Below are 50,016 nucleotides of genomic sequence, written 5' to 3'. Positions count from 1 at the left end.
CGCCGCTACATCATCTGGCGGAACAAGCACGCCGCCGACGAGCGGCTCCGCGAGGTCATCGACAGGGCGAACGTTGCTTGATGCGGCACTAGATCCACCGACGGCGGATCCCGTGCCCGCCCGTTCCACTCCATGAGTGCCGCCCCGGCCGTACCCTGGCCGGGGCGGCACCCCTGTCCCCGAGCACCTGAGGAACCGCGCGTGTCCATGTCCCGCATCCCGTTCGAGCAGCTCCCCGGCGACGTCCGCCAGGCCGTCGCCGACAAAACCGGCGCCGTGCACCATGCGGTGACCGTGCGGGGCGGTATGAACTCCGGCATCGCCTCCGTCCTGGAGACCGAGAGCGGCAGCGTCTTCGTGAAGGGCATCCCGGCCGACCATCCCCAGGTCGCCGCGCAGCGCCGTGAAGCAGCGGTCGCCCCGCACCTGCCGACGTCCTGCCCACACCTGTACTGGCACCTGGAACTCGACGGCTGGAGCCTCCTCGGCTACGAGGTCATCGAGGGCCGCCACGCCGACTACGCGCCCGGCTCCCCCGACCTCCCGCTCGTGGAAGCCGCGCTCACCGAACTGCAAGCAGTCACGGCCCCGGCCGACGTCGAGATCAAGGACGCCGTGGACCGCTGGGCGGAATACGCCCCACCGGCGACGTCGCACTTCTTCGGCGGCGACACCCTCCTGCACACCGACTTCGCCCCGGACAACGTCCTGATCGTCGACGAACGAGCCCGGCTCGTCGACTGGGCGTGGCCGACACGCGGCGCGGCGTGGATCGACCCCGGCGCCCTGGCCCTGCGGCTCATGGACGCCGGCCACTCGGTGGAGGCGGCGGTGGCCTTCGCGGGACGCTTCCCGTCGTGGCGGACCGCCGAACCGGAAGCCCTCGCCGCGTTCGGGGCGGCGACTGCGGCACTGTGGCGGGAGATCGCCGAGGGGGACGGGACACCGTGGAAGCAGGGGATGGCAGAGAGAGCGGCGGCACTCGCGTATATCCTCGCCAAGGGGTAGCAGTCAGGTAGCGGGCCTCATCCCAATCAGCGCCGACCGGGCCGTCGGGGTGGCCGAACTCCGGCGTGCGCCCTCTCCTGCGTACTTGTTTGCGCTCCCCCGCCCTGTCCTACCGTCCTCCGGCTCACACGACGTCGACGGAAGGGCTGCAGGTGACCGAGGGCGAGTCCAAAGCCATTGCCGAGATCCTCCACGAGCTCAGCACCAACTCCCACGTTCAGGTCCGCTCGTCCACCGAACTCGCCGCCCAGGTCACCAAGGCTGCGTCGGAAGAGGACGAGAAACGAATCGAGGATGGGCGGGGTCCACTACGCCGACGTACCGACTACCGAGCCGTCGGGAGGGCGCCGCGATCACTGACACTCACTCCCTGGCAGGTCATCCACGCCATCGGCCTCGGCGCCGCTTCGGCCCGCCAGGGCGCGGGGCGGGGACTCGCCGAACATTGGGGCAGCCTCCGCTACAACCAGGCCCTGGAAGCAAATCGAGGCCGCTACCTGCAACTGTCGTCCGAAGGGCGCGACCTCCTGCGCTTCTACAAGGCCACACAGTCCGGAGAAATCGGCACTGGCTTTGCATCGCTACTGGCCGAGAACATCGTCAGGTCCCGGTACCCCGACCACTCGGTTTCCGTGATCCCGGCGGACATCGCCCTGAAGGCCGGCTGGACACTGAGCAGTTCCGGTAACGGCCCTCGCCCGGAGCCGCTTCAGCGAAGGCCGCACTTCTTCGTCGAAGCCTGGCGCCCAGGGCAGCCATCCAAAGTCCTCCTCCTCGCCTCGAAGGGCACGCACAGCAGCGCCCATCAGGTGCACAAGCAGCTGAGCACGGCCAGTGCCCACGTTGAGTCAGTACACATCGGGCCCTACGGCACCGTCCCGTACCTGCTCATAGGCACCGAGATTCCCCCCGCGGAGGCCCTCGCCCTGCACGCTCTCGAGACTCCGGGCATGTCCCTTCTCCGCACGCCCGGAGAGACATCCGGAGCCGACCTGGACCTCGTACTGGAACAGGACAATCGCATGGCCGACGTCGTGCGGCCCACAGACCGTGGAGAGACGACCATCCCCGGTTTTCAGGTGCTGCCGGACTCCTACGCCTGGTTCAGCGTCGTGCTGGCCCGGACGGAAGCGGCCACGCTCATGGCTTTCACCGGAGGCGGCAAGCCCACCGCCCAGTACCTGACCAAGGAACAAGGGCGCCGCCACTTCCTGCACGACACCCGCACCGACACGGCAAAACTGCGAGATGCGGAGCACCGCATCCACGACATCGACTTTGTTGGCACCGACCATATCTACCGCCTCAACGGCACCCGTGTAGAAGCGTTCTCCGGCCTCAAGAGGAGTCTGTACGTGCACCTCCACCACGGGCGCGTCAACGAGTACCGACGCGAGGTACACGCCCTACGCGGGCAGTGGCCGGACCGCAGCACGTCTGGACAGTGGAACGTGGTGTCCATCCGCGGCGACGGGACCGTGATGGCAATCCGTCTCCTAGAGGAGTGACCCAGGAGGTCAACGGCCATCTGCTGAGCGGTCCGGGTGGCGGCTACGCCGGTCGCGCCCAGCTGAAAACGGTGCCGGTCACGAAGCAGCGGTGGTGACTATGCAGCCCGGCTGCCGGCCGAGCCGGACCGTACGCATGTCGCCAATCCGGATGTCCAGCCCGGGCCGGACACGCCGACCGTACTCGACCATGCCTGGCTGGAAGTCCACCCCCGCGCTGAAACCCCTCGGCAAGAATCTCCAAGTCGCGGCCGGTGCCGCAGCCGAGGTCGGCCAGCGTCCGGGTGCCCGGCCGGTACCGCTCGATCAGAGCGCGGGCGGCGTCGGCTCCGCCGCTGTCGGCCCGGGCCAGGGCGTACAGCGCCGGGTCCCGGTACAGGAGTTGGTGGCTTCGATCTGGGTCTCCGGGTGCCACGGCGCTGTCGTGCCTTGGACAAGTTCAACGACCTGACTCGTCGGTCAACGCTCAGGTAACCCGCGGTCGCCCTCGTCCGTTCCCGTAGTCGTGTGGCCCCGCGCCCTCCACTCCAAGATGGACAACGTCATCGCCATTGGCGCAAACTTCCGCGATGAGCTTCCCGAGTTCGGCCAGGGTGTCCTGGCCCAGCAGCGACGGGTTGGCCTCGAGCATCAACGCGATGTGTTCCCCGATGCGCTGAGGCGTGAGATCACTCGTCGCCCCCAGCTCCACCGGACCGTCCTCGCCCTCGTCCACGATCCGGGCGTCGCGCACCAGCCGAAGCTGTCCATCGCTGAACAGCCTCGTAACCAAAGCCGCCTTGACCCGCTCCTGCGCCTCCGCGCTGCTCATAGTCGTCCGCTGATCGTCTGGAACAACGACGGCTTCCTCCAGGTCCCCCTCGGCCTCGGACCGACGGTCACTCGGGCGACCTCGTGTGACGCTGCTCCACTTCGCCTTTACGGACAGGGTCGCCCGGTCGTTCCACTTCGCCTTCGCTGCCGGGAGCGCGCGTTCAAACCACCACTTCCTGACAAGCGGAGCAGCCTTCTCCGCCAGCCTGAAGCTGACCTCGATGAGCACCTGGGTGGCGAACTCCGCGAGCTCTCGGCGCTCCTGCGCTCGCGCCTCCGATTCCTGGTGGTCAAAGTCGGGCCAGTCCTGTGGGTGCGCCGCCACCGGATCCGGCCCGTTTTCCTCCTTCAGAAAGATCTCGGCGTGATCCATCTGATCGGTGCCGGGGTCAGTAATGCCGCGGCGAGCGCCTGCGGTCTTCCTCGACCGTGCGAGGCGGGCACCCTTCCGGACTCTGACAGTGGCCTCGTACTCGTCGTACTCATTGCTGTCCATGCCCCACCTTCGACTTGCGGGATGCTCTGCGCCCGTCGTCCGCCCCAGCAGCCACGGCCACGACTCTGTAAGTTCGGTCTCCGGCCGTCCACCGGATCGCCAAAAGTGACTCTGAACCGGAACGGAGCAGGCGCGGACCCGCCGGATCGGCAGCAAGGCCGACGACGAGAGAGGTTCGCCGGGATACGGGAGGGTTGCATTCATCTCCGTTCGCGGGAGCCCGACCAGGCCGACCAGGCCGACCAGGCCGACCAGCCACGCTATGTCGCAGCTCAGGACGGCAGCGAACCTGCTCGAACCCTCCGACGAACATTTGGAAAGCCTGTTTGTTGGGGCAACCCCTCACGAGTTCGAATCTCGTATCCTCCGCCAGTGCCTCACAGGGCACGCTGTCGAAGGGCCCCACCGTTCGCGGTGGGGCCCTTCGACGTTGAGTGCAGTTTGCGTGATCAGGCGGCGACGGCCCCCTCCGCGCCGAAGCAACTGGCCTGTTTTGCGTGCCCGACCTGGACGCCGCTCCGCGCAACTGACCAGCCGGACGGCACGATCGAGGCTGAGGGGATAGCCGACCGCTGCGGGTGCCATCGCCGACTGCGGCTGGCCCGCCCCGAAGCTGGCGGGCATCCTCCATGCATGTCCACTTCATCCTTGGAACGCCCCGTCGTTTACGTCGACGAGTCCGCCAACTCGGGGCAGAACCTCCTCGATCCGCACCAACCTGTCTTCACGGTGGCCGGGGTTCACCTCCCTGACGACCTCGCCGCCTCCATCATCGACGAGGTCCGTGGGCAGCTCCCGCGCAATCTGCGCGAGCCGAAGTACACGTCGTTGGCGGGTTCCAGCGGCGGACGGAAGGCGCTGATGAACGCCTTCTCGCGCCTGCCCGAGGGGAGCGTGCGAACGTACTTGGTCCACAAGCGATTCATGGTGATGACCAAGATGGTCGACGTCATCGTGGAAACCATGGCGCACCGGGACGGCTACAACCTGTACGAGGGGAAGGAAACCCTCGCTCTGGCGAACATGCTGCACCTGGCCAGCCCGGTCATGGGAGATGCGGACGCCTACGACCGGATGCTCCAGGCGTTCGTGAACTGGGTCCGACAGAGGGCCACCACCGACGAGCTGTACGCGGCCATAGCCGCCCTCAAGGCCTCCATACAAAGCCAGCAGTTCGCCGAGTTGGTGGAGGTCCTGGAATACTGCCGGCCCGTCGCTGACGAGACCGCAGCGGTGATCGCATCCCAGGGGCATCGGGACGAGCTGGATCCGGCGATCCCAAGCCTGTACTGCCTTGCCACCACCTTCGGTCAGACCTTGGGCAAGTTCCGCCTGGTGCACGACGCATCGAAAGTAGTCGACCGCAACACTGCCTACCTGCACACCGTGCACTTCCTCCCCAATCCCGCACGGCAGGGTGAGTTCATGAACCCCTTCATGGGCGCCATCGAGTTCGCGGACAGCAAGGACCACCCGCAGCTCCAGGTGGCGGACTGGGCCGCGGGCGCCACGCGCCAGTGGGCGCAGCAGATGGCAGGTGGCGGCGGGGACCAGTTCTCGCGCGACCTGGAGCCGATTGCCCGACCCTGGCTCATCGACGGCATATGGCCGGCTCCCGTGGAGGGCTCAGGTTCTTGATGGCGAAGGTGCGCCTGGTAGGCGACCTTGCAGCCTGCATCGCGGGCGACGGTGAGCGGTAGAGCTCCGACGGAGACGGCTTGGTCCACGATCACCAGCACGGTGCCGAACTTCGCGGTCAACTGGCCAGCGGGGCGTGGGCCGGCGGCCCTTCCTCCGCGATGTGAGAGGAGGGGCATGGTGCAGCAGCTTGCTGCAGCTGACCGTGGCCGAGATAACCCTGCCAGCCCTTCGCCCGGTGCGCGAGAGAGCTAGCTGTTCGCCCGCCTGAAACAAGCAACTGTTGAGAAGTGGGCTTCTCGGGCCTATATATCTGTGAATGTGGCCCGGGCAGTGACGTCGCTGCTAGCGTGGACCTTGGTCGAAGTGGTGAACGTCGCCCAGCCTCAGCGGCTGTGTCCCGGGACACAGCTATGCCCCGGAGTCCGCCTGATCGCTGCGGGCGGACTCCGGGGCAGGGAGCCATCATGCTTCTTGCCCCGGGCTGTATGCAACTAGGTGCAGTGACAGAAGTTCCAGGGCGTACGCAGAAGAATCTAGCACAGTTACCTGCAATCTGCGTCGGACACAGGGGGACGCAGTGATGCGGAGCGATGAGCAGGAACTGGTACGGGCCATGTCGGCCGAGCGCTTTCAGCCGTTCCTCGCGGTATGCGGGGGCGACGCCACAGTGGCACTGCGCCTGTATGCGTGGGACGCCGAGGTCAGCCGGGCTTTATACAGCATCTTGCGGGACCTGGAGATCTGCTACCGCAACGCCGTCCACCGGCAGCTCGCAGGCAAGTACCGCCGGGACGACTGGTGGAACGACCGACGCATCCGACTGCACCGGGTCGGCCAGGACAACATTGCCGATGCCCGCGAGAAGCTGCGCACGATGCGCAAGCCGGATGCTCCCTGCGACGTCGTGGCGCAGTTGTCGTTCGGCTTCTGGGTTGGCCTCTTCGCCAGAGGCGAAGGGCGCCACTACGAGATGCAGCTGTGGAACGCGTCGCTTCAGCATCTTTTTCGGGCGCACGGCATCCGCCGCGATGAGCTGCACTTGGAGTTGAAAAGACTTCTGAAGCTGCGGAATCGGGTCGCCCACCACGAGCGCGTCTTCCACATGGAGTTGGAGGACCGCTTCACCGCCGCGCTCACGCTGATGGGCTACGTCAGTCCCGAGACGGCCTCGCTGCACGAGAAGTTCGGCCAAGTGCCGCAGGTGCTGGCTCGCAAGGAACGAGTGCTGTCCGGAGAGGAGGAGATTCGGCTGTGAGCCAGGGGAACCAGCGGCCGCCCACGAACCGGAACCGGTTCAAGCCGGTGACACTCGGCGAGATCAAGGAGCTCGCCAGCGTGGGCCGCCCCACCGTGAGTAACTGGCGCCGCCGACACGCGTCCTTTCCGACCGCGATGGGCGGCACAGAGAACAAGCCGCTGTTCGACGCGGAGGAAGTCGCCGAGTGGCTGGATACCCGGCCCGTCCCCGACGCGGAACGGCGGGAGGACGGACGTATGCCGACGTACGGAGACCGGTTCCGGGAGGCTCTCCGGTTGCGCCAGTTGGTCGCGCTGAAGCACGATGGCATCTCGGCAGAGACGCTGATCAGGTCCGCCTTGTCGCTGATCGCCGATGCGGCCGCAGGTAACCGGCGGGCTCCGGTCGCGGGCGGACAGCTCGAACAAGCGGTGGATGAGCTGCTGGACAGTACGGAGACGCCGGGTGCCGCCGCCGACGCGGTGCTCGACTTGGCCGGCCGGCTCGAATCTGACCTGGCCATGGACGCCACCCCGGCGGTGGTGGCGGAGCTGATCGGCGCGCTGGTCCGCCGCCGCGAGGCCGCCGGTGAAGCCGAATGTGCCCGCCCCTCCGTGATCAACCTGTACGCCGGCACGGGAGACCTGCTCTTTGCCCTTGACCGTGGCCGGCTCGGCCAGATTACCGCGATGGAGTCGGACAGGCTTCGCCGGGAACTGCTGGGCCACCGCCTGCTGGCGCACAATGTGCAGGGCGTCGACCTGTATGCCGATGTCGCGGCGCTGCGGGCCGACGGACTCACGGCGGCCGACGTCGTCGTCGTCGACCCACCCTATGCGGCGGGCGAGCGCGAGACGGACGAGGACGGGCCGCTGAGCCGGGCCGCCGAGGCACTGGGTCTGCTCGGGCCCGGTGGCACCGCGTACGTGGTCGTGCCGTCGTGGACGCTGGCCCGTCAGAGGACGGGTGTTCGCAGTCCGAACGTCCGGCTGCGCGAGCACCTCCTCATGGAGGACGCGGTGGCTGGCATCGTCCAACTCCCGCGCCGCATTCATCCGTTTCGCACCGGTGCGGAACTCGCCCTTCTGGTCCTGCGCCGGGACGCCGAACCGGCCGAGCGCGGCCTGACGCGGTTGGTGGATGGCGACCGAATCGCGGTGCGGACGGGGCTGGGGCAGCGCTGGGCCGAGTTCGTCGCCGACGCGCTGAGCACGGCGGACCTCCCGGCGTCCGAAGAGGTCCGTGACATCCCGGTGATGGCCGCGAGCCCGCGCGGGGAGCAGCTGCTGGACGGCCGGTCCCTGCTGCCCGCCCACCGGCTGGCCTCCCCCGAGCCGGGACTCGACCACTTCGGGGCGTCCCTGGACGCCCGCCGGGAGGCGGCGGCGGCGCTGCCCGACCTGCGGGAGTGGATCGGCGGCCTGGGCATCGCCAAGCGGGAGAGCCCGGTGCCGCACCGCCGGCTCGACGAGCACGTGCGGGCCGGGCAGTTGAGGCTGCTCCCGGGGCACCGCATCCACTCCGAGGACATCGCCGACGGGGGCCTGGTCGTCATCGGCCGGGAGGAGATGCTGGGCACACTGCCGATCGGTCGGCGGCGTATCGCGCCGGAGGCGCTGGCCGGCTACCCGCAGGCGGCGGTGACCGAGCGCGGCGACGTCCTGCTGCTCACCGAGCACGGGGTGCGCACCCATGTGGACGACCTGGGCGGCTGCGTCCTGCTGGCGCCGGTACAGGGCCTGCGGATCACCGCGTACGCGCAGCAGCGGGCGACGGGCGGCACGGCCGGCGGCCTATGGATCGGCCCGCACCCGCTGGCCCGGCTGCTGGCCGCGCCCAGGAACCAGCAGCGCAGCAGCGGTTCGCTGGTGCGGCGGGTCAGCGTACGCGACATGGACCTGCCGCAGCTGCCGCCCGAAGAGATCACCGAACTAGAGGCCGTCCTCGCCGAGATCGACCGGCACCGCGCCGAGGTGCGGCGCCAACTGGACGCTCTGGACACGCTGGCCGAGCGGCTCGCCGCCGGGGTTGCCGACGGCGCGCTGGCGTTACGGCGGCGGCCGAGCCGGTAGCCGGTGGTCCCATGGAGGAAGCACGAAGTCGAACACCAGAGAAGCGAGGCAGCTGTGCCGCCACGGAAGAAGCGGTCCCCGGAGGAGATGAAGGACATCCTCTGGCGTGCCGCCGACAAGCTGCGCGGCAGCTTGGACACCGCCGCCTACAAGCACTTCGTGCTGGGCCTGGTCTTCCTGAAGTATGTGTCTGCGGCGATGACCGAGCGGCGCCGGCAGCTGGAGGCCGAACTGCGCGCGGAAGGCGGATGGGAGGAGGCCGGACTGCTCGCGACCCTGGAGGAGCGCCGTGAGTACACGGGCTCCGGCGTCTACTACGTGCCCCCGGCCGCCCGTTGGGAGAGCGTCGTGGACCTGGCGCGGGGCACGGGGGACGGGGCTGGCATCGGCGAGGCAATCGACTCCGCGATGCGCGCGATTGAGGGCTACAACCCGGCCCTGCTCGGAACCCTCCCGCAGATCTACGGCGACAGCAGTGTGGACGGGCGGCGCCTGGCCGACCTCGTGGAGCTGCTCGACCGCGTGGTATTCCAGGAACAGGCCAGCGGTCCCGGCGCCCCGGACGTCGTGGGTGAGGTCTACGAGTTCTTCCTCGCCCGGTTTGCCGCCTCCGAGGGGCGCAAGGGCGGTGAGTTCTTCACCCCGGCCAGTGTCGTCCGGCTGCTGGTGGAAGTCCTCGGACCCCGGGAGGGTGAGCGGGTGTACGACCCGGCGTGCGGCTCCGGCGGCATGTTCGTCCAGACCGCGCACTCGGTCAGAACTCACGGCGGCGACTGGCTGAACGTGGCGTTCTACGGCCAGGAGCGGAACGCCACCACTTGGCGGCTGGCCCACATGAACCTGGCCGTCCACGGGATCGAGGCTGGTCTCGGCACCGGGCCGGCCGATGTCTTCCGCGAGGACCGGCACCCGGACCTCAAGGCACAGGTCGCTCTGGCCGCCCCGCCGTTCAACCTCTCCGACTGGGGCGGCGACTTCCTGGCGATGGACCGGCGCTGGGTCTACGGCACCCCGCCGGTCAACAACGCGAATTACGCGTGGCTCCAGCACACGGCGAGCAAGCTCGCCCCGGGCGGGCGGGCGGGCGTGGTGCTCGCCAACGGGTCGATGAGCAGCAGGCAGTCCGGTGAGGGGGACATCCGCCGGGCGATGCTCGAAGCGGACCTGGTGGCCTGCGTGATCGCTCTACCGGGCCAGCTGTTCCGCACCACCGCCATCCCGGCGTGCGTGTGGCTCCTCGCCGACGGCAAGGGGCGGGGCTCCGTCTGGGCGCGTGAACGCGGCGGCGAGGTGCTGTTCGTCGACGCCCGGGAGCTGGGGTTCATGGCGGACCGCACCCTGCGGGAGCTGAGCGACGAGGAGATTGTCCGCATCGGCGACCGGGTCCGTGCCTGGCGCGGCGAGTCCGGCGCCGGCACGTACGAGGACGAGCCGGGCTTCTGCGCGAGCGTGCCCCTGTCCGCCATCGCCGAGCAGGACTTCGTCCTGACCCCGGGCCGGTACGTCGGCACGGCCGAGGCCCCGGCGGACCCGGATGCCGAGCCGCCGGACGCGAGGGTCGCCCGACTGACCGCCCTGCTGCGCGAGCAGTTCGCCGAGTCTGAGCGCCTGGCGAAGGCCGTCGATGCGCAGTTGCGGAGAGTGTCGTGACGGCCGTCCGCACGCGGCCCCTGAAGGAATTCGCCGTGCCGGACGGCCTCGTCGGCGGACCGCTCGGCTCCCGCCTCGGAAAGCGGGACTTCGTCCCGGAGGGGGTCCCGGTCGTCCGTGGCCAGAACCTGTCCGGCGGCGGGTACTTCTCGTCGACCGGTCTCGTCTTCGTCCCGGCCGCCCGCGCGGACGGCGCGCTCGCCCGCCACCTCGCCATTCCGGGCGACCTCGTCCTCACCCAGCGCGGTACGCTCGGCCAGGTGGGAATCGTGCCCGCCGGAATCCATGACCGGTATGTCCTGTCACCGGCCCAGGCGCGGATACGGGTGGACCCGGACCGGGCGGACGTCAGGTTCCTCTACTACTGCCTCCTGGACCCGGGCATGGTGGCGCTGATCCGTTCGCGTGCCGTGACCACCGGGGTTCCGCACGTCACCCCGGACATCCTCGGCGATCTCCCGATCCCCGCCCGGCCGCTGCCGGAGCAGCGGGCCGTCGCCGATGTCCTCGGGGCACTGGACGACAAGATCGCCGCCAACGAGTGCACGGCCGAAACCTGCCTTCAGCTGGCCGACGCCTCGTTCGCGGCGGCGCCAGCGGGCCCCCCGCAGCGGTTGGGCCAGGTCGCGGAACTGCACGACGGGCCGCACGCCACGCCGGTGAAGACCGCATCCGGCCCGTGGTTCCTCAGCATCAGCAGCCTGGACGCCGGCCGCCTGGACCTGGCCGCCTCCGCCCACCTGTCCGAGAAAGACTTCGCCAGCTGGACCCGGCGTGTCCGGCCGCGGGCCGGCGACGTGCTGTTCTCGTACGAGACCCGGCTCGGCCACGCGGCGCTCATGCCGCCCGGTGTCCGCGCGTCCCTGGGACGCCGGATGGCACTCCTACGAGCGAAGACCCCTGCGGCGGGCGGCGCACTGCTCCTGCACGCCTACCTTAGCCCCGCGTTCCAGGACGAGATCGGGCGCCGTAGCCTCCATGGCGCCACCGTGGACCGGCTTCCGCTGGGGGACATGCCCGGCTGGCCCCTTCCCCTTCCCGCCGAGGGCGAGCGGGCCGGGCTGTCCGCGAGACTGGACGCCCTGCACGCGAGCGCGGCGCAAACTGCAGCCGAGAACCGTACCCTGGCGGCACTGCGCGACACCATGCTCCCCGGGCTGATCTCCGGCCGGTTGCGGGTCGGGGACGCTGCCCGCGCGGTGGGAGAGACCGGATGAGCGAGCGCGTCGCGGGCACCACAGGGCCGACCGAGCGGGAGCTAGAAAGGCACACCCTCGAACTGCTTGGCGAGTACGGCTGGCGGCCGGTCGACGGGGCCGAGCTCGGGCCGTCCTCCGGGGAGCGGAGCAACTGGGACGACCTGGTCCTGCGGCCGCGCCTGAGCGAGGCGATCAGGCGGCGCTACCCGCTGCTGCCCGAGCGGTCCGTGGACGACGCAGTCGCCCAACTGCTGGAGCGAGCCACCAGGAACGATCTCCGCGAGAGCCACCAGTTCCACCAGCGGCTGGTCAACGGCGTCGGCGTCCCGTACCCGGACGCGGCAGGCGGCGGGGAACGGCACACGGTTGTCCGCCCGGTCGACTTCTCCGACCCGTACGCAAACGACCTGCTCGCCGCCCGCCAGGTCAAGGTACGCAGCGCCCAGGATCGCGTTGCCGTCTTCGACATCGTGCTGTACGTCAACGGCCTGCCCCTCGCGGCTATCGAGCTGAAGCGGGCTGGCGGTCGGGACGCCGCCCGCGACGCGTACAACCAGATCCAGGGCTACCGCCGCGATCTGAAGGAGACGGGCACGTTCGCGAACGTCCTGGTGACCCTCGTCACCGACGGCACGACCGCCCGGATGGGCACCCCGTTCACCGCCTGGGACGACATGGCGCCCTGGCACGCCGACCCCGACGGTGCGCTGCTGCGCCGGAGGGAGCGGCAGGACGGGCGCGCCTTGGAGCGGATGCTGCTTGGCGCCTTCGAACCCGCCCGGCTCCTTGATCTCGTGGCCAACTTCCTGTCGTACTCCGCGCGCCGGACGGGCGCGGTGGACACCGTCACCCTCGCTAGGGCCCACCAGTTCTTCGCCGTCAACGCGGCCGTCCGCGCCAGCGAGACCGCCGTCGCGACGGACGGCCGGGCCGGGGTGGTCCGGCACGCGCAGGGCGCGGGCCGGAGCCAGGAGATGTTGTTCTACGTCGGCAAGGCCGCGCGGGCGCCCGAACTGCCGCACCCGATGTTCGTCGTCCTCACTGACCGCGTCGACATCGGCAACCGGCTCTACGCGGCCTTCGCCGCCAGTTGCACCCTGCCGGCGGCGATCGGCGGCGGCGTCGAATGGGCTCAGGACAGCACGCAGCTGCGGCAGTTGCTGCGGCGCGACGCCCACAGCGGTGTCGTCTTCGCGACCGTGCAGAAGTTCCGCCTCACCCACGAGGAACGTGAAGCGGGCGCCCGCCATCCGCTGGTGTCCGCACGCCGCGACGTCATCGTCGTGGTCGACGAAGCCCACCGCGGACAGAGCGCCCGGCACGCCCTCAACCTGCGCGAGGCGCTACCGAACGCCACCTTCATCGCGTTCACCAGCACCCTGGCGGACGACCGGAACGGCCGCACGCACGCCGTGTTCGGCAACACCATCCACACCTACGATCTGGCGCAGGCGGTGGACGACGGAACGGCCGTGCCCGTCTTCTACGAGTCGCGCCCAATCCGGACGCCACCCGAGGACGTGGACTTCGACGTCAATCTCGACGTCGGCTTCGTTCCCGATGCTGCGGACCTGGCCGCTTCCCCCGCGCGGATCGAGGCGCTGGCCCGGGACGTACTCGCGCACTGGGACGTGCGGCGCACCCAGATGATCAAGCTCACCGGCCGGCCCGGCAAGGGCATGGTGGTGACATCGTCACGGCTTGCGGCGGCGCGGCTGTTCGATGCCCTCGCGCGACTGCGGCCGGAGTGGACCAGCGGCCGGGACCCCCGGACGGGACTGCTGGCCGACACCGGCGGGCGGATCCGGGCGGCCGTCACGGGCCACATCGGGGACTCCGCCGAGATCGCGGACCACGTCCACAGCCCGGAGGGGCTGAGGACGATCCAGCGGCAGATCTTGGATCCCGACGACGAACTGGAACTTGTCATCGTCCGGTCGCTGTGGCTGACCGGCTTCGACGCCCCGCCGCTGCACACCCTCTACCTGGACCAGCGGATGCGCGGCCCCGCGCTGCTGGAGGCCGTCACCCTGTTGAACCGCACGTGGGACGGCAAACCGTCCGGCCTGGTCGTGGACTACCAGGGCGTAGGCCCGCAACTCGCCGAGGTACTGGCCGACGCTACTCGGCAGGGCGGGGACGGCGGCGCACCAGTCACGGACGTCGCGCACGCGGTGGGCGCCGTACGGGACAACCACCGGCGGCTCCTGGACGTCCTGGCCGACTGCCCGTGGCGGGAGATTCGCGACGGCAGCGGCCCGGACGCGTACCGGGGGGCTGTGACGGCGGTATTGGACCACCTCGCCGCTCCCGAGCCCGGCGCGCGGCCGGGAACGGCCCGGCGCGGCGACCGGTTCACGCGGCACGTGAGCCTCATGCGCGGCGCGTTCTCGCTCTGCCCGGCGGACGCCGGGGTGCGGGACCTGCTCGCCGACATCCGCTTCTTCGAGGCCGTGCGGACCGCGCGGGAGAAGCTGGACGCGTCCGCCGACGGCACCGGCGGCTCGGCCGACCTGTACGACGCCGCCGGCCTGGCCGAAGCGGACCTCTCCCGCCCGGACGACGCCCTGCTGGATCGGCTCCGGGCGAGCCGCCGCCCACACCTCGCCGTTGAGGCGCTGCGCCGCACGCTGGTCAGGGACATCCGGCAGGCGCACCCGAACAATGTCGTTCGCCAGGAGGCCCTCACTGCGAGGACGCGGCAGGCCGTGGACCGCTACGCCAACGGCCTGATGACGGCCGACGAGGCCATGACGTCCCTGGTCGCCCTGGCCCACGAGGTGTCCGACGACCGTGCGCGGGCGCAGCGGCTGGAGCTGACCGAGGACGAACTCGCCATCTACGACGCGCTCGTGGTCGACCCGCTCGTGACCGACATGATGGGGGCGGCAGTCTTGACCCGGCTCGCGCGCGAGCTGTACGGCCAGGTCAGGAGTGTCACCACGGTCGACTGGCGGCTGAAGGACCAGGCCCGGGACCGCGTCGTGGCCCGTGTGCTGCGGCTGCTACGCAGGAACGGCTACCCGCCCGACCAACTCCAGGCGGCTGTCGAGCGGGTGCTAAGGCAGGCGGAGGCCGACGAGTGGACGTGACGCGCCGCTCAGGCCGGTTGAGGGCGCGCCGGGCCGCGTGCCATCAGTCCCACCAGAAGTGCCAGACGTGGCGATCCAGGACCGCCTTGGCCGCGTAGGTGCGGAGGGTTTCGTGGTGGCCTTGGACGATGTTGTCTGGGCAGAAGGTGTAGTGCTCGGCGGCGACCGCCTTGGCCTCGCAGCCTACGACGTAACTAAGTCGATCTATTTCCCCTCCGCACCCTGAGACGAGGGCTCGGAGGGTTGCAGTTGGGGTTGCATTCATGGTCGTTCAGGGGGGTCCATCCGAGCGAGCCAAGAGCACTGGGCCGCAGGTCAGAACGGCCGCGAACCCGCCCGGACCCCCGGACGAACATTTGGAAAGCGTGTTGGGGGCAACCCCTCACGAGTTCGAATCTCGTATCCTCCGCCAGTGCCTCACCGGGCACGATGTCGAAGGGCCCCACCGTTCGCGGTGGGGCCCTTCGGCGTTCTCCGTCTCAGTTTCCAGCGCGCATGATCATCGCAATCCCGAAGCGCTGACAGCGGGCGGCCAGTCAGTCGACCCGGACGACCTCGGACGAGCACTGATCCGCCTCGGGTGTTCTGTGAGGTGCCTCAAGCGCTTCCGCCGTGCTCGCCCACCGCGATCCGAGCCAGCTTCGTCAGCATCATGCCGTTGCGGATCGCGACGATGTAATCCACGGGAAGTCCGTGCATCCGGGTGCCAGGGCCCCGGAGGGGGTGCCAGTCGAGGATGAACAGGGTGTTCTCGCCCCAGGGGATCAAGTTCATGGCGATGCGGGCTGCGCCGAAGGGATCTGCCTTCGCTTCCAGCTCCAGGCGGCGTTGCGGGTCGCAGATGCGGACGACGCAGGTGTCGTCGAGGGTCAGGGGGCCGGCGCCGACTCGGACTTTCAGGCGGGCGCCTACTTCTGGCCAGTGCGGGTCCGCGTCAAGGACCTGCTGGGTACCTGTCACCCACTCCCCGTAGCGGTGGCCATCGGACAGCAGGCGCCAGACCTCGGGGGGCGAGCTCAGGATCAGACGGCGGTTCCGGGCCACACTAATCACGCTCCTGGAGGACGGGGACATGGGAGGCGTCTCCGGTCATGGCGTCCCCCGGGATGAGGGCGTCCGGCACAGCAGGCGCTGGGCATCTGTGAAGCCCGGCGCGAGAACCCGGCCCCCTGCTCGACGGTTGGGCGCGGCCGCACCGGGTTCGCGGTCCGGCCGCCCATGGGCCTGGCCTCCAGCCTCATGCCGACCGCGCCCCCTGCGCAGTCCGACAGGTCCAGACGGGTGGCTCGACCTGCCCTCGGCGCCATCGTTCATCGCGCGGCTCCGGCGGGGCGTGCCAAGGGCGGTCAGCCACGGTCAACGACGGCGCCCGGCGGCCGAGAGATGGGCTGGGGGTCTTTCATGGCAGCTCCAGCCCGCCGTTTCGCCGAGCTCGGTTACCGTCTGGAGGCCCGAGAGTCGGGCGCAGTGAAGGGGAGGCCGCCGCCGTGTCGATACGAAAGAACTTCGCCAAGCTCTTCAAGAGCACGGCCAAGACCTCTGACGGCGAGCTGTTCGCGGTAGAGCGCCCATGCCAATGCTCGCCGGAATGGCCCGGCTTGGAGACGACGGCGAACGGGCACATGCTCCCGGCTCAGCCCTCCAGCCACTACAGCGTTCTCACGAACCCGGAGGTCGGTCCGTTCCTCGCGCGCTGCACCGGTTGTCAGGCTCGCTATCCCCACCCTTGGGTGATCCCGCAGGGTGCGCCGATGCCTTTCGACTGGGCTCGCGATTGAGTACGGGCCGTCTCTGGGCCGTGCGAGGTCACTCACGGGCGACCAACGATGACCAATGACGACCAGTCGGCCGCAGTCGATCAGCCCCGGGAGCTGTGAAAAACCAGGCCACCCGAGATCAATCGCAAGACCCAGGGCAAGAAGCCGCCAGCAGTTGCGGCAGGAGCGATCTGGCCGGCGAGGAGGGCTCCCCGCTGCACCTGGGTCAGGTTGCCGAGCGAAGCTTGTCGTAGCCCACGAAGGAAAACATGCGGGTGCCCAGCTGGAGCGGCATGGGCCGACTGCCGAAGCGGTGTACTCCCACAGCCTGGAGTTGGTCTCCATCGGTGACCCACTCGCGATCGAAGCCCCGTTCTTCGAACCACTTGCAGATCAGCGGCACGCGGTCAGGGTCCTTGCGATGCCTGGTCCAGATGACCCGCCCACCGGTCTTGCACAGCTGCGTGCTCGCGTCGACGGTGCGCTCGATGTCCGGGTCCGCGATGTTGCCGAACACCCCGCAGATCAGCACAATGTCGGCCGGTGCCATCCCATCGTAGTGATCGAGCAGTGCGGCGTCGGCGGCGACAGCTTCGACCTCGTGCAGCCCCGCTGACCGGGCGGCCGCGGCGGCCAAGTCAACGTTCTTCGGGTCCAGTTCCACCAGACGTGCACGTACGTCCAGGCGGCGCGGATGTCCGGGCAGCACGCCCAACAGGTCGCGCCCTTGGCCTGCGCAGAGACTCACCACCCGCAAAGGGCCGGGTGGACAGTCGTCCAGCGCCAGCCGAATGCGCTCCTGAACCGTCAACAGCCTTCGAGCAAGCGGCGAGTCGCGAGTGTCGTAACGGTCATGCCACGTCTGCCAGTCCATGAGCGGGACCCTACGAGAACCCCACTCGGCCACTCCAGCCGATATGCGTAGGGACGAGTGCGCCGCGCTCCCTTGCGGCCCAGTGCCATGGTTCCCACTCACCCCGCTGGCGAAGCCAGTGACTGCCGCTCTGGCGGCGGTCTCACTTGCCGTCTCATTCAGCGTCGTTCACAGCGACCACCGTGGTCAGGAGCACCGACACCGCGGCGCCCACCACGCCGTCCCGGATACGAGTGAGGCGGGCCTTCGAAGGTGGAGACCCGCCTCGCTTGCTTGCCCGTCTCAGATGGTGACGGCGACGCCGTTGAACGTCGTTTCGGGGGTCTGGGGGGTGGTGAAGCGGGCGTTGACCAGGTAGAGGCGGTTGCCCCAGCGGGCGGTGGTGGTGGGGACGTCGAAGCGGGGATCGGTGATCGTGCGGCGCAGGGTGGCCGAGCGGATGTCGGTGTCGAGGTCGAACACGGCGATGAGGTTCTGGCGGTTCTGCACGACGTACAGGGTGTGGCCTATGCGGAGGAGGCCGTCGCCGTTGGCGACGTTGTCCGCGCCGTTCAGTGTGATCTCGGTGGCGTGGCCGGTCTTGAGGTCCACGTGGTAGAGCTTGCCGGGCGTACTGCTGACGACGATCAGTCCTCGGCCGTCGGGGGTGCCGACGACGCCGTTGGCGTTGTTCACGTTGGGTGTCTGCACCCAGTCGCCGCCGAGCGGCAGGCCCCGGACCTCTCCGTCGCGGCCGCGCGGTACGCCGTAGAGCACGCTGTCGCGTGAGTCGGTGAACCAGGCGCGGTCGCCGAGCAGGATGACGTCGTTGATGAAATGGCCCGTCGTGTCGGTCAGTTGGTACGTGTTCACGACTTTGCCGGTACGGCTGTCGACGATCCGCGCGGAGCCTCCGCCGCCTCCGGCGACGTAGAGCAGGCCGTCGTGGTCCAGCTTCAGCCCGATCGCCACCGTGCCGGTGGCGCCCTCGTAGATGTGCTGGCCCTCGCCGGTGCGCAGATCGGTGCGGTAGACGGCGCCGTTGGCGCGCGAGCCCATGTAGGCGTACGGCTTTGCGCCGATGGTGATCCCTTCGGGGAGGAAACCGTCGGGGAGCGGGAACTCGGTCGGCCACGCGGCAGCCGGGGCGGCGTCGGCGGCGCTCGCCGTGCCGGCGCCGGTCGCCACTGCGAGCGCGGCGACGGCGGCACCGCCGAGGACGGCGCGGCGGGACGGCTGGGGGTGGTTCCGGGTCATGGTTCCGTGCCTCCGTGAAGAGTGGGGTGGGGGTCTGCGGACTCAGTACCTCAGCGAACTCTGCGAACTTGTCGGACCACTTGGTGCACTTGATGCAGCTGATGCAGCTGATGCACTTGGTGCACTCGGGTCGGCTCGGTGAACTCCGTGAACTCGGCTTCAATCCGGTTTCGGTTCCGTCCGCTCGTAACGGGCCGCCGCCCGCCGGAGTTCCCCGTACTCCCACCCCGGGGCCGGCTGGCTAGCCTTCTCGGATGACCACCGGGCGCGTCTCGGTGCCGATGTGATCGCCAGCACCCCGGCCGGCTACCGCCTGACGCTGGACGAGGAGCAGGTGGACAGTTCCACCGTCCTGCTGCGCGCCGCCGCGGCTACCGAGCGCTCGCGAACCGGGGACCACACGACCGCTCTGGCCCGGTCAGAGGCGGGGCCGGAGCTGTGGGGCGGCGAGGGCGCGTTCCCCGGAGGTGATGGCGCGTTCCGCGGAGGCACCGGCGCGGTCCCGGGAGGCGATGCACGTTTCCGCGGAGGCGTCGGCGCGTACCCGGCCGACGACCCGGTGTCCGCGCTGCGTGCGGAGCGGGCCACCGCGTACCGGGCGCTCGTGCGGGTCCGCGCCCTGGCTCTCGCGCGGCTTGGGCGCCTGGCCGAGGCGGTCGAGCCGCTCTCCGGCCTGGTCCGGGAGCTGCCGCGAGACGAGGAGCTGCTGGAGCTGTTGCGCTGCGAGGCGGCGACCGCGAGGCCCGCCGCCTCGCCGGCACGGTACGACAGCTACCGGCGGAAGCTGCGGACGAGCTCGGCACCGACCCCGGCCCCGCGCTGCGAGCGCTGCACCGGGAGCTGCTGCAGGGCAAGGCGCCCGCGGTCCGCCGCGGGGTGCCGCACGAGCCCAACCCGCTGCTCGGCCGTGACTCCGACGTCGCCGCGGTGGGGGAGCTGATACGTACTCCCAGGTCACACCCCAGCACCCTCACCCACAAGGCATACGCCGCGGCCGAGTCGGCGCCTGGCATCCGCCACCGCCCTCCGGGGCCCTGACCCCGAATCCGGCGGACCCTGCTCCCACTCCCCCCAGCCCGGATCCGGCGGCGGGCCCTGCGCTGAAGTCCACGGCCCCGGCCTCGTACCCGACGGCCCCGTCCCTGGGCCCACCGATGCGGCCGGCCCCGGAGCCGAACGCCCCTTCCCCCGACCCGCCGACGTCCGCGCCGGCTCCGGAGAAGCCCGCAGTCCCTTCCCCTGACCCGCCACTGCCCGCCCCGGCTCCGGAGAAGCCCGCGGTTCCGCCCCCTGACCCGGCCGCCCCGGCCCCGGACTCCACCGGCTTCCGCAGCATGATCAGTGCCGCGTCGTCGTGCAGGCGGCCGCCCACATGGACCAGCAGTTCCTCGTGGAGTGCGGCGACGGTACGGGACGGGTCGTCGCAGACGTGCCGGGCGAGCCGCTCCGTGAGCGGGTAGAACTCGCGGCCGCGGTCACGGGCCTCGGTGACCCCGTCGGTGTACAGCAGCAACTGGTCCCCGTCGTCGAAGGGCAGTACGTGGAGGGCCGGGGTCTCCCCGCCGAGGGCGCCAAGGCCCAGCGGCGGCGCGGGACGGGTCGGCTCGACGGCTGTGACCTCACCGTCGCGCACCAGCAGCGGCGGGGCGTGCCCGCAGTTCACGACCTCCATGCGCCCGTCCCTCGGGTACCCCGCGACTACGGCGGTGACGAAGTCGTCGGCCGCGAGGTTGCGCGCCAGGCTCCGCTCGATCCTGGCGACGACGTCGAGGAGGTCGGGCTCGTCGTACGCCGCCTCGCGGAAGACACCCAGCACCAGGGCGGCGGTGCTCACCGCGGGCAGCCCCTTGCCGCGCACATCGCCGACGATCAGCCGGACCCCGTACGGGGTCGGCACCAGCGCGTAGAGGTCGCCGCCGATCCGGGCCTCCGCCGCGGCGGCGCTGTAGCGGACCGCCACATGGAACGGGCCGACAGCCGCCGGGACGGGCTTCAGCAGGGCGTGCTGGGCGGCCTCGGCGACCGAACGCACCGCTGCCAGGACGCGTTCGCGCCGCCCGCGCAACGCGCTGGCCAGGGCGCTCGCCAGCGTCACGGCCACCACGGTGGCCAGCACGATCGCCAGGCCGCAGGCCGACATGCCGTCCAGGGTCCCCAGCAGGGCACCGAGGGCGGAGGCGAGGAATCCGACGCACAGGACGGCGCGCGGCCTGCTGAGGGCGGCGGCCAGCGCGGGGCCGACGGGGAGCAGCGGCAGCCACAGCCTGGCTCCGCCGACGAAGGCGAGGATCACGACGGCGAAGACGATCAGCGCGGGCGCACCGGCGGCGACGAGTGCCCCGGAGCCGCCTTCGTGGCCGCCGCCGGTCGGTCGCCCGCCGCCGGTCAGCCGCCTCGTGAACCGCCGCACTGGCCGCCGGCGATCATGCTGATGGTCCGTCTGCCTCATGCCTCTCCGAAAATCGTCACCTGCTGGACTGCCGCACCCGACGGAATCCACGTCCCACGCCGTCCGCCCCTGACGGATTCCTCGTCCGGGGGCGACAGGACACGTATATGTCCGTTTCATTCAGATAACAGGGTCTTCGTACCTGGCCTCAAGCAGGGATTTTTCAGATAGTGAGCGACAGGCCCCGGGTCACGCGTTCCGCCGCCGGGATCAGGCGCTCCCGTACCCGGTCGATGCGCGCGAGCCGGTCCGCCCGCAGGGAGACGCCGAGCGAGCCGAGCGTGTCCCCGCTGTAGACCGGCACCGCGATGCAGACGGTGCCGAGGGAGTACTCCTCGAGGTCCAGTACCGCGGGGGCGGCCGCGTCCGATTCGAGCCTGCGCAGCAGCTCGGTGGGCCGGGTGATGGTGCGCGGCGTGAGGTCGGCCAGCGCGTGCCGCGACAGGTAGTCGTTGCGGGACTCCTCGTCGAGCTCCCGCAGGACGGTCTTGCCCAGCGCGGTTGCATGGCCCGCGTCCTCGAACCCCACCCAGAGATCGACCCGCGGAGACCGGGGGCTGTCGACGATCTCGGCGACGCGGATCTCGCCCTCCTCATAGAGGACCAGATAGGCGGCGGCCGACACCTCGTCCCGCAGCGCGGCGAGCGTGGGCCGGATGCGGCTGAGCAGCGCCTGTCCGCGGCTTCCCGTCTGCAACACGTGCAGCCTGTCCCCGAGCACGAACCCGCCGTCGTCGAGCTTCTGCACGTACCCGTCATGCGTCAGCGTGCGCAGCAGGTGGTACGTGGTGGCGATGGGCAGGCCGGTCTCGCGCGCCAGCTGCTTCGCCGGTGCACCGCCCTCGTGTGCGCCGACCGCTTCCAGCAGTCGGAAGGCCCGCTGCACGGACGAGATGAGCGTAGGGCCGCTTTCAGCACCCATGTCACCAGCCTGCGCCGGGACCAGCGCGCCAGCAAGGTCGCTCGGCACGCGGCCGCAACCCGCACGTGGCCGCCGACCCGCGCGTGGGCGCACCCCGCACGCGGGCGCGACCAGCACGTGGGCACAACCCGCAGGCGCGACCCGGCGGCGACATCCAAGCGGGAGCTGTTATTCCGTGACATGCGTCATATGGCTTCCGGCACTAAGCGGCCCGAATAGTAGATGCCGCTCTGTCGACATATGGGACATGTCCGTCTTGATACAGGGGCACATCTCGCCCGGCTTTCCGGCATTCCACCCGCTCGGCACTTTCGCCCGTTCACGGCACATAAAGGCTTTCTGACGGATCGACAGAATTCCCAGCAGGGTTCGCAACTGTAATCAGCACGCTCGTACGCCCATGACAAGGATCGCCGGAACCTACGAGGCGAGGTAGTACGAGAGCCCTTTGCCCTGTATTGGCGGCCGTCTTAAGAATGGCGGTCCGCAGTACGTCTCCGCAGTTCAGGAGCGGAGTCTGCGCAGAGCACCAGCCGCACAAGGGGCGCTTTGCGATTACCGAGTGAGGTCACCCATGGGGAAGCACCGCAAGAAGAACCACTACCGGCGGATAACCATCGCGACCGTAGCCATAGGCGTCGTGGGCGTGCCGTCCGCCGCCATGGCCTGTACCCAATGGCCGGACGGCAGCGGTAGCGACAGCCAGTACTACAGCGCCGGGAACGACACGATCCTCCAGCAGCGGTGGACGGACGCCGACTGGCAGCGCTGGGCCCGCAACTGGGACCCCTCTTCGGCGGCGTCGAAGACCCCCACCGCGTCTCCGAGCACCGAGCAGCCCTCCGCCCCGAAGACCTCCGCTCCGGAGTCCACGGCCACGGCGACTCCGAGCACTACGAAGACCACCGCGCCCAAGGCCGAGACGACCGCGGCCCCCAGCGCGCCCAGCGCTCCGAAGACGTCCGCTCCGAAGACGTCCGCTCCGAAGTCCACGGCCACGGCGTCCCCGACGAGCACCTCGACCTCCACTGCCTCGGCGTCCGGCGTGGTCGCCCGCATCGTGGAACTCGTCAACGACGAGCGCAGCAAGGCCGGATGCTCGCCCCTGACCCTGAACGCGACCCTGACCAAGGCCGCTCAGGCGCACAGCGAGGACATGGCCTCCCACCAGAACATGTCGCACACCGGGTCCGACGGGTCTTCGCCGGGCGACCGGATCACGAGTGCCGGCTACACCTGGTCCACCTACGGCGAGAACGTCGCGTACGGATACTCCACCCCCGAGCAGGTCATGGCGGGCTGGATGTCCAGCCCCGGCCACAAGGCCAACATCCTCAACTGCTCGTTCAAGGAGATCGGCGTCGGTCTGGCCCAGCCCAACGACTACTGGACCCAGGACTTCGGCGCGGCCCGGTAAGCAGTCACGAGCCGCAGACAAGCAGCTCACGAACCCACACCAGCAGGAGGGGACGGCTCTCGGCGTACGCAAACCCGTACGCCGAGAGCCGGATGTGCATGGCCGGGTCACAGAACCATCACAGGAATGACAGCCGGGCGTTTCCTTGCGGCCCCTAACGTGGCGGCCCATGACGGAAACCTCCGCGCCCCGACCTGTACAGCGGCCCCGTGCCCTCGGCGAGGTGAAGGGGTGGTTCCCGAGCCTTGACCAAGTGCTCTTCGACCGCTTCCTCTCCCGCCAGGAGCGGCTCGGGGAGCACGGGGACCTGCTGGAGATGGGCGTCTACATGGGCAAGAGCGCCATCTTCACCGGGAGCTATCTGCGGCCGGGCGAGCGCTTCACGGTCTGCGACCTCTTCGACGCCGAAGACGCGCCGGACGCCGGCAACGCGGCGGAGGCCCGGAAGTCGTACGCGGCCCTGACCCGCGCCGCCTTCGAGCAGAACTACCTGGCCTTCCACGACCGCCTGCCCGAGGTCGTACAAGGTCCCACGTCGCTGGTCCCCGGGGTGGTCGAGGCGGACACCTGCAGGTTCGTACACGTCGACGCGTCACATCTGTACGAGCACGTGGCGATGGACATCGGCACCGCTCGGAGAGTCCTGCTGCCGAACGGCGTGGTCGTCCTGGACGACTTCCGCTCCGAGCACACCCCGGGCGTGGCCGCGGCCACCTGGGAGGCGGTCTTCGACCGCGGGCTGCGTCCCATCTGTCTCACCACGCAGAAGTTCTACGGCACGTGGGGCGAGCCGGAGCCGTTCCTGGAGGAGCTGCTCGGCGACACGGAGTGGCGCGCCGGCATCAGCATGAGCCGGCAGCAGATCGCCGGGCGGCACGTCCTGCGTTTCTCGGGCCGCCCGCCGAACCCGGCCGCTCCCGAATCCCGCTACGGGCACGAGCGCCGGGACACCGAGGCGGGCGCCGCACGGTCGGCGGGCCTCGCGACGCCTCCCGTCGCCGGATCCTCCACACACCCCGCAGCCGCGCCCCGACGGCCGTCAGCCGCCCGCCGGATCGCCGTCGACATCCTCCCGCCGATCGTCACGCGCACGATCCGCCGACGGCGGCGCCGGAGCTAGAAGGCCGGACGCAGAACGCGGCAACGGTCCCGCAGCGGTCATGAGGGAGCCGGCTGGCACCGCGGGCACCAGACGGTCCCGCGTCCCGCGATGCGCTGGCGGCGCAGTGGCTCGCCGCATCGCGGGCAGGCCGCATCGGGATCGTCGCGGCGGCCCGTGAGCCAGGACCTGCGGGGCGGTACGCAGCCTGCGCTGATCGCCGACCGCAGCGTGCGGCGCATCTCCGTGTACAGCCGGGCTCGCTGGGCGTCGGTGAGATCACCGGCCCTGGTCGCGGGGTGGATCCGTGCACGCCACAGGATCTCGTCGGCCAGCAGGTTGCCGAGACCGGCCAGTACCGACTGGTCCGTGAGGACGGACTTGATGCGCCCGCGACGGCCCGCAAGAGCGGCCTCGAAGCCCTTGCGGTCGACAGCCATCGCATCGGGACCCTGGCGGTCCAGGATGCGCGCCACGCCGGAGTCGTCGGCCAGCCACACACCCTGCAGTTTGCGCTGGTCGCGGTAGCGGAGCCGGCGGTCGTGGTCCACGGCGAAGACCACCCGGTCATGTGGATGGGGCGCGTCGTCGGGGCCGCAGCAGACCAGCTGTCCGGTCATGCCGAAGTGCAGCATGACGGTGGGCCCGCCGGCGGTGTGGGCGAGCAGCCACTTTCCGTGCCGCTCGGGCTCGGTGAACCTCCGGCCTTCCAGTTCGCGGCGCAGCTTCCGGGCGCTGACGCCGTGCAGGACGCCCGCGTCGCGTACCTCGACCCGCTCGATCCGACTGCCCTGCGCGCAGGAGGCGAGAACCTCCCGGAACGCCTCGACATCCGGCAGCTCAGGCATACCGTCCACCGCCATCCGCGCACTCGGTCGCAGTGGATCCCACGTGGGGTCCACTGCGACCGAGTACCCCGGGCGGCCAGGCGTCCTCAGGAGCCGTGCGGCTCCCGTACGACCGTGATGTCGCCGGGCGCGACGACGACCGACCCGGCGGCCGGCTTGCCGGTCAGCAGTTCGGTGGCGTCGGGCACGACCGCGACCTCCGCACCGTCACCGGCGTGGTCGATCAGGAAGAGGTAGTCGGCGTCCGCGCCCCTGCGCCGGACCACCTCGACCCCGGGCGGCACGGCGCCGCTACGAAGGACCGGCAGGACCCCCGCCTCCTCACAGACGCGGCCGATGAGGGCGGCGAGCGTGGCCGGGTCCGGGCGCGTGGCCACGTACCAGGCCGTGCCCTCCCCGTGGGCGTTCCGGGTCACGGCCGGGGCGCCGTTCAGAGGCCCGTCCGCGTACGACGCGACCGCCTCCGCGCCCGCGAGCCCCAGCCGCTCCGACCACAGGGTGCCCGTGGCGCCGTCCGGCACCGCGCCGGTCAGGCCCACGGACTCGCCCGGCAGCAGCGGGAAGAGTTCGTCGGTGCGTACGCCGAGGGCGTCCCGGAAGGCACCCGGGTAACCCCCCAGCCGTACATGGCAGTTCTCGTCGACCGCGCCGCTGTGGAAGCCGATGGCGAGGGTGCCGCCGCGCTCGGCGAAGCCGGTGAGGTTGGCCGCGCCCGCGTCGTCGACCAGGTACAGGCTCGGCGCCAGCACCAGGCGATAGCGGGAGAGGTCGGCGTCCGGGCGTACGAAGTCCACCGCGATCCCGGCCCGCCACAGCGGCTCGTACCAGTCCCGTACGAGGTCCTGGAAGCGCAGCTCGCCGCTGGGCTGCGAGGGGAGCTCCAGGGCCCAGCGGGCGTCCCAGTCCCAGACGATCGCCACCTCGGCCGTACCGGTGCTGCCGCGCACCTCGGCGAGGGCCTTGAGGTCGGCGCCGAGCCGGACCACGTCCCGCCAGATCTGGCTGTCCGTCCCGGCGTGCGGCAGCATCGCGGAGTGCCACTGCTCGGCGCCCGCCTTTGCGGCCCGCCACTGGAAGTACGCGATGCCGTCCGCGCCGCGCGCGACATGGGCGAGGGCGTTGCGGCGCAGCTCGCCCGGGCGCTTCGCGCGGTTGACGGGCTGCCAGTTGACGGCGCCTGTGGAATGCTCCATCAGCAGCCAGGGCCCGCCCGCCAGCGAGCGCACCAGATCGCCGCTGAGCGCGATGTCGATCTCCGACTCGGGGTCGGCGGACATCAGGTAGTGGTCGTTGGAGACGACGTCCAGCTCGGGCGCCCAGCGCCAGTAGTCGAGCGCGTCGAAGTTCTGCATCACCATGAAGTTGGTGGTGGCGGGGATGGCGGGGGCCACCTCGCGCAGCACGTCCCGCTCGGCGGTGTACAGCGACAGCAGCTCGTCGGAGCAGAAGCGCCGCCAGTCCAGCTGGTGCGTCGGGTTGGGCACGGCTCCGGTCGCGCGGGGCGGCAGGATCTCGTCCCAGTCGTAGTACCACTGGCTCCAGAACGTGGTACCCCAGGCGTGGTTGAGCGCGGCCAGGTCGTCCCCGTACCGCGCCCGCAGCCACCGTCGGAAGGCAGCAGCGCTGGTGTCGCAGTAGCAGGCCGCGTTGTGGCAGCCGTACTCGTTGTGCACGTGCCACATGACGACGGCCGGGTGGTCCGCGTACCGCTCGGCGATGGCCCCGGCGATCCGCAGGGCGGCCTCACGGTAGGCGGGGCTGCTGGGGCAGAACGTCTGGCGGCTGCCGTAGGAGAGGGTGCGGCCGTCGCGGTCGACGGGCAGCGCCTCGGGGTGGGCCCGGAAGAACCAGGCGGGAGGCGCGGCCGTGGGCGTGGCGAGATCGGCGGCGATGCCGTTCTCGTGGAGCAGGTCGAGGATCCGGTCCATGCGGGCGAAGTCGTATACGCCCTCGGCGGGTTCGAGGAGCGCCCAGGAGAAGATGCCGACGCTGACCATGGTCACACCGGCCTCGCGCATCAGGCGCACGTCCTCGGCCCAGACCTCCGCGGGCCACTGCTCGGGGTTGTAGTCACCGCCGTAGGCGATACCGGGCAGGGACAGACGGCGCTTGGCGCTCAGGGGGAGGCTGGTCACTGGGAGGCTCCCTCTACGGCGAGGCGGGACGGGGTGGTGAGCAGACGGCGGGTGGTGTCCAGGCCCCAGTCGTCCAGGGAGAGCAGCCGGTCGCTGCTGGCCATCAGGCCGCCGGTGGCCTCCACGTGCGCGGCCCAGCGTTCCCGTGTCTCGACGGCGGGACGGGCCATCAGGCAGTCGGGATCGTTGACCCAGAAGCGCCCGTGCTGCCACTGGCGGCCCACGCCGGCGAACTCGGCGGCCTCCTGTCCGGGCTGGCTGAAGTCGCCGTTCTCGGGATCGCGGTACGGGGCCGTGTCCGGGCTGACGCGCATGGCGTCGAAGAGCCCGATGGACGGCAGGGCGGGCGCACCGCACCCGAGCAGATACGCGTCGGGGCCGATCGCCTGGCGGATCAGGGTGATGCCCTCGCGGTAGGCGGTGAGGGCATCGGCGCCGGAGTGGCGGACGCCGTCCATCGCCCCCGCGTACAGGAAGTCGACCTTGAAGTAGTCGTAGCCCTCGACGCGCAGGGTCGCGAAGACATCGACGAGATAGGCGGCCGCGCCCGGGTGGGTGGTGTCCAGGACGTACAGGTCGTGGCCCCAGTTGCGCCCGGCGTGCAGGGGCGCGCCGTCGGCGTCCCGTACCAGCCAGTCCGGGTGCGCGGTGGCGAGCTCGCTGTCGGGGGCAACCAGGAACGGGGCGGTCCAGATGCCGGCCCGGCGGCCGCTCTCGCGGATGGTGTCGGCGAGCCCGGCGCGGGAGCGGAAGCGGCCGGAGAGGGTGAGCCAGTCGCCGAGCGCGCTCTGGTAGCCGTCGTCGATCTGGACGACGTCGATGGGCAGACCGAGCGTGTCCATCGCGCCGAGGTTCTCGTGGATGTCGTCCTCGGTGACGGCGGTGAAGTACTCGTACCAGGAGCACCACACGGTCGGCGCCGGGAGCGGCGCCGACAGCCCGAGGGCCTGGACGACACCGTCCGCCCAGGCGGCAAGCGCTGCCTGGATACCGCCGGGGCCCGCGTGGCTGTGCTCGGTGACCGGCCCGTCGGCGCTCACCTCGGCGCGCCCGTCGCGGACCTCGAGCCGGATCGACGGCACGGCTCGCAGCGGATCGGCGGCCGCCCACAGCCGCACCGGCGAGCCGTCGCCCGGGTCGAGCGCCAGCAGCCCCTCGCCGTGGAACGTGCCGGCCGGAACGGTGACCCCGGGCCGGTAGCAGACCGTCGCCCAGTTGTCGTTCGTCGGGCGGTACGGCGCCGCGTCGAGAGCGTAGGCGCCGCTGGGGCTCCAGGACTGCCAGCCCTCCTCGTGGACCCGAGCGGTGCCGGGGTCCACGGGTACGGAGGCGAGGTGGGTGAAGGGGGACGGCACGGTGGTTCTCTTTTCCGGCGGTACGGGACGGACGGTACGGAGGTGGGAGCGGGCGGCCCCCCGAGGTAGAACCCCAGGGGGCGGACCCAGCGGACCCAGCGGCGCGGCGGGCATCAGCCCTTGTTCGCCCCCAGGGTCAGACCGCTGACGAACTGCCGCTGCAGCGCGAAGTACACGATCAGCGTCGGGATCGCGGTGAGCAGGGCACCGGCCGCGACCAGGTTCGGGTCGGTGAAGTACTGCCCGGACAGGTTCTTCAGCGCCGAGGTGATCGGCATGTTCTCGCCCGTGGAGATCAGGACGATGGCCCAGAAGAAGTCGTTGTAGATCCAGATGGACAGCAGCGTCGCGAGGGCGGCCATCGCAGGGCGGCACAGCGGCAGCACGATCTGCCAGTACAGCCGCCACACCGAGGCGCCGTCGACCAGCGCGGCCTCGGTCAGCTCGTGCGGCAGCATCCGCATGTAGTTGCTGAGCACGAAGGCGCAGAAGCCCGACTGGAACGCCACATGGATCAGGACCAGGCCGAGTGCCGAGTCGTACAGCTTCCCGGACGCGGTGATGCCGGGCACGTCGATCAGCAGGTACAGCCGGTACAGCGGCGTGATGATGACCTGCTGCGGAAGCAGGTTGCCCGCGGTGAAGAGCAGCAGCAGCGACAGGTTGATCCGGAAGTCGAAGCGGCTGACGTAGAAGGCGACGCAGGACGAGAAGAACAGCGTCAGCAGCACCGCGGGCACGGCGATCAGCATCGTGTTGACGAAGTAGTGCGTCATGCCGGACTGCTGGAACGCGTTCGTGAAGTTGTCGAGGCTCAGCTTGTCGGGCCACGACACATAGCCCTTGTTGCTGGTCTCCTCGTACGGCCGCAGCGCCGCGTACACCGCCCAGAGCAGCGGGGCGAGCCAGGCCAGGGCCGTACCGGCGAGGAAGAGGTGCAGGACCAGCCGGGCGGGGCGAATCCGCCTGCTCGTGCGGGGCAGGGCGGCAGTGGGGGCGCTCACGATCGCCGCTCCTTCCGGAAGGTGCTGACCAGATACGGGATGATGACGGCGAGCGAGATCAGCAGCAGGACGACCGCGATGGCGGAGCCGTATCCGATACGGCTGGACTCGCCGATGATGTTGTCGGTCACCAGGATCGACAGCAGTTCGGTGCCCTGGGTGCCGCCGTTGAAGACGTAGACCAGGTCGAACGCGCGTAGCGCCTCGATGATGGTGACGACCAGGACGATCGTGTTGGTCGAACGGAGCGTCGGGAAGATGACGTTCTTGAACGTCTGCCACTCGTTGGCGCCGTCCAGCGCGGAGGCCTCGCGCAGCGAGGGGTCGACGCCCTTGAGACCGGCCAGATAGAGGATCATCAGGTAGCCGGTGTGCCGCCAGGAGGCGGCGACCAGCACGGCCCAAAGGTTGAGGTGCGGGTCGCCGATCCAGTCGATGTAGTGGCCGGGCTTGTTGGCCCCGATCACGCTGTTGATCAGGCCCGTGTCGGGGTTGTAGACGAGCTGCCACACGAAGCCGATGACGGCGAAGGACACGACCACCGGCAGGAAGAACGCCGTCTGGTAGATCCGCGTGAAGCGGATCTTCTTGTCCAGCTGCACGGCCAGGAACAGGCCCAGCGGCGTCGGTATGAGGATCAGCACCGCGAACCAGATGACGTTGTGCTCGACGGCGGGCCAGAACTGCGGGTTCTGCGTGAACAGTTCACGGAAGTTCTGCAGGCCGACCCACTTGATGGAGTCGAAGCCGATGCCGTCCCAGGTCGTGAAGGCCAGCGCGACCGAGGCGAGCGCGGTGACCCACACCAGGGCGATGTGCAGCACGGTCGGCACGCCCGCCATCAGGCCGAGCGTGATCCGGTCGCGGCGGGTGAGCAGACGGCGGTGGCCCTGCGGCACGCGCCGCGGGGCCTTGCGCGGGGCTGTTCCGGGGGTGCCCGGAGGCGGCACGGCGGCCGCCTCCGGGGTGCTGGTGGTTCCGGTCCCGGTACCGGTGGTCGGCGTGGCGCTCATCAGGAGGCGAAGATCGTCTTCTTCTGGCGCTCGATCGAGGACAGCAGGCTGTCGACGCCCTTGGGGTCGCGGATGAACTTCTGCAGCGCGGGCTGCATCACCGTGGACGTGAAGTCGGGACGGCTGTCGCGGTCCATGTACTGGGTGAGGTGCTTGGCGTTGCTGATCATCTCGTAGCCCTTCTTCTGAAGGGCGCTGTAGGCGGAGGTGTCGGCCTTGGTGGAGGCGGCGACGACGCTCGGGTCTGCGCTGAGGTAGGTCTCCTCGGCCTGCGGAGTACCGAGGAACTCCAGCAGCTTGACGGCACCGGAGTGGTTCTTCGGGCTCTTGCTGAGCATGAACCCGTCGGTGGGCGCTTCGACGGTGTCCTGACCGTACGACGGGTCGATCTCCGGGAAGGCGAAGAAGTCGAGGTCGGCGAGGTCGGCCTTGTTGGTGAACTGCTGGCCGACGAACATGCCGAGCAGATACATGCCGGCCTTCTTGGAGACGAGGGTCTGCGCGGCGTCCTGCCAGGTGCGGCCGACGGCGCCGTCCTGGTGGTACGGCAGGATCTCGGCCCAGTTGTCGAAGGCAGCGCGCGTCTTGGCGTCGGTCCAGGACGCCTCGCCCTTCATCAGGGATATGTGGAAGTCGTAGCCGTTCGTCCGGACGTTGATCTGGTCGAACGTGCCGAGCGCGGGCCACTTGTCGCTGTCGCCGAAGGCGATCGGGACCAGGCCGTCCTTCTTCATCTGCTTGCACAGCTTGATGAAGTCGGACCAGGTGGTGGGGACTTCGTAGCCGTACTTCTTGAAGACGCTCTTCCGGTAGAAGATCGCCCACGGGTACGTGTACAGCGGCACGAAGTAGTACTTGCCGTCCTCGCCCTTGCTGAGGTCCTTCATGGCGGTGGGGAAGTTGTCGCCGATCGACTTCCACACGTCGTCGATCTCGGTGGCGAGGCCCTTGGCAGCGAAGAACTGCATGCGGTAGCCCGCGAACCAGTGGAACACGTCGTCGGGCGTGCCCTGGAGGTAGGAGTTGATCTGCTCCTGGAAGGTGTTGTGGTCCTTCGTGTTGATGTCGACGGTGATGCCGGACTTCTTCTTGAAGGCCGAGTAGACGTTGGCGAACGCCTTCTTCGGCACGGCGTCCGACGCGTTGGAGCCGACGGTGACGGTCTTGGTGCCGCTCGAGCCGGAGCTGCTGCCGCCGCAGGCGCTCAGCAGCGGGATACCCGCGCCGAGAGCTGCCGCGCCACCGATGCCGCGCAGCAGGCTGCGGCGGCTCGGGCCGGGGACGGAGAGACCAGAGGGCGAGAGGTGCATGACGGCTCCTGAGGGCAAGGGTCAGCCACGAGACGTGCGTCAAAGGTCGTGATCAGAAACGATCAGAAACAAACCGGACCGCACATCGGGAACGCCATAACAGCCGGATGTCCTGTCATGCGTCAAGGGCTGTTGTCCGACTTTGTAGAAACGTGATGGACATCCCGGTGTGCGGCTCTGGTAACCCCTCAGGGACCTCACAGCGGACGGGCGGCCGGGTCGCGCACCAGCCGACGACGCCCCGCAGACGCGCAAGCCCCGACCCATGCTCCGGCAGGTGGCGAACGGGCCACCGGCGGAGCCCCCCGCGGCCTAAACTACGAAAAAGCCGTCTTGTGACCGATTGAAGGCAGCATGGGGTCCAGCGGTGGTGCGGAACGAGAGGCGCAGCCGCTCGGTACCGATGGCGTCGGCGGTGCGTCGAAACGCGACGACGCCCTGGTGGCGGCCGTGATCAGGGCCGCCGAGGCCACCGGGGCGCACGCGGCGAGCGCCTTCCTGATCGCGCGCGACCGCAACCTGCTCGTGCTCACCGCGGCGGCCGGCACGCCCCCCTCCCTGATCGGCGGCTGGCACCGCGTCCCGGTGAACAGCCGCATCCCCCTGGCCGAGGCGTACCGCTCGGGGCGCACGGTCCATCTGGCCGACGCCGACGAAACCGTACGGCGGTTCCCCCAGTTCGCGGTGGCCATGCCGTACCCGTTCGGCTCGGCGTCCGTACCGGTGACCTCGGGCCCACAGGTCTTCGGCGCCATGGCGGTGGTGTGGACCTCCCGCCCCGGCAGCGAGGGCCTGTCAACGGCGCAGCGACAGCAGCTGCGCGCCACGGCTGACCGCCTCGGCGCAGCGCTCGCCGCGCTGGACGCACGCGGTGCGCTCGACCGGCCGGACGCCACGACCGTCCCGCTGGTGGTCCCGCTGTCGTCCGGCCCGGCGGCCCGGGTGGGCCTGTTCGACTGGAACCTGGACAGCGGGGCGATCACGGCGGACGACGAGATGTGCGCGATCTTCGGCATCGCTCCGCACGAGTTCGACGGGCGGGCGGCCACGCTGGAGGCCAGGCTCGACCCCGCGGACGTCCGCGCCTTCCGCTGCGCAGCCCGCGTCGCGATCGACGAGGGCCGCGTCCTCGCGCAGTACATGCGGATGCGCGACGCCGGCGGTCGCCGGACCGTCGAGGTGTGGGGCCACGCGGCCGACGTGCCCGAGGACAGGCGCGCGGGGGCCCGCCCCCCGCCACGCCTGGTAGGCGCCGTCCTCGATTCCGGTACCGGTCTGGCCGCGGTCGCGGCCATCGAACGGCTCGCGGACGGCTTCTTCGCGCTCGCCCCGGACGGGCGCGTCACCTACGCCAACAGCGGTCTCGAGCGGGTGCTGCGGATCGGCCAGGACGAACTCCTCGGACACCGCCCCTGGGAGGTGCTGCCCTGGCTGTCCGACCCCGTCTACGAGGACCGCTACCGGGCCGCCATCATCTCCCAGAAGCCCGTGTCCTTCCTGGTCCGCCGCCCGCCCGACCAGTGGCTCGTGTTCTCCTTCCACCCCGGCACGCAGGGCATGACCGGGTGGGCCGCGCCGGTCGCGGGCAAGCCGGGAGTGGAACGGCTCGCCGAAGAGGGCGCGACCGTCCGGGAAGGCGCGACCGTCCCGGCCTCCGCACCGATGGCCGCCACGCGCCTCGGTTCGCTCTACCGCGTGCTCCACATGGGCAGCGCACTGACCGAGGCGGTCACGGCCAGCGAGGTGTGCGGCGCCGTCGCCGAACAGCTGCTGCCGGCGTTCGGCGGCCAGAAGCTGGCGGTCGTCGCGGTGGACGACCAGCGCCTGCACCTGCTCTGGCAGCAGGGCTACCCGGAGGGCTTCCTCGACCAGTTCGAGGGCATACCGCTGCAGGCATGCCAGCCCGCGACGGACTCCCTGACCTCCGGCACCCCCCGGTTCCTCGAGGACCGGCAGGAACTCCTCGAGGCCTACCCCGGCTTCAACGCCAAGGCCATCGACTCCAGCGCCTGGGCGTTCCTCCCGCTCATCGCCTCCAACCGTCCCGTGGGCGTCTGCATCCTCGGCTTCAACGACGCCCACCGGTTCCCGAGCGAGGAGCGGGGCGTCCTCACCGCCCTCGGCGGACTGATCGCCCAGGCGCTGGAACGCGCCCGGCTCTACGACGCCGAGTCCGCCATCGCCCGCGGCCTGCAGGACGCCCTCCTGCCGCACCGGCTGCCCCGGCTCCCGGACATGCACGTCACCGGCCGCTATCTCCCCGGCACCCGCGGCATGGACATCGGCGGCGACTGGTACGACGTCATCCCCACCGGTGACGGCGTCGCCCTGATCGTCGGGGACGTCGAGGGCCACAACGTCGCCGCGGCGGCCGTCATGGGCCAGCTGCGCAGCGCCGTACGGGCCTTCGCCACCGCCGGACACAGCCCCCGCGACGTGGTCGCCAGCACCAACCGGCTGCTCCTCGGTCTCGACCCCGGGCTCCTGGCCAGCTGCTGCTACGTCCACTTCCAGCCCCGTACCGGAGCCGCACACCTGGTCCGCGCGGGCCACTGCCCGCCACTGCTGCGCCGGCCGGACGGCCTGACCCAGGCACTGGACCTGCCGTGCGGTCCGATACTCGGCGTGGAGGAAGCACCGGACTACCCCGAGTCCGAGGTGCACCTGTCCCCCGGCTCGGTCCTGGCCCTCTACACGGACGGGCTGATCGAGAGACGCGGTTCGGACATCGGTTCCGGCATCGAAGCGCTGCGGTCCTCACTGGCCCACGCGCATGCCTCATCCCTGGAGGAGCTCGCGGACCGCCTGCTGATCGACGCCCGCCACACCCCGCACCGCGTGGACGACATCGCGCTGCTGCTGACCGAGTACGTCCCTGCGCGTGCGCCCGCCTGATCCGCCGACGGAACCCGGACGGCGCCGGTCAGTCTGCCTGCTGCGCGCCGCGCTGACGCAGAGCCGTCAGGGCCTCGTCGAGATCCGCCGGGCGGGGACGGTTGTGCGGCAGCTTGGCAAGAACCGCGGCCATACCGCAGGTGTTGGTGAGCGCCGAGAAGATCAGGCCGCACGCGATGCCGGCGGACAGCAGCTGCCAGGCCGGGTGGAGCAGGCCGAGGAGAAGGCCGATCAGGACGATGGTGCCGGCGGTGAAGCGGACCTGCCGCTCCATGCCCCAGACGGTGCGGGGCTTGCCCTCCAGCCGGTGCAGTTCGTGGCCGCCCTCCGCCCAGGCGCTGGTCCCTCCGGTCAGCGTCGCGGTGGTCACGCCGTGCCCCGCCAGCGTCTTGCACGCGTTCTCGGAACGGGCCCCCGACGCGCAGACCACCAGGATCTCGCCGCCCTCCGCGGCCTCCTTGATCGCCGGCAGCGCCCGCGACAGCTGGTCGAGAGGGATGTTGAGCGCGCCCGGCAGGTGCCCCGACGCGAACTCTCCCGGCGTGCGGACGTCGATCACCGTCAGCTCGTGCAACCGGGCTCGGGCCTGGGTGACGTCGATGGCGAGGGAAGCGTTCATGTCGGCAGTCATCCTTGTCTTCGCGGTCTTCTCAGGCGTCCTCGGTCCTCGGGAGGGTGCCCACACCGAGGATAAATTACCCCTGGGGGTATACAGGCCCCGCGTGCTGCGCCGCGCACGCAGGCGAGCGATCATCGGGGCATGGATGTCACCCTTCACCTCGCCCAGCAGCCCGAGGCGGACGAACTGCTCGGCCGCAGCCCGCTGGCCGCGCTCGTGGGAATGCTGCTCGACCAGCAGATCCCCATGGAGTGGGCCTTCGCCGGGCCCCACACGATCGCCCAACGCATGGGAGCGGATGATCTCGACGCGCACGAGATCGCGGCGCAGGACCCGGAGGCGTTCGCCGCGCTCCTCTCCGCCAAACCGGCCGTGCACCGCTACCCGGGGTCGATGGCCAAGCGCATCCAGCAGCTGTGCCAGTACCTCGTGGAGCACTACGACGGAGAGGCGAGCGCCGTCTGGGAAGGTGTGGACAGCGGCAGGGAACTCCTCGGGCGCCTCAACGACCTGCCCGGCTTCGGCAAGCAGAAGTCCCAGATCTTCCTCGCCCTGTTGGGCAAGCAGCTCGGCGTACGCCCCGAGGGCTGGCGAGAGGCCGCGGGCCCGTACGGCGAGGCCGGGTCCCATCGCTCCGTCGCCGACATCACGGGCCCGGACTCCCTGGCGAAGGTCCGCGCGCACAAACAGGAGATGAAGGCCGCGGCGAAGGCGGCGAAGGCCGCGAAGTGAACGACGGCCCCGGACCCGCGCGGGTCCGGGGCCGTAGCCGTGCACAGCGTCAGCCGCGGTCACGTTCGTCGGGCTGCTGCTCCCTGGGGTGTTCGGGATCGGCCTTGCGCTCCGGGTCGGCGGGCCGCCGCTCGGAATGGGAGTGGGAGTCGCGCAGTACCTCCGCGCGTACGAGTGCGTTCAGGGCTGCGTAGGGATCGTGGGCCATGAGTGTGCTTCCTTCTGCTCGTCGTTCTCTGCCGGCGGGTGCGAGATCGGGTCTGCGCGACCGTGCCCGCTCAGCAGCGCAGGACGACGCAGCGCAAGAAGTACGGGGAGGAGACGGACCCCACTGCGGGCACGCCACCGGGCCACGGCCGAGTGGGAACCGCTCCGGTCCCGGTCGCGGAGGACGCGTCCGGCAGGCGTACGGGATGCCGGGTGGGCAGTCGGAGGGCGGACTCGGGCGAATCGTGGCCGTCACCGCCGGCCTCGCCGGTGACGGCCACGACCGGGAGCGGGGCGTCGGCCCCGGCGCGGTCGGTCAGCGCGACGGACGTACCGACGAGCAGCGCCAGCAGCAAGATCACCCTGCCCCAGGCGCACCGGCGCATACGGCGTCGGGCACAGGAGCCGGTGGTGCTCATAGGACGTCATGTCCCCGGGGACGGCGACGACGCACCGGGCGGACGGCGAGAACCCCCCGCTTGGCGTACGGGCATGGGGCCGGGAGGGTGCCCGTACCGGTGCCGCGGCGAAAAAACCCGCTCGCGCGGCACTCCACCCATGGCGGCATCGTCGGCCTCATCGGACGCACCCTTCCGGGCGGACTCCGCCGCTCCACCGACCCCTCATCCGCAGCACCCGGTCAACGCGCGTGGACGCCGACGGCGGCGCTGACGCCCGCCTCGGACCGCACTCCCGGCTGGCTGTTACCGTTTTGCGGGCATTACTGAATAATTTTCCGCCGTCGCACTCCGCCTGCGAGGCTGCGCCCGGAGAGCCTCGCCCGGTAGGCTTTCCGTGTGATCTTCAAGCGCATCGGAAACGGCCGGCCGTACCCCGACCACGGCCGGGAGAGCACCCGGCAGTGGGCGGATGTCGCGCCGCGCCCGGTCCGCCTCGATCAGCTCGTGACGACCAAGGGCCAACTGGACCTCGAAACGCTGCTCGCCGAGGACTCGACCTTCTACGGCGACCTTTTCGCGCACGTCGTGAAGTGGCAGGGCGACCTCTACCTCGAGGACGGTCTGCACCGCGCCGTCCGGGCCGCACTCCAGCAGCGCCAGGTGCTGCACGCCCGCGTCCTCGAGCTGGACTGACACCCGCCGCCCGCTCCGGCCCGCACTCCCGCCAGGGGCCGGCCGGACACGCGCGCCCGGACACCGGCCCGCATTGACCCTTTCGGGTTGGACCAGGCGCGAGTCAATGATCATTTAGTAGGAATCCCAGCCCGGCCGCACTACTCTGCGCTCATGAGCATGCTCACTCCCCCCGGCATGGGCGGCCAGTACCGGATCAAGGGGGACAAGTATCCGCGCATGCGCCGGCACAAGCGGCGCCGCAGGATCGTGCTGGCGGTCGTGTCCTCCGCCGCCGCGATCGCTCTGATCGGCTGGGGAACGCTGCAGCTCATCGACGTGTTCTCGGGCGGGGGCGAAGCCAACGCCGCGGGCGCCGGGCGCCGCTGCACGCCCACGGCGACGCCGTCCGCGAAGAAGACCGGGGCCCTGCCGAAACCGGCTCAGATCACGGTCAACGTCTTCAACGCCACGCCCCGCAGCGGCCTCGCTAAGCAGACCGCCGACGAGCTCAAGGCGCGCGGCTTCGCCATCGGCAAGGTGGGCAACGCGACGGCGAAGTACGACAAGAAGGTCAAGGGCCCCGGAGTGCTGCTCGGCCCGGAATCCGCCGCCGACACGGCTCTCTCGGTGCTCGCCACCCAGCTGGCCGGCGCCGAGCGGCAGACCGACACCCGCAAGGGCGACGACGTCGACCTCATCATCGGCACAGGCTTCAAGGAACTGGCGAAGAAGCAGGACGCCGAGCAGGCCCTGGCCGCCCTCACCAGCCCGTCCCCGGCGCCTTCCGCCTCCGACGGCAAGTGCTGACGGGCGCCTGCCCGGTCGCGGTCTCCAGCCCGTCAGCCGGTCGGCTGATGGGCTGACCGGCTGCTACTCGGCCGCCCCGTACATCCGGTCCCCCGCGTCCCCCAGCCCCGGCACGATGTAGCCGTTCTCGTTGAGGCGCTCGTCGACCGACGCCGTCACCACCGTCACCGGCGTGCCCGCGAGCTCTCGCTCCATGATCTCGACGCCCTCGGGCGCGGCCAGCAGCACCACGGCAGTCACGTCGTCGGCCCCGCGCTTGATCAGCTCCTGGATCGCCGCGACGAGGGTGCCGCCGGTGGCCAGCATCGGGTCCAGGACGTACACCTGCCGCCCGGACAGGTCCTCCGGCATCCGGGTGGCGTACGTCGACGCCTGCAGCGTCTCCTCGTTGCGGATCATCCCGAGGAAGCCGACCTCGGCGGTCGGCAGCAGCCGCACCATGCCCTCGAGCATGCCCAGGCCCGCCCGCAGGATCGGCACGACCAGCGGCCGCGGGTGGGACAGCTTCACGCCGGTGGTCCTCGCCACCGGCGTCGCGATGTCGACCTGCTCGGTGCGCACGTCCCGGGTGGCCTCGTACGCGAGCAGGGTGACCAGCTCGTCGGCGAGGCGCCGGAAGGTCGGGGAGTCGGTGCGCTGGTCGCGCAGGGTGGTGAGCTTGTGGGCGACCAGGGGGTGGTCGACGACGTGGAGACGCATGACCACAACAGTAACCGGGCCCCACCCCGGCCCGCTCTGGCACCGGACGGCCGGACCTCCCGCCTGCTCTGGCATCAAACGGGCCGACGGAGGGAAAGTGGGAAGGACGGACTGGGGTGGTGGGGACGATGCCGGACCGGGAGCAGGACGCGGAGCAGCGGGAGCGCGAGGCCGAACGCAGGAGGCGCCGTGCGCAGTTCCTTCGCGATCTCCACGAGGCGCGGGAGCTGCGCGACCGTGTCCAGCCGCGCCGCGCCCGGGCCGCACGGATGCGCCAGGCGATGCGCATGCGTACGTTCCGCTGGTAGCCGCACCCCACGACCGGCCTAGCGCCAGGTGCCGTGGGACCGGTGCCAGTGCCCCCCAAAGGCCCATCCAGTGACAACAAGGCGGGACACAGCGGGCGGAAGACCTCTCCTGAACGCCGGGTTTCTGCCACGATTCCGATTGGGCGGGGCTTGAACTGCACTCCCGCCCTCGACCTCCGCCGGGGGGACCCCCAACCGGCACGCCTAGGACCAGTGGGAGAGTCACGGTGTACTTCGCCGCACTGCTCGCGCGCACCGAAGACGGGTGGGAAGCGAGCGACACAGAGCTCGACGATGTGGAAACCCTGTCGGATCTGACCGACCTGGCCCGCGAAGCCTCGGTCGACGATGACACGGTGCTCGTGTTCATCGAGCAGGAGGACGCATGGTTCGGCGTCGTCCGCGTGGACGGCGAGGAGGACCCTCGTATCTACGTCTCGGACGCGGCCGCCGCCGCCCGCAGCTCGTACGGCGAGATCCTGCTCACCGACGAACTGCTCGGCCGGGACCCCGACGCCGAGGACGACCTGGACGCCCTCGACCTCGACGGCACCGAGGAGGGCGAGCCGGAGGACGACGGGGCCGAGGACGACGACGAGGCCGCGGACGCGGCGGACTCCGTGCCGTCGGGCCCCATCGGTGACACCGAGATCCTGGCGGACCTCGGCGTCGACGAGAAGGAACTGCTCGCCCTGGACGGCGGCGACGCCCTCGGCGAGATCGCCGACGTCCTCGGGGCCTCGGAGGTGCTGGAGACCGTCCGCTAGGCCGCCGTCCGGCCTCCGGGCGGGCACCGAGTAGGTTCCGCGGGTGAGCACAGCGAAGGACCAGTCGAAGGATCAGCAGCTCGATCCGGTACGCGACCGCTGGCGGGCGGCGATGCGGCTCGCCCTGGACGAGGCCGCACTGGCCGTCCGGGGCGGTGACGTGCCCGTCGGCGCCGTCGTGCTGTCCGCCGACGGCGCGCTACTCGCCACCGGGCACAACGAGCGCGAGGCGACGGGCGATCCGACGGCGCACGCCGAAATCCTCGCGATCCGGCGCGCCGCCGCCACGCTCGGCCAGTGGCGGCTCACCGACTGCACGCTCGTCGTGACGCTGGAGCCGTGCACGATGTGCGCGGGCGCGATCGTGCAGTCCCGTGTGGACCGCGTGGTCTACGGCGCCCGCGACGAGAAGGCGGGCGCGGCGGGCTCGCTCTGGGACGTCGTACGCGACCGGCGGCTCAACCACCGCCCCGAGGTAATCGGCGGCGTGCTCGACGACGCGTGCGCGCGCCTGCTGACGGACTTCTTCCGCGAGCGCTGACGGGCGCTGTGACGCCGGCGCTGAAGGCGTCGGCCGCGGTCCCCGGGGAAACGGATTTCGGAGCACGGCCAACCTTGGGCTAGGATCTCCCTCGGTAGCGTGTCCGAGCGGCCGAAGGAGCTCGCCTCGAAAGCGAGTGTGGCGCAAGTCACCGAGGGTTCAAATCCCTCCGCTACCGCTTCTGAAGGGCCCCGTCGCAGGACGGGGCCCTTCGTGCTTCCCCGGGCGACCCGGCGCGGAGAACACCGAAAACCCCCGGCGCCGTGAAGGCGCCGGGGGTGCCCATCCCATCGGGGCGGGGGGAGCGGCACATGGGACCAGCCGCTCCCCCCGACGAGGTCAGGCCCACATGTCCACGCCGCGGTCCGGGGGAGGTCCCGCGGCGCGGACCCCGCAGCGGGGCCCGTCCCTGCCCCGCGGACTCCTGCCAGATCCGCCGGGCTCTCCTCCATCCTGCGCGCCCGGCCGGCCGGCGCGGACAGGCAAAAGACCCGTACCGCCGGGCCGTTGGTCCCTTATCGCCGGGCGGGTGCACCGCGACGTACGCGCCCCGGCACGACCTCAGCTGTCACACGGCCGGGTTACACTCACCGCCGGCCACAGCGGCCGCACGGAACACTGCAGGCAGGGGAGGCCAGAGCGTGGTGCAGACGAAAAAGATCGGTCTCTACGTCGCGGTTGTCTTCGTGCTATTCGTGATCATTACGGACCCCGCCAAGGCCGCCGACTACGTCCAGATAGGGTTCGAGGGGATTTCGAGCGCCGCCCACGCCATCGGCGACTTCATGACGTGGATCGCCAACGGCGCCAAGAACTGACGGAGGAGCGCCCGTGATCCGCCATCTGGTCCTTTTCAAGCTCAACGACGGCGTCGAGCGCGACGACCCGCGCGTCGTCGAGGGCGTGAAGGCCTTCAAGGCCCTCGGCGGGCAGATCCCGGAACTGAGGTTCTGGGAGTGCGACTGGAACATCACCGATCGCCCCATCGCGTACGACTTCGCCATCAACTCGGCGGTCGACGACACCGACGCCCTCAAGCGCTACCTCGAGCACCCGGCCCACCAGGCGGGCGTCGCCCTGTGGCGGGAATTCGCCACCTGGGTGATCGCCGACTACGAGTTCTGACCAGGCCGCACAGCAGAGCCTCTCCCCCCTTCGCCTTCCGGTGCGGGCCGACGGCCGTTTTCGCAGCCCAACTCGCCCTCAACACGGCATTTTGCGGTGCTTGCACACAGTGCACATGTCTTGTGATGCTATGACCGCTTTTGACCGACGAGTGGAACAGCCTTTCGAAACGCAGTGAAGGGGTGGCGTTGACCGTGTCGGCCAGTACCGCGCCTCAAGCCCCGCCCCAGGATGCGCAGGCCCTACCGCCGGAGAGCGCACCGGAGAAGCGCCGGGGCGCCGACACGCGCGCCCTCACGCAGGTGCTCTTCGCCCAGCTCAAGGAGCTCGAACCCGGCACGTCCGAACACACCCGGGTACGCAGCGCCCTCATCGAGGCGAACCTGCCGCTGGTGCGGTATGCAGCCGCCCGCTTCCGCAGCCGCAACGAGCCGATGGAGGACGTCGTCCAGGTCGGCACGATCGGCCTGATCAACGCCATCGACCGGTTCGACCCGGACCGGGGCGTGCAGTTCCCGACGTTCGCGATGCCCACCGTCGTCGGCGAGATCAAGCGGTACTTCCGCGACAACGTCCGCACGGTCCACGTGCCGCGTCGGCTGCACGAGCTGTGGGTGCAGGTGAACAGCGCGGCCGAGGACCTGACGACGGCGTTCGGCCGCTCCCCGACCACCGCCGAGATCGCCGAACGGCTGCGGATCTCCGAGGACGAGGTCCTGGCCTGCATCGAGGCCGGCCGCTCGTACCACGCCACCTCACTGGAGGCGGCCCAGGAGGGCGACGGGCTGCCCGGTCTGCTCGACCGGCTCGGGTACGAGGACCCGGCGCTCGACGGCGTCGAACACCGCGATCTCGTCCGCCATCTACTCGTCCAGCTGCCGGAACGCGAGCAGCGGATCCTGCTGCTCCGGTACTACAGCAATCTGACCCAGTCGCAGATCAGCGCCGAACTGGGTGTGTCGCAGATGCATGTGTCAAGGCTCCTCGCCCGAAGTTTCGCGCGCCTGCGATCCGCAAATCGAATCGATTCGTAACCGCCAGGAGTGGTCCGCCCCGGGGCGCACTTTCCGACAGAGAGGCCCTCGAAAACCTGCCGAACCCCACTTTTCCTGCATTGATTCGCCCCGTACATGTCGACATGTCACTACAGCGTGTTGCCGACATGTGACATTCTGCTGGAACCGCGTTTGCCGGGGCTCAGCCTCCGGTATTCAGGTGGAGGCTGCGTTCCTCGACCGGATCGCCGGCCGCGACCATCAGCGACCTCAAGGGGGTGGCATGTCCGCAGACCAGGGCAGCTCGAAGGTGCTCACGCTCAGCAAGAGCGAGGCCGAGCCCGACGCGCTTCAGGACCTCCACAGCTCCGAAGCCATCGACACACGCACCCTGTCCCGCTCCCTGTTCCTGCGGCTGGCCGCACTCGACGAGAACAGCCCGGAGCGCGCCTACGTCCGAGACACCCTCATCGAGCTGAACCTCCCGCTCGTGCGGTACGCGGCGGCACGCTTCCGCAGCCGCAACGAGCCGATGGAGGACATCGTCCAGGTCGGCACGATCGGCCTGATCAAGGCCATCGACCGGTTCGACTGCGAGCGCGGCGTGGAGTTCCCGACGTTCGCGATGCCCACCGTCGTCGGCGAGATCAAGCGGTTCTTCCGCGACACCTCGTGGTCGGTCCGCGTGCCCCGCCGCCTGCAGGAGCTCCGGCTCGCGCTGACCAAGGCGAGCGACGAGCTCTCCCAGAAGCTGGACCGCTCCCCGACCGTGCCCGAACTCGCCGCCGTGCTGGGCGTGTCCGAGGAGGACGTGGTCGACGGCCTGGCCGTCGGGAACGCGTACACGGCCTCCTCACTCGACTCCCCGGCCCCCGAGGACGACGGCGGAGAGGGCTCGCTCGCCGACCGCCTCGGCTACGAGGACACCGCGCTGGAGGGCGTGGAGTACCGCGAGTCGCTCAAGCCGCTGCTCGCCAAGCTGCCGCCGCGCGAGCGCCGCATCATCATGCTCCGCTTCTTCGCCAACATGACGCAGTCCCAGATCGGCGAGGAGGTCGGCATCTCCCAGATGCACGTCTCCCGCCTGCTGACGCGGACGCTGGCGCAGCTGCGGGACGGCCTGATCTCGGACTAGGCCTGATCTCGGACAGCCTGGTCTCGGGCTGGGCCTGATCCCGGACCAGGAGGCCCGCTCCCGGAGGTTCCTATTTGATGCACCGTCAGACACACTGACGCGATGCGAAACGCTTGGCAGTGTTTCACCGGGGAGCACACCCCGAAATCGCAGCACATCCGCCGAGGCGCCCTGGCCGGCGCCTCGGCGGCTGTCGTCTGTCTGGGTGGTCTGCTGGCCGCCTGCGCGGGCGGAGACGGCGACGACGACGGCTACGTGGCGGTCGGCGCGGCAGCCGCCACCCCTCAGGCGTCCCCCGGCAAGGGCGTGGCGCCGACAGGCGACGTGAAACTGGTGCCACTGGACGGCGGCGGGGCCGCAAGCCCCTCGGCGGACGGCACTGGGCCCGGTACGCCGGGGAGCGCGGGCGCCTCGGGCCAGGGAGACGGCCCGGCGACGGGCTCCGCGTCCTCGGACGGCGGCACAGGAGGCTCCGGCGCGTCCGGCGGCAGCGACGGCGGCTCGGGCGGGGACGGCGCCGATTCCAGTAGTGCGGCGGCGAGTTCCTCCGGAGGATCCTCCCCCGGCGCGACGGGCGGCTCGACCGGCGGCAGCGGAGGATCCGGCACACCGTCCGCCCCCGGCTCCGGCTCCGGCTCCGGCTCCGGCTCCGGCTCCGGCACACCGTCGGGGCCCGCGGTCCTGGACATAGGCGACGTGGCGCGGGAACCCACGGACGATCGGTGGTGCGAGAAGGTGACCGTCGCCTTCCACAACTCCGGCGGCTCATCCGTGCGTTCGGGCACGGTGACCTTCGGTACGCACATCATCGGCGCGCTCGGCGTCGACTGGGCGACGGTCGAGTCCACTCGGAAACTCCCCACACCGATCGGTGCCGGGGAGACGGAGAAGAAGACCTGGACGGTGTGCGTGGACGCCTGGCGGGTGCCGCTGGGCATGCACATCGAGACGCAGGACGTCTCCGTGGAGTGGAAGTAAGTGACGTAGGCAGGGGCTGCCGCCTTACGGCGGCAGGAACCGCCGCTCTACGACAGCGCGAGCCAGGCGACCGCGGCCACGATCACCACGGCGACGACCACGCCGAGGATCAGGCCGATCCGCGGGCCGGCGGGAGCGGCTGCCTGCCTGCCCGGCTGCGGGGCACCCTCGTCGACGAAGGCGCGGAACATCTGCGTGCTGCCCGCGGGGTCGTAGTTGCCCTCGGGGCCCTGCGGGGCGTGGGGGTTGTGTGCCATGGGGCAGGACCCTAGCGAATACGTGCGAGCTGCCCAAGTGCCGGGTGCGTGGTCGCCGTGCCACCCAGAGTGATTTCGTTACTCAGAGTGATGTTGCGAGACCTCGGAGACGGGCGGAGCCTGGTGCCATGGGGAAGGACCCACGGGTGTCCCACCCCATTCACCCAAGTCCGCTCGGGGACGACCGCGGAACGCGGCAAGACCCACCATGTGAGGACTCAATATGGCCAGAACTGTCCGGCGGCGCATCTCCGGTCTCATAGGTGCATCGTGCTTGGCCTCGGTGCTCGCCCTGTCGGTAGCGGTACCTGCCGCGAGCGCAGCACCGCAGATCTCGGCACCGGCCGCTTCCCCGGTCCAGGCGCAGCCTTCCTTCGTAAACAACTGGTGCGGCCGCGACCCGTACGGGTGCGGCTTCGGCAACCGCGCCTTCTTCGGGAACAACCTCGGGTTCTTCAACCCGGGCTTCTACGGCGGCGGCTACGGCGGCGGCTACGGATGCTTCCCGCGCGTCGTCAACGTCGGCTTCGTCACGGTGGTCACGTGCTGACGAACCGGGGTCCGTGCGGCGGAGCCGCATAAGGACGGGAGCGCAGGCTCGCCCGTATGTCACAGACAAGGGAGGGTGCCCCTCATCAGGGGCACCCTCCCTTGTCTGTCTTGTATCCGTCCCCTTGCCCGCGTCGCCGGCTGGGTTCCCCGCACACGCCTGCCGGAATGCGTCCTTCCGGCCAACCAGGGCTCTGACCAGGCATTTTACCTTTGCCCCGTAGTTGCTTTGCCAGGTCTTTAATCCCGTACGCCCGTTTTAATTTGCCTGCAGCAACCAATCGAACCTATGGTTGCCTTAAGCAACAAACGGGAGGTGTGATGGCCGCGCAGCGGCAGTACGAAGAGCTGGCCCGGCGAATCAGCGCCATCGGCGCCGTCAAGCGCGGCCTCGGACGCAGCCTCCCGCACGACTGTCCTGGGGGCTCCGCCGCCGTACTTCTCATACTCGACCGCGAGGGCGAGATGCGGATGAGCCGGCTGGCCGAGCTGCTCGCCATCGACATGTCGGTGACAAGCCGACACGTCGCCCATGTGGCGGATCGGGGCTGGATCGACAGGTCCCCCGACCCCGCGGACAAGCGCTCACGAATCCTGCGGCTCACGCCCGCAGGCCGGGACAAGCTGGCGGAGCTCAACGAGCGCTCTGTCGAGATGTTCGCCCATTACCTGGCGGACTGGTCCGACGAAGAAGTCGATCAGCTAAACGCTCTCCTCGCGCGCCTGCGCGACAGCTTCGGCGACTGCCGCGCCGCACCGCGGTTCACGTACGCCACGCAATCCACGGAACCAACCACCCGTACATCCGCTTAAGAACGCAAGAAAAGGAAGTCCATGGCAACATCCACACCAGCCGGTGTGCGGGGCAGCCATGCCAAGCACGGAGCGGAAGCCGACGGCAACGCTCCGATGTCGCACCGGCAGATCATGGAGGCGCTGTCCGGGCTCATGCTCGGCATGTTCGCCGCCATCATCTCGTCGACCATCGTCTCCAACGCGCTGCCCGAGATCATCAGCGATCTGGGTGGCGGGCAGAGTGCCTACACCTGGGTCGTGACCGCGTCGCTGCTGGCGATGACGGCCTCGACGCCCATCTGGGGCAAGCTTGCCGACCTGGTCAGCAAGAAGGCCCTGGTCCAGATAGGCCTGTGCATCTATGTCGTGGGCTCGGTCATCGCCGGTCTCGCGCAGAACCCCGGAATGCTGATCAGCGCCCGTGTCATCCAGGGCCTCGGCGCCGGTGGTCTGTCCGCACTGGCGCAGATCATCATGGCCGCGATGATCTCCCCGCGTGAGCGCGGCCGTTACTCCGGCTACCTCGGTGCGGTCTTCGCCGTCGCCACGGTCGGCGGTCCGCTGCTCGGCGGTGTCATCACCGACACCAGCTGGCTCGGCTGGCGCTGGTGCCTCTACGTCGGCGTGCCGTTCGCACTGATAGCCCTCATCGTGCTGCAGAAGACGCTGCACCTGCCGGTGGTCAAGCGGAAGGTCAAGGTCGACTGGGCCGGCGCCTTCTTCATCACCGCCGCGGTCTGCCTGCTGCTGCTCTGGGTGACCTTCGCCGACGACAAGTACGAGTGGCTGTCCTGGCAGACCTACGCCATGGTCGGCGGCGCGGTCGTCCTCACGCTGATCTTCCTCCTCATCGAGAGCAAGGCGAGCGAGCCGATCATCCCGCTGCGGCTGTTCCGCAACCGCACCATCACGCTGGCCTCGCTGGCCTCGCTGTTCGTCGGTGTCGCGATGTTCGCGGGCACCGTGTTCTTCAGCCAGTACTTCCAGTTGGCGCGGGACAAGTCGCCGACGATGTCCGGCGTCATGACCATCCCGATGATCGCGGGCCTGTTCGTCTCCTCGACGATCTCCGGCCAGATCATCACCAAGACCGGCAAGTGGAAGGCCTGGCTGGTCGCGGGCGGTGCGCTGCTGACCGCGGGTCTGGGTCTGCTGGGCACGATCCGGTACGACACCGCGTACTGGCACATCGCGCTCTTCATGGCGCTCATGGGCCTCGGCGTCGGCATGATGATGCAGAACCTGGTGCTGTCCACGCAGAACCAGGTCGCCCCGCAGGACCTCGGCTCGGCCAGCTCCGTCGTCACGTTCTTCCGCTCCCTGGGCGGTGCGATCGGCGTCTCGGCGCTCGGCTCCGTGATGTCGTCCCGGATCTCCCACTACGCCACGGACACCATCGACTCGCTGAGCCCCAAGCAGCAGCTTGCGGCCGGCAAGGCCGCGGGCAGTGGTCAGATCCCCGACATGGACCTGCTCCCCGGCCCGATCCGCAACTGGCTGGAGAGCGCCTACGGGCACGGCATCGCCGACATCTTCCTGTACGTCGCACCGATCGCCTTCCTGGCCTTCCTCGTGACCCTCTTCATCAAGGAGGTTCCGCTGCGGACCACGGGCGCCCTGGCGCAGGCCGCCGGCGAGGAGTCGGGCACTGCCCCGATGGGGGCTCCGGCCGCCGCAGTCGCCGAGGCCTCGGCCCCGGAGGAGAAGGTGCCGAGCTGGGCCGTCGCCGCCTCGACAACCGAGGCCGGCCCCGAGGGCACGCAGCGGCTGGCCGCGGTGGCCACCGTCGCGACGGCCACGGGTGAGGGCGCGGGCGCGTCCACCGGTGGCGGGATTCCGGTGCGCGGCTACGTCCGCGGCGCCGAGAGTGCGCCCGTGGCGCGGGCCGCGGTGACGCTGATCTCCCTCGCGGGACGTCAGCTCGGCCGCTCCGTCGCCCAGGCCGACGGCGCCTACGCGGTCGACGCTCCGAGCGCGGGCAGCTACGTCCTGATCGCCTCCGCCGACGGCTTCCAGCCGCAGGCCTCGACGATCACCGTCAACGACGAGCCGGTCGCGTACGACATCCTGCTGAGCGGCACGAGCGGCCTCAGCGGTGTGGTGCGGTCCGCCGACGGCGGGATGCCGGTCGCCGGCGCGATGGTCATCGTGACCGATGTCCGCGGTGACGTACTGGCCACCGGACTGACCGGCGAGCAGGGCGAGTTCGACTTCGCCGAGCTGGTGCCCGGTCAGGTGACCGTTGCGGTCAACGCGGCGGGACACCGTCCGCTGGCCCTCCCCGTCGAGGTGGGCGGCACCGGGACCACCCGGATCGAGGTCGCACTCCACGCCGGTGCGCAGGTGCAGGGCACCGTGCGGGCCGCCGGCGGTGCGCTGGCCGACGCCCGCGTCACGCTGGTGGACGCCGCGGGCAACGTGGTCGGCACGGCGACAACCGGGTCGGACGGGGCGTACGCCTTCACCGACCTGGACGCCGGCGAGTACACCGTCATCGCGACGGGCTACCCGCCGGTCGCCACCGGGCTCTCGGTGGGCGGACGCGGAGTCGACGGCCACGACATCGAACTCGCCCACCCGGGCGAGTAGCAGGCCCCCGGCCGCGTGGGGCGCGCTCCGAGCGGAGGCGCGCCCTGCGCGACCGGTACGGGAGGCCTCCGGCCGGGTCGCAGTGGGCAGGGGACGGCCCTTGCGGACCGGCCGGAGGCCAGGGTTCTTGGCCGGGGCCAGGGTTTCTGGCCGGGGCCAGGGTTTCTGGCCGGGGCCAGGGTTTCTGGCCGGGGCCAGGGTTTCTGGCCGGGGCCAGGGTTTCTGGCCGGAACAGGTTCTTGGCGGGGCCAGGCTCCGGCCTGGGCCAGGCTTCTGGCCGGGCCCAGGGTCTTGGCCGGGCCAGGGTTCTGGACGGCCAGGAGCCAGGGGGCTGCCAAGGCCGACCGGATTCCGGTCAGGGGGCCGGGGACCGGCCGGGGGGATCAGGGGGGTACGGCGCCCCGCCGCACACGCCACACATGCGCGGCGGACGAGGCGCCCCCAGACCACGCAAGGAGAGAACGGGATGGCGCTCAGCGCACGCATTCGGACGCGGGACGGCTGGGCCGTGCCGCATGCCGTCGTCACGGTGACCGACATGACCGGTACGCAGGTGCTGCGCACCGGGACCGACAACGAGGGCGCCGTACGGGACGCGACACCCCTGGCGCCCGGCCCGTACACGGTGATCGTCACCGCCGTCGGCTACGCACCCGTCGCATCCACCGCCATCGTCACGGCCACCGGCCGCGCGGAGATCGGCAACGTCGTCCTCGCCCGTCAGGGCGGTACCGAGCTGCCGCCGCCCGGGCCGTGGACCATCGACCCCGCGCACTCCTCGGTCGGCGCCGTCGCCCAGCACCTGGG

43 protein-coding genes, 1 tRNA gene and 3 pseudogenes are annotated in these 50,016 nt (G+C 70.3%); 29 read left to right on the top strand and 18 right to left on the bottom strand.

All coding sequences use genetic code 11. The features are described 5' to 3' along the window. From ABT009_RS42595 to ABT009_RS42585, 3 genes and pseudogenes are all read left to right on the top strand, one after another. A pseudogene (locus ABT009_RS42595) lies at positions 1–81 on the top strand (transposase); the annotation flags it as partial. Positions 82–207: 126 nt separating this feature from the next. Continuing rightward, entirely contained in the window at positions 208–1,008 is an 801-nt protein-coding gene (locus ABT009_RS42590) for a phosphotransferase family protein (protein WP_351307200.1), read from the top strand. A 65-nt stretch (positions 1,009–1,073) separates the two neighbouring features. Further along, positions 1,074–2,516, top strand: coding sequence for a hypothetical protein (locus ABT009_RS42585; protein WP_351307195.1), 1,443 nt, complete (start codon positions 1,074–1,076; stop codon positions 2,514–2,516). 466 nt (positions 2,517–2,982) lie between these two features. Here the strand turns inward: ABT009_RS42585 and ABT009_RS42580 are convergent, their stop codons facing one another. After that, positions 2,983–3,825 (bottom strand): hypothetical protein, encoded by an 843-nt coding sequence (locus tag ABT009_RS42580; protein WP_351307193.1) that lies wholly within the window; start codon positions 3,823–3,825, stop codon positions 2,983–2,985. 633 nt (positions 3,826–4,458) lie between these two features. Between ABT009_RS42580 and ABT009_RS42575 the strand changes: the two genes are divergently transcribed. The 6 genes from ABT009_RS42575 (at position 4,459) to ABT009_RS42550 (ending at position 14,716) form a co-directional block, all read left to right on the top strand. Continuing rightward, positions 4,459–5,463, top strand: a complete 1,005-nt coding sequence (locus ABT009_RS42575) for a DUF3800 domain-containing protein (protein ID WP_351307192.1) — start codon at positions 4,459–4,461, stop codon at positions 5,461–5,463. 616 nt (positions 5,464–6,079) lie between these two features. After that, positions 6,080–6,721: an Abi family protein gene (locus ABT009_RS42570; RefSeq protein ID WP_351307190.1), complete on the top strand. Its 642-nt coding sequence runs from the start codon at positions 6,080–6,082 to the stop codon at positions 6,719–6,721. Beyond that, positions 6,718–8,775: a DNA methyltransferase family protein gene (locus ABT009_RS42565; protein WP_351307189.1), complete on the top strand. Its 2,058-nt coding sequence runs from the start codon at positions 6,718–6,720 to the stop codon at positions 8,773–8,775. The genes ABT009_RS42570 and ABT009_RS42565 overlap by 4 nt, the downstream gene beginning before the upstream one ends. A gap of 87 nt (positions 8,776–8,862) precedes the next feature. Then, positions 8,863–10,425, top strand: a complete 1,563-nt coding sequence (locus ABT009_RS42560) for a type I restriction-modification system subunit M (RefSeq protein ID WP_351307187.1) — start codon at positions 8,863–8,865, stop codon at positions 10,423–10,425. Further along, the gene (locus ABT009_RS42555; RefSeq protein ID WP_351307185.1) at positions 10,422–11,642 is read left to right on the top strand and encodes a restriction endonuclease subunit S; all 1,221 of its coding nucleotides are present in this window, start codon (positions 10,422–10,424) and stop codon (positions 11,640–11,642) included. The genes ABT009_RS42560 and ABT009_RS42555 overlap by 4 nt, the downstream gene beginning before the upstream one ends. Further along, positions 11,639–14,716, top strand: a complete 3,078-nt coding sequence (locus ABT009_RS42550) for a type I restriction endonuclease subunit R (protein ID WP_351307183.1) — start codon at positions 11,639–11,641, stop codon at positions 14,714–14,716. The genes ABT009_RS42555 and ABT009_RS42550 overlap by 4 nt, the downstream gene beginning before the upstream one ends. Positions 14,717–14,759: 43 nt before the next feature. Here ABT009_RS42550 and ABT009_RS42545 read toward each other — a convergent pair whose 3' ends face one another. The 4 genes from ABT009_RS42545 to ABT009_RS42530 all read right to left on the bottom strand — a co-directional run bounded on the left by ABT009_RS42545 (position 14,760) and on the right by ABT009_RS42530 (position 18,583). Then, entirely contained in the window at positions 14,760–14,981 is a 222-nt protein-coding gene (locus tag ABT009_RS42545) for a DUF4253 domain-containing protein (protein WP_351307181.1), read from the bottom strand. Between the two features lie 332 nt (positions 14,982–15,313). Beyond that, a complete protein-coding gene (locus ABT009_RS42540) occupies positions 15,314–15,760 on the bottom strand; it encodes an SRPBCC family protein (RefSeq protein ID WP_351307179.1) in 447 nt (148 codons plus the stop codon). Positions 15,761–16,699: 939 nt separating this feature from the next. Beyond that, positions 16,700–17,347: an SAM-dependent methyltransferase gene (locus ABT009_RS42535; protein WP_351307177.1), complete on the bottom strand. Its 648-nt coding sequence runs from the start codon at positions 17,345–17,347 to the stop codon at positions 16,700–16,702. Between the two features lie 282 nt (positions 17,348–17,629). After that, the gene (locus tag ABT009_RS42530) at positions 17,630–18,583 is read right to left on the bottom strand and encodes an SMP-30/gluconolactonase/LRE family protein (RefSeq protein ID WP_351307175.1); all 954 of its coding nucleotides are present in this window, start codon (positions 18,581–18,583) and stop codon (positions 17,630–17,632) included. A 262-nt stretch (positions 18,584–18,845) separates the two neighbouring features. Here ABT009_RS42530 and ABT009_RS42525 point away from each other — a divergent pair. Next, a pseudogene (locus ABT009_RS42525) lies at positions 18,846–19,537 on the top strand (AfsR/SARP family transcriptional regulator); the annotation flags it as partial. Between the two features lie 343 nt (positions 19,538–19,880). Here the strand turns inward: ABT009_RS42525 and ABT009_RS42520 are convergent. Together ABT009_RS42520 and ABT009_RS42515 are read right to left on the bottom strand one after the other, a co-directional pair. Next, positions 19,881–21,032: pseudogene (locus tag ABT009_RS42520) on the bottom strand (PP2C family protein-serine/threonine phosphatase); the annotation flags it as partial. A gap of 163 nt (positions 21,033–21,195) precedes the next feature. Further along, complete coding sequence (locus ABT009_RS42515) at positions 21,196–21,954, bottom strand: IclR family transcriptional regulator (RefSeq protein WP_351307173.1); 759 nt, start codon at positions 21,952–21,954, stop codon at positions 21,196–21,198. Positions 21,955–22,528: 574 nt separating this feature from the next. Here ABT009_RS42515 and ABT009_RS42510 point away from each other — a divergent pair. Continuing rightward, complete coding sequence (locus tag ABT009_RS42510) at positions 22,529–23,371, top strand: CAP domain-containing protein (protein ID WP_351307171.1); 843 nt, start codon at positions 22,529–22,531, stop codon at positions 23,369–23,371. 169 nt (positions 23,372–23,540) lie between these two features. Next, positions 23,541–24,491 carry a class I SAM-dependent methyltransferase gene (locus ABT009_RS42505; protein WP_351307170.1) on the top strand — a complete coding sequence of 317 codons (951 nt, stop codon included), beginning with the start codon at positions 23,541–23,543 and terminating at the stop codon, positions 24,489–24,491. Positions 24,492–24,529: 38 nt separating this feature from the next. Here the strand turns inward: ABT009_RS42505 and ABT009_RS42500 are convergent, their stop codons facing one another. The 6 genes from ABT009_RS42500 to ABT009_RS42475 all read right to left on the bottom strand — a co-directional run bounded on the left by ABT009_RS42500 (position 24,530) and on the right by ABT009_RS42475 (position 32,135). Next, positions 24,530–25,318, bottom strand: a complete 789-nt coding sequence (locus tag ABT009_RS42500; RefSeq protein WP_351307168.1) for an Fpg/Nei family DNA glycosylase — start codon at positions 25,316–25,318, stop codon at positions 24,530–24,532. Between the two features lie 86 nt (positions 25,319–25,404). Beyond that, positions 25,405–27,453 carry a beta-galactosidase gene (locus tag ABT009_RS42495; protein WP_351307167.1) on the bottom strand — a complete coding sequence of 683 codons (2,049 nt, stop codon included), beginning with the start codon at positions 27,451–27,453 and terminating at the stop codon, positions 25,405–25,407. Beyond that, positions 27,450–28,808 (bottom strand): glycoside hydrolase family 36 protein, encoded by a 1,359-nt coding sequence (locus tag ABT009_RS42490; protein WP_351307165.1) that lies wholly within the window; start codon positions 28,806–28,808, stop codon positions 27,450–27,452. The genes ABT009_RS42495 and ABT009_RS42490 overlap by 4 nt, the downstream gene beginning before the upstream one ends. A gap of 113 nt (positions 28,809–28,921) precedes the next feature. After that, positions 28,922–29,812, bottom strand: a complete 891-nt coding sequence (locus ABT009_RS42485; protein WP_351307164.1) for a carbohydrate ABC transporter permease — start codon at positions 29,810–29,812, stop codon at positions 28,922–28,924. After that, positions 29,809–30,825, bottom strand: coding sequence for a carbohydrate ABC transporter permease (locus tag ABT009_RS42480; RefSeq protein ID WP_351307162.1), 1,017 nt, complete (start codon positions 30,823–30,825; stop codon positions 29,809–29,811). Before ABT009_RS42480 ends, ABT009_RS42485 begins: the two co-directional genes overlap by 4 nt. Beyond that, positions 30,825–32,135 carry an ABC transporter substrate-binding protein gene (locus tag ABT009_RS42475; protein ID WP_351307160.1) on the bottom strand — a complete coding sequence of 437 codons (1,311 nt, stop codon included), beginning with the start codon at positions 32,133–32,135 and terminating at the stop codon, positions 30,825–30,827. The genes ABT009_RS42480 and ABT009_RS42475 overlap by 1 nt, the downstream gene beginning before the upstream one ends. A gap of 354 nt (positions 32,136–32,489) precedes the next feature. Between ABT009_RS42475 and ABT009_RS42470 the strand changes: the two genes are divergently transcribed. Continuing rightward, entirely contained in the window at positions 32,490–35,030 is a 2,541-nt protein-coding gene (locus ABT009_RS42470) for a SpoIIE family protein phosphatase (protein ID WP_351307159.1), read from the top strand. Between the two features lie 28 nt (positions 35,031–35,058). On the opposite strand, the gene ABT009_RS42465 is transcribed toward ABT009_RS42470, so the two are convergent. Continuing rightward, the gene (locus ABT009_RS42465; RefSeq protein WP_351307157.1) at positions 35,059–35,649 is read right to left on the bottom strand and encodes a rhodanese-like domain-containing protein; all 591 of its coding nucleotides are present in this window, start codon (positions 35,647–35,649) and stop codon (positions 35,059–35,061) included. Between the two features lie 141 nt (positions 35,650–35,790). On the opposite strand from ABT009_RS42465, the gene ABT009_RS42460 reads away from it, so the two are divergent. After that, complete coding sequence (locus ABT009_RS42460; RefSeq protein ID WP_351307155.1) at positions 35,791–36,381, top strand: HhH-GPD-type base excision DNA repair protein; 591 nt, start codon at positions 35,791–35,793, stop codon at positions 36,379–36,381. Positions 36,382–36,430: 49 nt separating this feature from the next. Here the strand turns inward: ABT009_RS42460 and ABT009_RS42455 are convergent, their stop codons facing one another. Both ABT009_RS42455 and ABT009_RS42450 read right to left on the bottom strand, forming a co-directional pair. Then, positions 36,431–36,589: a hypothetical protein gene (locus tag ABT009_RS42455; RefSeq protein WP_351307153.1), complete on the bottom strand. Its 159-nt coding sequence runs from the start codon at positions 36,587–36,589 to the stop codon at positions 36,431–36,433. Positions 36,590–36,659: 70 nt separating this feature from the next. Beyond that, positions 36,660–37,007, bottom strand: coding sequence for a hypothetical protein (locus ABT009_RS42450; RefSeq protein WP_351307151.1), 348 nt, complete (start codon positions 37,005–37,007; stop codon positions 36,660–36,662). A gap of 378 nt (positions 37,008–37,385) precedes the next feature. Between ABT009_RS42450 and ABT009_RS42445 the strand changes: the two genes are divergently transcribed. After that, entirely contained in the window at positions 37,386–37,682 is a 297-nt protein-coding gene (locus ABT009_RS42445; RefSeq protein ID WP_003999914.1) for a type II toxin-antitoxin system VapB family antitoxin, read from the top strand. 153 nt (positions 37,683–37,835) lie between these two features. Continuing rightward, complete coding sequence (locus ABT009_RS42440) at positions 37,836–38,471, top strand: LytR C-terminal domain-containing protein (RefSeq protein ID WP_351307149.1); 636 nt, start codon at positions 37,836–37,838, stop codon at positions 38,469–38,471. A gap of 63 nt (positions 38,472–38,534) precedes the next feature. Here the strand turns inward: ABT009_RS42440 and upp are convergent, their stop codons facing one another. Beyond that, positions 38,535–39,170: a uracil phosphoribosyltransferase gene (gene upp / locus ABT009_RS42435; RefSeq protein ID WP_351307147.1), complete on the bottom strand. Its 636-nt coding sequence runs from the start codon at positions 39,168–39,170 to the stop codon at positions 38,535–38,537. Between the two features lie 128 nt (positions 39,171–39,298). Here upp and ABT009_RS42430 point away from each other — a divergent pair, with 128 nt between their 5' ends. The 9 genes from ABT009_RS42430 to ABT009_RS42390 all read left to right on the top strand — a co-directional run bounded on the left by ABT009_RS42430 (position 39,299) and on the right by ABT009_RS42390 (position 45,019). Further along, complete coding sequence (locus ABT009_RS42430) at positions 39,299–39,478, top strand: hypothetical protein (protein ID WP_351307199.1); 180 nt, start codon at positions 39,299–39,301, stop codon at positions 39,476–39,478. A 227-nt stretch (positions 39,479–39,705) separates the two neighbouring features. Next, the gene (locus ABT009_RS42425; RefSeq protein WP_351307146.1) at positions 39,706–40,245 is read left to right on the top strand and encodes a tRNA adenosine deaminase-associated protein; all 540 of its coding nucleotides are present in this window, start codon (positions 39,706–39,708) and stop codon (positions 40,243–40,245) included. A gap of 112 nt (positions 40,246–40,357) precedes the next feature. Beyond that, positions 40,358–40,786 carry a tRNA adenosine(34) deaminase TadA gene (tadA, locus tag ABT009_RS42420; protein WP_351307197.1) on the top strand — a complete coding sequence of 143 codons (429 nt, stop codon included), beginning with the start codon at positions 40,358–40,360 and terminating at the stop codon, positions 40,784–40,786. Between the two features lie 93 nt (positions 40,787–40,879). Then, positions 40,880–40,964: transfer RNA gene (locus ABT009_RS42415), tRNA-Ser, on the top strand. A gap of 463 nt (positions 40,965–41,427) precedes the next feature. Then, entirely contained in the window at positions 41,428–41,604 is a 177-nt protein-coding gene (locus ABT009_RS42410; protein WP_351307144.1) for a hypothetical protein, read from the top strand. Positions 41,605–41,617: 13 nt separating this feature from the next. After that, the gene (locus tag ABT009_RS42405) at positions 41,618–41,911 is read left to right on the top strand and encodes a Dabb family protein (protein ID WP_351307142.1); all 294 of its coding nucleotides are present in this window, start codon (positions 41,618–41,620) and stop codon (positions 41,909–41,911) included. Between the two features lie 188 nt (positions 41,912–42,099). Then, complete coding sequence (locus ABT009_RS42400; protein WP_351307140.1) at positions 42,100–42,945, top strand: RNA polymerase sigma factor SigF; 846 nt, start codon at positions 42,100–42,102, stop codon at positions 42,943–42,945. Between the two features lie 244 nt (positions 42,946–43,189). Beyond that, positions 43,190–44,041: an RNA polymerase sigma factor SigF gene (locus tag ABT009_RS42395; RefSeq protein WP_351307138.1), complete on the top strand. Its 852-nt coding sequence runs from the start codon at positions 43,190–43,192 to the stop codon at positions 44,039–44,041. 102 nt (positions 44,042–44,143) lie between these two features. Then, complete coding sequence (locus tag ABT009_RS42390; RefSeq protein WP_351307137.1) at positions 44,144–45,019, top strand: hypothetical protein; 876 nt, start codon at positions 44,144–44,146, stop codon at positions 45,017–45,019. A gap of 47 nt (positions 45,020–45,066) precedes the next feature. Here ABT009_RS42390 and ABT009_RS42385 read toward each other — a convergent pair whose 3' ends face one another. Then, positions 45,067–45,276, bottom strand: a complete 210-nt coding sequence (locus ABT009_RS42385) for a hypothetical protein (RefSeq protein ID WP_351307135.1) — start codon at positions 45,274–45,276, stop codon at positions 45,067–45,069. Between the two features lie 274 nt (positions 45,277–45,550). Here ABT009_RS42385 and ABT009_RS42380 point away from each other — a divergent pair, with 274 nt between their 5' ends. From ABT009_RS42380 to ABT009_RS42365, 4 genes are all read left to right on the top strand, one after another. Continuing rightward, entirely contained in the window at positions 45,551–45,826 is a 276-nt protein-coding gene (locus ABT009_RS42380; RefSeq protein WP_351307134.1) for a hypothetical protein, read from the top strand. A gap of 320 nt (positions 45,827–46,146) precedes the next feature. Then, positions 46,147–46,638, top strand: a complete 492-nt coding sequence (locus tag ABT009_RS42375) for a MarR family winged helix-turn-helix transcriptional regulator (protein ID WP_351307132.1) — start codon at positions 46,147–46,149, stop codon at positions 46,636–46,638. A gap of 96 nt (positions 46,639–46,734) precedes the next feature. Then, the gene (locus ABT009_RS42370; protein WP_502990071.1) at positions 46,735–49,209 is read left to right on the top strand and encodes an MFS transporter; all 2,475 of its coding nucleotides are present in this window, start codon (positions 46,735–46,737) and stop codon (positions 49,207–49,209) included. Between the two features lie 466 nt (positions 49,210–49,675). Further along, a partial coding sequence (locus ABT009_RS42365; RefSeq protein WP_351307125.1) for a carboxypeptidase-like regulatory domain-containing protein occupies positions 49,676–50,016 on the top strand: 341 nt, incomplete at its 3' end.

This window comes from Streptomyces sp. NPDC002896 (genome assembly GCF_040295225.1).
Classification (GTDB): Bacteria; Actinomycetota; Actinomycetes; order Streptomycetales; family Streptomycetaceae; genus Streptomyces.
This window is presented reverse-complemented; position numbering and strand designations above follow the sequence as displayed.

Bases quoted from the DNA above. Each gene is read 5' to 3' on its own strand.
- ABT009_RS42575 (WP_351307192.1), top strand. From the start codon at position 4,459: ATGTCCACTTCATCCTTGGAACGCCCCGTCGTTTACGTCGACGAGTCC.
- ABT009_RS42530 (WP_351307175.1), bottom strand. From the start codon at position 18,583: ATGACCCGGAACCACCCCCAGCCGTCCCGCCGCGCCGTCCTCGGCGGT.
- ABT009_RS42460 (WP_351307155.1), top strand. From the start codon at position 35,791: ATGGATGTCACCCTTCACCTCGCCCAGCAGCCCGAGGCGGACGAACTG.
- ABT009_RS42455 (WP_351307153.1), bottom strand. From the start codon at position 36,589: ATGGCCCACGATCCCTACGCAGCCCTGAACGCACTCGTACGCGCGGAG.
- ABT009_RS42550 (WP_351307183.1), top strand. From the start codon at position 11,639: ATGAGCGAGCGCGTCGCGGGCACCACAGGGCCGACCGAGCGGGAGCTA.
- ABT009_RS42450 (WP_351307151.1), bottom strand. From the start codon at position 37,007: ATGAGCACCACCGGCTCCTGTGCCCGACGCCGTATGCGCCGGTGCGCC.
- ABT009_RS42430 (WP_351307199.1), top strand. From the start codon at position 39,299: ATGCCGGACCGGGAGCAGGACGCGGAGCAGCGGGAGCGCGAGGCCGAA.
- ABT009_RS42590 (WP_351307200.1), top strand. From the start codon at position 208: ATGTCCCGCATCCCGTTCGAGCAGCTCCCCGGCGACGTCCGCCAGGCC.
- ABT009_RS42370 (WP_502990071.1), top strand. From the start codon at position 46,735: ATGTCGCACCGGCAGATCATGGAGGCGCTGTCCGGGCTCATGCTCGGC.
- ABT009_RS42475 (WP_351307160.1), bottom strand. From the start codon at position 32,135: ATGCACCTCTCGCCCTCTGGTCTCTCCGTCCCCGGCCCGAGCCGCCGC.
- ABT009_RS42385 (WP_351307135.1), bottom strand. From the start codon at position 45,276: ATGGCACACAACCCCCACGCCCCGCAGGGCCCCGAGGGCAACTACGAC.
- upp (WP_351307147.1), bottom strand. From the start codon at position 39,170: ATGCGTCTCCACGTCGTCGACCACCCCCTGGTCGCCCACAAGCTCACC.
- ABT009_RS42375 (WP_351307132.1), top strand. From the start codon at position 46,147: ATGGCCGCGCAGCGGCAGTACGAAGAGCTGGCCCGGCGAATCAGCGCC.
- ABT009_RS42570 (WP_351307190.1), top strand. From the start codon at position 6,080: ATGTCGGCCGAGCGCTTTCAGCCGTTCCTCGCGGTATGCGGGGGCGAC.
- ABT009_RS42440 (WP_351307149.1), top strand. From the start codon at position 37,836: ATGAGCATGCTCACTCCCCCCGGCATGGGCGGCCAGTACCGGATCAAG.
- ABT009_RS42480 (WP_351307162.1), bottom strand. From the start codon at position 30,825: ATGAGCGCCACGCCGACCACCGGTACCGGGACCGGAACCACCAGCACC.
- tadA (WP_351307197.1), top strand. From the start codon at position 40,358: ATGCGGCTCGCCCTGGACGAGGCCGCACTGGCCGTCCGGGGCGGTGAC.
- ABT009_RS42510 (WP_351307171.1), top strand. From the start codon at position 22,529: ATGGGGAAGCACCGCAAGAAGAACCACTACCGGCGGATAACCATCGCG.
- ABT009_RS42505 (WP_351307170.1), top strand. From the start codon at position 23,541: ATGACGGAAACCTCCGCGCCCCGACCTGTACAGCGGCCCCGTGCCCTC.
- ABT009_RS42395 (WP_351307138.1), top strand. From the start codon at position 43,190: ATGTCCGCAGACCAGGGCAGCTCGAAGGTGCTCACGCTCAGCAAGAGC.
- ABT009_RS42535 (WP_351307177.1), bottom strand. From the start codon at position 17,347: ATGGACTGGCAGACGTGGCATGACCGTTACGACACTCGCGACTCGCCG.
- ABT009_RS42470 (WP_351307159.1), top strand. From the start codon at position 32,490: ATGGGGTCCAGCGGTGGTGCGGAACGAGAGGCGCAGCCGCTCGGTACC.
- ABT009_RS42580 (WP_351307193.1), bottom strand. From the start codon at position 3,825: ATGGACAGCAATGAGTACGACGAGTACGAGGCCACTGTCAGAGTCCGG.
- ABT009_RS42500 (WP_351307168.1), bottom strand. From the start codon at position 25,318: ATGCCTGAGCTGCCGGATGTCGAGGCGTTCCGGGAGGTTCTCGCCTCC.
- ABT009_RS42560 (WP_351307187.1), top strand. From the start codon at position 8,863: ATGAAGGACATCCTCTGGCGTGCCGCCGACAAGCTGCGCGGCAGCTTG.
- ABT009_RS42545 (WP_351307181.1), bottom strand. From the start codon at position 14,981: ATGAATGCAACCCCAACTGCAACCCTCCGAGCCCTCGTCTCAGGGTGC.
- ABT009_RS42465 (WP_351307157.1), bottom strand. From the start codon at position 35,649: ATGAACGCTTCCCTCGCCATCGACGTCACCCAGGCCCGAGCCCGGTTG.
- ABT009_RS42515 (WP_351307173.1), bottom strand. From the start codon at position 21,954: ATGGGTGCTGAAAGCGGCCCTACGCTCATCTCGTCCGTGCAGCGGGCC.
- ABT009_RS42390 (WP_351307137.1), top strand. From the start codon at position 44,144: ATGCGAAACGCTTGGCAGTGTTTCACCGGGGAGCACACCCCGAAATCG.